51 protein-coding genes and 1 tRNA gene (1 of these 52 running past the window's edge) are annotated in these 56,137 nt (G+C 71.5%); 19 read left to right on the top strand and 33 right to left on the bottom strand.

Annotated elements, in window-relative coordinates; all coding sequences use genetic code 11:
• Positions 1-22: 22 nt before the first annotated feature.
• Positions 23-820 carry a recombinase family protein gene (locus tag A6035_RS00515; RefSeq protein WP_108846175.1) on the bottom strand — a complete coding sequence of 266 codons (798 nt, stop codon included), beginning with the start codon at positions 818-820 and terminating at the stop codon, positions 23-25.
• 356 nt (positions 821-1,176) lie between these two features.
• Between A6035_RS00515 and A6035_RS00510 the strand changes: the two genes are divergently transcribed.
• A complete protein-coding gene (locus A6035_RS00510) occupies positions 1,177-1,548 on the top strand; it encodes an iron chaperone (RefSeq protein WP_108846174.1) in 372 nt (123 codons plus the stop codon).
• Between the two features lie 93 nt (positions 1,549-1,641).
• On the opposite strand, the gene A6035_RS00505 is transcribed toward A6035_RS00510, so the two are convergent.
• Positions 1,642-2,058: a DUF4870 domain-containing protein gene (locus A6035_RS00505; RefSeq protein ID WP_108846173.1), complete on the bottom strand. Its 417-nt coding sequence runs from the start codon at positions 2,056-2,058 to the stop codon at positions 1,642-1,644.
• A gap of 108 nt (positions 2,059-2,166) precedes the next feature.
• On the opposite strand from A6035_RS00505, the gene ppc reads away from it, so the two are divergent.
• Complete coding sequence (gene ppc, locus A6035_RS00500) at positions 2,167-5,052, top strand: phosphoenolpyruvate carboxylase (RefSeq protein ID WP_235026783.1); 2,886 nt, start codon at positions 2,167-2,169, stop codon at positions 5,050-5,052.
• A 28-nt stretch (positions 5,053-5,080) separates the two neighbouring features.
• Here ppc and A6035_RS00495 read toward each other — a convergent pair whose 3' ends face one another.
• The 4 genes from A6035_RS00495 to A6035_RS00480 are packed head-to-tail and all read right to left on the bottom strand — an operon-like array spanning position 5,081 to position 8,303.
• Entirely contained in the window at positions 5,081-6,268 is a 1,188-nt protein-coding gene (locus A6035_RS00495; protein ID WP_108846172.1) for an MFS transporter, read from the bottom strand.
• A 24-nt stretch (positions 6,269-6,292) separates the two neighbouring features.
• Complete coding sequence (locus A6035_RS00490; RefSeq protein ID WP_108846171.1) at positions 6,293-7,036, bottom strand: LysE family translocator; 744 nt, start codon at positions 7,034-7,036, stop codon at positions 6,293-6,295.
• A complete protein-coding gene (locus A6035_RS00485; protein ID WP_244192480.1) occupies positions 7,033-7,713 on the bottom strand; it encodes a methylated-DNA--[protein]-cysteine S-methyltransferase in 681 nt (226 codons plus the stop codon). The genes A6035_RS00490 and A6035_RS00485 overlap by 4 nt, the downstream gene beginning before the upstream one ends.
• On the bottom strand, positions 7,710-8,303 hold the full coding sequence (locus A6035_RS00480) for an RNA polymerase sigma factor (RefSeq protein WP_108846170.1): 594 nt from the start codon (positions 8,301-8,303) through the stop codon (positions 7,710-7,712). The genes A6035_RS00485 and A6035_RS00480 overlap by 4 nt, the downstream gene beginning before the upstream one ends.
• 183 nt (positions 8,304-8,486) lie before the next feature.
• On the opposite strand from A6035_RS00480, the gene A6035_RS00475 reads away from it, so the two are divergent.
• The gene (locus tag A6035_RS00475) at positions 8,487-9,572 is read left to right on the top strand and encodes an esterase/lipase family protein (protein WP_108846169.1); all 1,086 of its coding nucleotides are present in this window, start codon (positions 8,487-8,489) and stop codon (positions 9,570-9,572) included.
• Positions 9,573-9,631: 59 nt separating this feature from the next.
• Here A6035_RS00475 and A6035_RS00470 read toward each other — a convergent pair whose 3' ends face one another.
• The 5 genes from A6035_RS00470 to A6035_RS00450 all read right to left on the bottom strand — a co-directional run bounded on the left by A6035_RS00470 (position 9,632) and on the right by A6035_RS00450 (position 13,420).
• Entirely contained in the window at positions 9,632-10,060 is a 429-nt protein-coding gene (locus A6035_RS00470) for a hypothetical protein (protein WP_162533964.1), read from the bottom strand.
• Positions 10,057-10,488, bottom strand: coding sequence for an MTH1187 family thiamine-binding protein (locus tag A6035_RS00465; RefSeq protein ID WP_108846167.1), 432 nt, complete (start codon positions 10,486-10,488; stop codon positions 10,057-10,059). Before A6035_RS00465 ends, A6035_RS00470 begins: the two co-directional genes overlap by 4 nt.
• Positions 10,489-10,564: 76 nt before the next feature.
• Positions 10,565-11,668 carry an LLM class flavin-dependent oxidoreductase gene (locus tag A6035_RS00460; RefSeq protein WP_108846166.1) on the bottom strand — a complete coding sequence of 368 codons (1,104 nt, stop codon included), beginning with the start codon at positions 11,666-11,668 and terminating at the stop codon, positions 10,565-10,567.
• Between the two features lie 44 nt (positions 11,669-11,712).
• Positions 11,713-12,579 (bottom strand): SDR family NAD(P)-dependent oxidoreductase, encoded by an 867-nt coding sequence (locus A6035_RS00455; protein ID WP_108846165.1) that lies wholly within the window; start codon positions 12,577-12,579, stop codon positions 11,713-11,715.
• 10 nt (positions 12,580-12,589) lie between these two features.
• On the bottom strand, positions 12,590-13,420 hold the full coding sequence (locus tag A6035_RS00450; protein ID WP_108846164.1) for an SDR family NAD(P)-dependent oxidoreductase: 831 nt from the start codon (positions 13,418-13,420) through the stop codon (positions 12,590-12,592).
• Between the two features lie 158 nt (positions 13,421-13,578).
• Between A6035_RS00450 and A6035_RS00445 the strand changes: the two genes are divergently transcribed.
• The 4 genes from A6035_RS00445 (at position 13,579) to A6035_RS00430 (ending at position 17,288) form a co-directional block, all read left to right on the top strand.
• Positions 13,579-14,952, top strand: a complete 1,374-nt coding sequence (locus tag A6035_RS00445; RefSeq protein WP_108846163.1) for a flavin-containing monooxygenase — start codon at positions 13,579-13,581, stop codon at positions 14,950-14,952.
• Entirely contained in the window at positions 14,949-15,602 is a 654-nt protein-coding gene (locus tag A6035_RS00440; RefSeq protein ID WP_108846162.1) for a TetR/AcrR family transcriptional regulator, read from the top strand. The genes A6035_RS00445 and A6035_RS00440 overlap by 4 nt, the downstream gene beginning before the upstream one ends.
• On the top strand, positions 15,599-16,540 hold the full coding sequence (locus tag A6035_RS00435) for an alpha/beta hydrolase (protein ID WP_108846161.1): 942 nt from the start codon (positions 15,599-15,601) through the stop codon (positions 16,538-16,540). Before A6035_RS00440 ends, A6035_RS00435 begins: the two co-directional genes overlap by 4 nt.
• 196 nt (positions 16,541-16,736) lie before the next feature.
• Complete coding sequence (locus tag A6035_RS00430; protein ID WP_108846160.1) at positions 16,737-17,288, top strand: YceI family protein; 552 nt, start codon at positions 16,737-16,739, stop codon at positions 17,286-17,288.
• A gap of 98 nt (positions 17,289-17,386) precedes the next feature.
• Here A6035_RS00430 and A6035_RS00425 read toward each other — a convergent pair whose 3' ends face one another.
• Positions 17,387-17,983: a maltokinase N-terminal cap-like domain-containing protein gene (locus A6035_RS00425; protein ID WP_108846159.1), complete on the bottom strand. Its 597-nt coding sequence runs from the start codon at positions 17,981-17,983 to the stop codon at positions 17,387-17,389.
• Positions 17,984-18,214: 231 nt separating this feature from the next.
• On the opposite strand from A6035_RS00425, the gene A6035_RS00420 reads away from it, so the two are divergent.
• Entirely contained in the window at positions 18,215-18,625 is a 411-nt protein-coding gene (locus tag A6035_RS00420; protein ID WP_108846158.1) for a hypothetical protein, read from the top strand.
• A 90-nt stretch (positions 18,626-18,715) separates the two neighbouring features.
• Here the strand turns inward: A6035_RS00420 and A6035_RS00415 are convergent, their stop codons facing one another.
• Positions 18,716-19,618 carry an alpha/beta fold hydrolase gene (locus A6035_RS00415; protein ID WP_108846157.1) on the bottom strand — a complete coding sequence of 301 codons (903 nt, stop codon included), beginning with the start codon at positions 19,616-19,618 and terminating at the stop codon, positions 18,716-18,718.
• A 98-nt stretch (positions 19,619-19,716) separates the two neighbouring features.
• The gene (locus tag A6035_RS00410; protein ID WP_108848984.1) at positions 19,717-20,586 is read right to left on the bottom strand and encodes an alpha/beta fold hydrolase; all 870 of its coding nucleotides are present in this window, start codon (positions 20,584-20,586) and stop codon (positions 19,717-19,719) included.
• Positions 20,587-20,779: 193 nt separating this feature from the next.
• On the opposite strand from A6035_RS00410, the gene A6035_RS00400 reads away from it, so the two are divergent.
• On the top strand, positions 20,780-21,034 hold the full coding sequence (locus tag A6035_RS00400; RefSeq protein ID WP_108846156.1) for a hypothetical protein: 255 nt from the start codon (positions 20,780-20,782) through the stop codon (positions 21,032-21,034).
• Positions 21,035-21,040: 6 nt separating this feature from the next.
• Here the strand turns inward: A6035_RS00400 and A6035_RS00395 are convergent, their stop codons facing one another.
• Both A6035_RS00395 and A6035_RS00390 read right to left on the bottom strand, forming a co-directional pair.
• Positions 21,041-21,565: a hypothetical protein gene (locus A6035_RS00395; RefSeq protein ID WP_108846155.1), complete on the bottom strand. Its 525-nt coding sequence runs from the start codon at positions 21,563-21,565 to the stop codon at positions 21,041-21,043.
• 8 nt (positions 21,566-21,573) lie between these two features.
• Positions 21,574-22,821 carry an AI-2E family transporter gene (locus A6035_RS00390; RefSeq protein WP_108846154.1) on the bottom strand — a complete coding sequence of 416 codons (1,248 nt, stop codon included), beginning with the start codon at positions 22,819-22,821 and terminating at the stop codon, positions 21,574-21,576.
• 154 nt (positions 22,822-22,975) lie between these two features.
• Between A6035_RS00390 and A6035_RS00385 the strand changes: the two genes are divergently transcribed.
• The 3 genes from A6035_RS00385 to A6035_RS00375 all read left to right on the top strand — a co-directional run bounded on the left by A6035_RS00385 (position 22,976) and on the right by A6035_RS00375 (position 27,132).
• The gene (locus tag A6035_RS00385) at positions 22,976-25,246 is read left to right on the top strand and encodes a catalase (RefSeq protein ID WP_108846153.1); all 2,271 of its coding nucleotides are present in this window, start codon (positions 22,976-22,978) and stop codon (positions 25,244-25,246) included.
• A 559-nt stretch (positions 25,247-25,805) separates the two neighbouring features.
• Positions 25,806-26,261, top strand: a complete 456-nt coding sequence (locus A6035_RS00380; protein WP_108848983.1) for an SRPBCC family protein — start codon at positions 25,806-25,808, stop codon at positions 26,259-26,261.
• Positions 26,248-27,132, top strand: a complete 885-nt coding sequence (locus tag A6035_RS00375) for an alpha/beta fold hydrolase (protein WP_108846152.1) — start codon at positions 26,248-26,250, stop codon at positions 27,130-27,132. The genes A6035_RS00380 and A6035_RS00375 overlap by 14 nt, the downstream gene beginning before the upstream one ends.
• A gap of 65 nt (positions 27,133-27,197) precedes the next feature.
• Here A6035_RS00375 and A6035_RS00370 read toward each other — a convergent pair whose 3' ends face one another.
• The gene (locus A6035_RS00370) at positions 27,198-28,652 is read right to left on the bottom strand and encodes an MFS transporter (protein ID WP_108846151.1); all 1,455 of its coding nucleotides are present in this window, start codon (positions 28,650-28,652) and stop codon (positions 27,198-27,200) included.
• A 118-nt stretch (positions 28,653-28,770) separates the two neighbouring features.
• On the opposite strand from A6035_RS00370, the gene A6035_RS00365 reads away from it, so the two are divergent.
• Positions 28,771-29,352, top strand: coding sequence for a hypothetical protein (locus tag A6035_RS00365; RefSeq protein WP_108846150.1), 582 nt, complete (start codon positions 28,771-28,773; stop codon positions 29,350-29,352).
• Positions 29,353-29,425: 73 nt separating this feature from the next.
• Here the strand turns inward: A6035_RS00365 and A6035_RS00360 are convergent, their stop codons facing one another.
• Positions 29,426-30,367: a TIGR03620 family F420-dependent LLM class oxidoreductase gene (locus A6035_RS00360; protein WP_108846149.1), complete on the bottom strand. Its 942-nt coding sequence runs from the start codon at positions 30,365-30,367 to the stop codon at positions 29,426-29,428.
• Between the two features lie 131 nt (positions 30,368-30,498).
• Between A6035_RS00360 and A6035_RS00355 the strand changes: the two genes are divergently transcribed.
• The 5 genes from A6035_RS00355 (at position 30,499) to A6035_RS00335 (ending at position 36,143) form a co-directional block, all read left to right on the top strand.
• The gene (locus A6035_RS00355; RefSeq protein ID WP_108846148.1) at positions 30,499-31,821 is read left to right on the top strand and encodes an acyl-CoA dehydrogenase family protein; all 1,323 of its coding nucleotides are present in this window, start codon (positions 30,499-30,501) and stop codon (positions 31,819-31,821) included.
• Between the two features lie 51 nt (positions 31,822-31,872).
• Positions 31,873-32,349 carry a hypothetical protein gene (locus tag A6035_RS00350; protein WP_108848982.1) on the top strand — a complete coding sequence of 159 codons (477 nt, stop codon included), beginning with the start codon at positions 31,873-31,875 and terminating at the stop codon, positions 32,347-32,349.
• A 74-nt stretch (positions 32,350-32,423) separates the two neighbouring features.
• Positions 32,424-33,326: an SDR family oxidoreductase gene (locus tag A6035_RS00345; protein WP_108846147.1), complete on the top strand. Its 903-nt coding sequence runs from the start codon at positions 32,424-32,426 to the stop codon at positions 33,324-33,326.
• A 1-nt stretch (position 33,327) separates the two neighbouring features.
• Positions 33,328-35,181 carry a glycoside hydrolase family 15 protein gene (locus A6035_RS00340; RefSeq protein WP_108846146.1) on the top strand — a complete coding sequence of 618 codons (1,854 nt, stop codon included), beginning with the start codon at positions 33,328-33,330 and terminating at the stop codon, positions 35,179-35,181.
• Positions 35,178-36,143 carry a TIGR03885 family FMN-dependent LLM class oxidoreductase gene (locus A6035_RS00335; RefSeq protein WP_108846145.1) on the top strand — a complete coding sequence of 322 codons (966 nt, stop codon included), beginning with the start codon at positions 35,178-35,180 and terminating at the stop codon, positions 36,141-36,143. Before A6035_RS00340 ends, A6035_RS00335 begins: the two co-directional genes overlap by 4 nt.
• Positions 36,144-36,164: 21 nt before the next feature.
• On the opposite strand, the gene A6035_RS00330 is transcribed toward A6035_RS00335, so the two are convergent.
• From A6035_RS00330 to glnT, 7 genes are all read right to left on the bottom strand, one after another.
• Positions 36,165-37,400, bottom strand: coding sequence for an NAD(P)/FAD-dependent oxidoreductase (locus A6035_RS00330; RefSeq protein ID WP_412523629.1), 1,236 nt, complete (start codon positions 37,398-37,400; stop codon positions 36,165-36,167).
• Between the two features lie 3 nt (positions 37,401-37,403).
• Positions 37,404-38,690 carry an allantoate amidohydrolase gene (locus tag A6035_RS00325; protein WP_108846144.1) on the bottom strand — a complete coding sequence of 429 codons (1,287 nt, stop codon included), beginning with the start codon at positions 38,688-38,690 and terminating at the stop codon, positions 37,404-37,406.
• A gap of 152 nt (positions 38,691-38,842) precedes the next feature.
• A complete protein-coding gene (locus A6035_RS00320) occupies positions 38,843-39,499 on the bottom strand; it encodes a helix-turn-helix domain-containing protein (RefSeq protein WP_108848980.1) in 657 nt (218 codons plus the stop codon).
• A 21-nt stretch (positions 39,500-39,520) separates the two neighbouring features.
• On the bottom strand, positions 39,521-40,936 hold the full coding sequence (locus tag A6035_RS00315; RefSeq protein ID WP_235026701.1) for an FMN-binding glutamate synthase family protein: 1,416 nt from the start codon (positions 40,934-40,936) through the stop codon (positions 39,521-39,523).
• Between the two features lie 32 nt (positions 40,937-40,968).
• The gene (locus tag A6035_RS00310; protein WP_235026702.1) at positions 40,969-41,679 is read right to left on the bottom strand and encodes a protein glxC; all 711 of its coding nucleotides are present in this window, start codon (positions 41,677-41,679) and stop codon (positions 40,969-40,971) included.
• 123 nt (positions 41,680-41,802) lie between these two features.
• A complete protein-coding gene (locus A6035_RS00305) occupies positions 41,803-42,699 on the bottom strand; it encodes a class II glutamine amidotransferase domain-containing protein (RefSeq protein WP_108846142.1) in 897 nt (298 codons plus the stop codon).
• A 63-nt stretch (positions 42,700-42,762) separates the two neighbouring features.
• Positions 42,763-44,097 carry a type III glutamate--ammonia ligase gene (gene glnT / locus A6035_RS00300; RefSeq protein WP_167400750.1) on the bottom strand — a complete coding sequence of 445 codons (1,335 nt, stop codon included), beginning with the start codon at positions 44,095-44,097 and terminating at the stop codon, positions 42,763-42,765.
• A 337-nt stretch (positions 44,098-44,434) separates the two neighbouring features.
• On the opposite strand from glnT, the gene A6035_RS00295 reads away from it, so the two are divergent.
• A complete protein-coding gene (locus tag A6035_RS00295; RefSeq protein WP_108846140.1) occupies positions 44,435-45,826 on the top strand; it encodes an ammonium transporter in 1,392 nt (463 codons plus the stop codon).
• Between the two features lie 77 nt (positions 45,827-45,903).
• Here the strand turns inward: A6035_RS00295 and A6035_RS00290 are convergent, their stop codons facing one another.
• The 8 genes from A6035_RS00290 to A6035_RS00255 all read right to left on the bottom strand — a co-directional run.
• Positions 45,904-47,361 (bottom strand): NAD-dependent succinate-semialdehyde dehydrogenase, encoded by a 1,458-nt coding sequence (locus A6035_RS00290; protein ID WP_108846139.1) that lies wholly within the window; start codon positions 47,359-47,361, stop codon positions 45,904-45,906.
• Between the two features lie 93 nt (positions 47,362-47,454).
• A complete protein-coding gene (gene pntB, locus A6035_RS00285; RefSeq protein WP_108846138.1) occupies positions 47,455-48,876 on the bottom strand; it encodes a Re/Si-specific NAD(P)(+) transhydrogenase subunit beta in 1,422 nt (473 codons plus the stop codon).
• 4 nt (positions 48,877-48,880) lie between these two features.
• Positions 48,881-50,482, bottom strand: a complete 1,602-nt coding sequence (locus tag A6035_RS00280; RefSeq protein WP_108846137.1) for a Re/Si-specific NAD(P)(+) transhydrogenase subunit alpha — start codon at positions 50,480-50,482, stop codon at positions 48,881-48,883.
• Positions 50,483-50,938: 456 nt separating this feature from the next.
• Positions 50,939-51,021: transfer RNA gene (locus A6035_RS00275), tRNA-Leu, on the bottom strand.
• 99 nt (positions 51,022-51,120) lie between these two features.
• The gene (locus tag A6035_RS00270) at positions 51,121-51,474 is read right to left on the bottom strand and encodes a hypothetical protein (RefSeq protein ID WP_108846136.1); all 354 of its coding nucleotides are present in this window, start codon (positions 51,472-51,474) and stop codon (positions 51,121-51,123) included.
• On the bottom strand, positions 51,471-53,210 hold the full coding sequence (locus A6035_RS00265; protein ID WP_159149260.1) for a hypothetical protein: 1,740 nt from the start codon (positions 53,208-53,210) through the stop codon (positions 51,471-51,473). The genes A6035_RS00270 and A6035_RS00265 overlap by 4 nt, the downstream gene beginning before the upstream one ends.
• Positions 53,211-53,244: 34 nt before the next feature.
• Positions 53,245-55,563, bottom strand: coding sequence for a phosphotransferase (locus A6035_RS00260; RefSeq protein ID WP_108846134.1), 2,319 nt, complete (start codon positions 55,561-55,563; stop codon positions 53,245-53,247).
• On the bottom strand, positions 55,560-56,137 hold the 3' portion of the coding sequence (locus A6035_RS00255; RefSeq protein ID WP_108846133.1) for a glycoside hydrolase family 16 protein. The gene runs 346 nt beyond the window's last position; the window shows 578 of its 924 coding nt (coding positions 347-924); the start codon falls outside the window, past its right edge; the stop codon is at positions 55,560-55,562. The genes A6035_RS00260 and A6035_RS00255 overlap by 4 nt, the downstream gene beginning before the upstream one ends.

The raw sequence follows: 56,137 nt of genomic DNA, 5'->3' as shown, positions 1-56,137 counted from the left end.
CGCGCCCTTCCCAGCAGATTAGCTACGGCGTTACACGAGTGGCCCCTTCGCCAGCTCTCTGGAGAGCCCGATAGAGCGTCGATCGGCCCACTCCGAGGTCTCGGGCGATTGCCGACGGCCCCTCCCCCGCTTCGATGCGGGCGCGGGCCCTGTCGACCTGCTCGTCGGTCAGGACGCGTTTGCGTCCCTTGTACTTGCCCTTCGCCTTGGCGATGGCAATGCCCTCAGCCTGGCGTTCGCGAATGATGGCCCGCTCGAACTCTGCGAACGCCCCGAGCAGCGAGAGCATCAGATCCGCGCGGGGATCCTGGGCGCCGGCGGCATAGGTGGCCCGTTCGTGGACGAACTCCACACTGGCTCCCTTGGCGGTGATCTCGCCAACGATCTGCTTGAGATCGACCAGGGATCTGGCGAGCCGGTCCATCGACGCAACTACCAGCTCGTCACCGTCACGCAGGTACCCGATGCACTCAGCGAGCTTCACACGATCGGCACGCGAGCGAGCCGACTGTTTTTCGATATAGACCCGGTCGCACTCCCCCACCGCCTCAAGCTGACGCGCCTCGTTCTGATCCGCGGCCGAGACCCGCACGTACGCCACCCGCTGACCGCGCGGACGCGAGGACCTGCGAGTCGGCTTCGCAGTCGGCCCTGGCTCTCCTTCGACGATGTTCTCCGAGTCTGTCGACTCCACCCGCAAGCTCCAGTCCAACTCGTCCCGGCGACGGAACCGAGTCCGAACCTTCCCGCGGCTGACGATGAACACCTCCTCGCCACCGTCACCCGAGCGGTTCAACAACGTCCCGACCCGATCAGCCATCGAAAGACCCTTTCGCCCGGAATCTGTATCAATACACCCTAGACCCCACGAGACGACGTTCCATAAATACCAGTTTGGACCCTGTGGCACAGGGGCGCTGGCGAGGTCGCCCTCGTCCCGCACGGGTGTACCCCAACGAAACTAGGTCGGGTCGGTGCGCATGACAGCCCGCTCCGGCCGATCCGCGTAAGCGAAGATGACGCTGACGAGACTCGGCGGGTCGGTTGTTTTTCACTACGCTTCGGGCAACGAGCAATTCATCAGCCGAGACCAACCCACCCTCATTTCCGCCTCGGATACCTTCTTCAACACCGCCCACCTCGCAACCCGGGGCTAAGAGAATCGAGCGAGAGACGATGTCGAAGCCAGCGACCGTCGACGAGTACATCAACGCAGCACCACCGCTCGGCCGTGCCCTTCTCAGCGAACTCCGCTCCTTGAGCCGCGAAGTCGTTCCGGATGCAGTCGAGCAGATCAAGTGGGGCCACCCGGCCTGCGTCCATCGCGACGGCGTCATCTTGTTCATGTTCAGCGGACACAAGGGCCACGCCAGCGTCGCCTTCACCCCGTCCACCCGAGCTGCTTTCGAGGCCGAGCTCACCCAGTACCGCACCGGCACAGGCACCATCGCACTGCCATACGGCACCCCACCACCGCGCCAGCTACTCACCAGAATGATCAAGTACCGGGTCCGCGAACACGAACACGACGGCGTCAAATGGATGTGAACGCACGCGGAATCGTCACCGGCCAGACCCGGCACCGTCCGACTGCGGCGCCCGCGGCGCTATCCGGTGCGGCGCTGAAAGCAGGACAGGAATCTAGCGCAAGACCTTGAGCTGGAACGGGTAGTTGATCGTCCGACCCTTGAGCGCACGGAGGGTGCCGATGACGTGGCCGATGATCTGCGCGAGGAACGACACCGCCAGCAGGATGAGGCCGAGCGGGAGTCCGATCACCGTGAAGATGCAGATCCAGCCCACGATGCTCATGATCCACAGGCCGAGGTTGAAGTTGAACGATCCGGCGGCGGCCTGGCGGACGAACGGGCTGCGATCCTTGTAGATCAGCCACATCACCAGTGGGCCGACGAACGACAGCCAGCCGGCCGACAGCGCCATCGCGATGAGGCTCGACGCGTGGGCCAGGGCCGCGGGGGTGCGGTCGTCGGGGCCGGCCACGGGAGGCTGGCCGTACCGGTGGTCGCCGTACTGGGGGAATCCGGGCTGCTGGGTCATAGTCCCCAGTGTCCTCGAAGCGCGGCGAGAGCGCATCGGGGATCTCCCCGGTTTCCGCGCGGGCCAGGTTTCACGCGCCTGTCATATCCCGCGCCTAGTGTGGCGGACATGGCCGACACCACCCAGTCCGACCAGCGCCCGACCGAGCAGCCGAGCGCAGACCAGCCCGACGTCGATCACCTCACGCCCGACGGCGTCGACCCACTCGAGGACGCCGTCCGCCCCTTGCGCGATGACGTCCGGTTCCTCGGGGCACTGCTCGGTGACACGGTGCGTGAGCAGGCCGGCCAGCGGATCTTCGATCTGGTGGAGACCGCACGGCGCACCGCGTTCGCCGTCCGCCGCTCGGAGGCGGACCGCGACGAGGTCGCCGCCCTGTTCACCGACGTGCCCGCCGCCGAGGTGATCCCCGTCATCCGCGCGTTCTCGCTGTTCGCCCTGCTGGCCAACGTCGCCGAGGACCTCCACCAGGAGCGGCGCCGCCGGATCCACACGGCCGCCGGCTCGCCGCCGCCCGACGGGGACCTCGAGGCCACCTGGGCACGCCTGGCCGAGACCGAGCCGGCCGCCGACAAGCTCGAGACGGTCCGGTCCACCGCCCGGGTGGTCCCCGTGCTCACCGCGCACCCCACCGAGACGCGCCGCCGGTCGGTCTTCGACATCACCCGCCGCGTGCTCGACCTCATGCGCCGCCGCGACGCCCTGCGGACCGGGCCACAGGACCGCGTCACCGAGGCCGAGCTGGCCGAGGTCGAGACCGACATCCGCCGCCAGGTACTCACCCTGTGGCAGACCGCGATCATCCGCAGCCAGCGCCCCCGCATCGAGGACGAGGTCCTGGGCGGCCTGCAGTATCACGAGGCCACGCTCATGGACGTGATCCCGCCGCTCAACGCGGAGATCGCCGAGCGCCTGGGGTGCGGCGACCGGCCCGTCGTGCGGCCCGGGTCGTGGATCGGCGGCGACCGCGACGGCAACCCGTATGTCACCGGCGACGTCGTCCGCTTCGCCACCGAGCAGGCCGCCGCGCTGCTGCACCAGCACTACGCCCACCAGCTGCGGATGCTCGAGCGGGAGCTGTCCCTGTCCCGGCGCGTCGTGGACGTGCCCACCGAGCTGCGTGACCTCGCGGACTCCCTCGGGGAGGAGGAGGGCGAGCTCGCCGCCGCCCGGAAGGACGTGCCCTTCCGCCGCGCCGTGAGTGTGGTCCGGCGTCGCCTCGCCGCGCGGGAGACCACCTCGTCGTCGTCACCCGGATCGGCGCCGGGCGCCGCCCACGGCGACAACCGCGACCACGACGACGACAAGGCCTACACCTCCCCGGCCCAGATGCTCGCTGATCTGGAGGTCATCGACGCGACTCTCGGGGAGTGTGGGGCCGAGATGCTGCGTACCCCGAGGCTGCGGGACCTGCGGTGGGCGGTGCGCACGTTCGGATTCCACCTGCAGGCCCTGGACATGCGGCAGAACTCCGAGTCGCACGAGGAGGTGCTCACCGAGCTGTTCGCGATGGCCGGCGTGAGCGAGGACTACGCGGCGCTCGACGAGGACGCGCGCGTGGAGCTGCTGCTTCGGGAGCTCTCGCACGACCGGCCGCTGCTCGGGCCGCGCGCGGAGCTGTCCGAGCTGGCCGAGAAGGAACTCGGAGTGATGCGGGCGGCCGCCGCGGCCGTGGACCTGCTGGGCGCGGACGTGGTGCCGCACTACATCGTGTCGATGTGCGGGTCCGTGTCCGACCTGCTCGAACCGGCCGTGCTGCTGCGCGAGGTGGGGCTGTTCTCCGGCGACCCGGACGAGCCTCGGTCGAGCGTGCGGCTCATCCCGCTGCTGGAGACCATCGACGACCTCGCCGCCGGGCCGGGCATCCTCGACGCCGCCCTGGCGATCCCGCAGTTCCGCGCGCTCATCCGCGCCCAGGGGGACGTGCTCGAGGTGATGCTCGGCTACTCGGACTCCAACAAAGACGGCGGCTACCTCGCCGCGAACTGGGCGCTCTACCAGGCCGAACGCGATCTCGTGGAGGCCGCGGACCGCGCCGGCGTCCACCTGCGCTACTTCCACGGCCGCGGTGGTGCGGTCGGGCGCGGCGGCGGGAACTCCTACGAGGCGATCCTGGCCCAGCCGCCGGGCGCCGTGCAGGGAGCGCTGCGGATCACCGAGCAGGGCGAGGTCATCTCCGCCAAGTACTCCGAGCCGCGGCGGGCGCGGCGCAACCTCGAGGCGCTGGTCGCGGCGACGCTCGAGGCGTCCCTGCTCGACGTCGAGGGCCTCGGCGACCGCGCGGAGGAGGCCTACGGCGTGATGGCCGAACTCGCGACGCTCGGCCGGGAGGCGTACGCGTCGCTCGTCCACGAGGATCCGGGGTTCATCGAGTACTTCACCACCTCCACGCCGGTCGCCGAGATCGGCGAGCTCAACATCGGCTCGCGACCGTCCTCACGCAAGCAGACGTCGTCGGTCGAGGACCTGCGGGCGATCCCGTGGGTGCTGTCGTGGTCGCAGTCGCGGGTCATGCTTCCGGGGTGGTTCGGCGTGGGCACCGCCCTGCGGACGTGGATCCACGAGCGCGGCGAGGACGCGGCCGACGAGCGACTGGCCACGCTACGGCGGCTGTACGACGACTGGCCGTTCCTGCGCTCGACTCTGTCCAACATGGCGCAGGTGATGGCCAAGGCGGACATGGGCCTGGCCGGCCGCTACGCCGAACTCGTGCCCGACGCGGAGGTGGGTCGGCGGATCCACGGGGTGATCGCCGACGAATTCGAGCTCACCCGCGAGATGCTGCTGGCGATCACCAGGCAGGAGACGCTGCTCGACGACAACCCGGCGCTCGCCCGCTCGGTGCGCAACCGCTTCCCGTACCTCGAGCCGCTCAACGTACTGCAGGTCGAACTGCTGCGCCGCTACCGCGCGGGCGACGAGGACCCGGCCGTGCGCACCGGCATCCAGCTGACGATGAACGGCCTGGCCACGGCCCTGCGCAACTCGGGCTAGAGGAGGGGGCAGCTAGCGGAGGCGGCGGCTAGCGGAGGCGGCGGGCCGTGACCGGGATGAGCAGGGCGCACACCACCGCGAGCCCCGCGATCCACGGGACCGGCCCGCCGAACCGGGACAGCTCGGCGAGGACGTACGGCGTGCCCATGCCGAGATACGCCAGGACGTAGAACACGGCGACGAGCCCGGCGTGGTCGCGGGGACCCGACTGGAACTCCACCTCGACCAGCCCCGCCACGAGCAGCGTGCCGTAGCCGATGCCCAGCAGCACCGCGACGGGCACGAGCCACAGCGCCCGGCCGGGCAGGCCCGGGGAGGCGGCCAGCAGCGCGCCCGCCGCCATGCCCGCGCACGCCGCCGCGAGACCGGCGATCGGCGGACGCGACGGCACGGAGTTCGCGGCGAGGCGACGGATGGCCGGCTGGATGAGCACGCCCGAACCGAGGGTCACGCCCACCATGACGCCCGCGTACAGGGTGGGCCGGCCGCCGGCGTCGCCCCCGAGCAGGTCGGCGAGCACCGCGAACGACATGCTCGCGCAGCCGAACACGAGCGGGGCCCACGGCGCGACGCCCAGCAGGAACCTGCGCGACACGGCGGTGGCGGGGATGAGCGGCGTCGACTCGGTCCCGCCGCGGGGACGCGGCACGTAGGGATCGGCGGCGTTCCAGGCCGCGACCAGCGCGACCGTGCCCAGGACCAGATGCGGCAGGTACGCCGAGAGCAGCGGCGCGGGGGCGAACTCGCCGACCACCCCGGCCGCGAGGCCGCTGAGCCCGAACCCGCCGGTCAGGGCGATGGCGGCGCGGCGGGCACCGGTGCCGGGCGGGGCGCCGGCGGACAGTTCGCGCACCCACGCGCTGCCGGCGCCGAACGCCGCACCCGACGCGAGGCCGGCGAGGAACCGGCCGAGGTACAGCCACAGCTCATGCTGCGGGCCGAGGAGCATGGCCACGGTCGCGAGCAGGGAGAGTACGAGGACCGGCCGCATGAGGACGCGGCGGCCGTTGCGGTCGGACCACCGGCCGGCGACCAGCAGAGTCGGCAGCAGCCCGACGATGTAGACGCTGAAGATCGCGGTGACGCTGGACTGCGAGAGCCCCTGCTCCGCGCGGTAGAGATTGAGCAGCGGCGCGAACTGGTTGGCGCCCCAGCCCACCGCGAACACCGCGAGCGCGGCGGTCACCCAGCTGCGGCGGTCGACCGGAGAATCCATGAGCAGCAACCTAACCCGCGGGTCTCAGACGAGCGCCGCGATGACGAACGCCACCCCCACCGCCACGAACAGTGCGCTGGCCACGAGGTCGACCCACGGCAGCAGCCGCCCGACCCGCTCGTTGACCGCCCGGTGTGAGGCGACCATCGCGAGCCCGGCGAACCACGCGAGCGCCACGGCGAGCATCCCCGCGACGAGCGCCACCGACCACGCCACCGAGACCTCGTCGCGCAGGAACGGCGTGAGCACGGCGCCGAAGAACACCAGGGCCTTGGGGTTGGCGAGGTTCGTGGCCAGGCCGCGCGCGACGTCCCGCCGCACGAGATCCGCTACTCCGAGTCGGGATCCGCTACTCCTATCGCGGTAGCGGATCCCGCCTCCGGGTAGCGGATTCTGCGGGGCGGGGGCGGGGGCGGGAGCGGTGCGGGCGGGCTGGTCGGCGGGGGCGGTGGCCGGGGCGGGGTCGGCGGGGGCGCTGCGGGAGCGCCACCACCCGCGCAGGCCGAGGACGCCGAGCGTGGCGAGCAGCAGGCCGCCCGCGACCTGCAGGACCGTCATGACCTGGGGGTACACGCGCACGAGCGTGGCGACGCCGGCGAACGCGGCCCCGAGCCACACCGTGAGGCCGGCGACGATCCCCAGCGCGGTGGCGACGCCGTGCCGCCGCCCGGCGAGGGCGCGCTGGAGGACGACGACGACGTCGGGTCCCGGCGAGACGACCGCGACCGCCCACACGCCGAACAGGCCGACGAGCTGCGCCGCGGTCACGCCGCCGATTCCATCGCGAGGAGCCGCTGCTTCGCCGCGAGCCCGCCGCGGTACCCGCCGAGCCCACCGTCCGAGCGCAGGATCCGGTGACACGGCCACACCAGCGGGAGCGGGTTCGTGGCGCAGGCCGTGCCCACCGCGCGGACCGCGCCGGGCCGGTCGAGGGCGGCGGCGATCTCCCGGTAGGTCGCGGTGCGGCCGTAGCCCACGCGGGCCAGGTGCTGCTGGACCTCGCCCCGGAAGCCCGTCGCGAGGCGGGTGTCGAGGGGCAGGTCGAAGTCGCGGCGGTCGCCGGCGAGGTACTGCCCGATCTGCGCGGCGGCCGCGTCGAGGACCGGCGAGTCTCCATCCGCCCGCAGGACGCGGGGGCCGATGCGGGTGGCGAGGGTCGCGATCACCGCGTCGGCGTCTTCCACCTCGAACGCCACGTACGCCAGGCCGACCGGGGTCGCGGCCAGGAGCAGGCCCCCGATGGGCGAGTCGACGGTCCGGTAGACGACGTCGGCCAGGCCCTCGCGCTCGGCGTCGCGGGCGAGGCGGTCGCGGAGCCGGCCGGTGTCGGCGGGCGCGGCCCGCAGGGCGTCGACCGTGTCGCCGCCCCCTGACCCATCGGGCAGGGAGCCGTCGAGCGGGGACCGGCCGGGCGCGTCGTGCTCGATCATGTCGTGTTCGGTCATGGCGCGACCTCCTGAGACTGCGGTGGGGACTGCGACTGTGCCCGGGTCTGGGTCTGGATCTGGGTCTGGATGAGTGTCCCGCGAAGGGCGGCGATCCCGTCGGCGGCCGCACGCCGGGCCGCCGCCTCGGTGCCGCCCGTGAGCTCGGCGATCTCGGCGTAGCGGAGACCGCCCAGGTACCGGTACGCCACACAGAGGCGCTGCCTGGTCGGCAGGGCGGCGACCGCGTCCCAGATTCGGGGGTCGACCTCGTCGTCGTCGACTCCGGGGGCTCCACCCGAGCCACCCGCGCGCACCCCGCCCGGTCCCGGTGCGCGCGCGTCGAGCACGGCGATGTCGTCGGCGGCGCCGGTCGGGACCGCGGCACGGGACGCGCGGCGGACCACGTCGACCGCGCGGCGGTGCGCGACGCGGACGAGCCACGCCTCGACATCGGTGTCCTCGGGCAGCTCCGGCCACGCCCGCAGCGCGGACAGGAACGTCTCCGACCACGCGTCGTCGGCGTCCGGGCCGGGGCCCAGAACCGCGCGGCAGATCCGCAGCACGGTGGCCCCGTGTCGGTCGACCGCGGCGTCGAACGCTGCCCTCATGGGTGTAGATCCTGCCCTTGTCGGTGATCGCCGTCCCGCGCGCCCCGCCCTCGGCCGGCTGCGCGGGTGGCGCGTTTCGATGAGCAGTCGCTCGGCGCCGCGGATTCGTGAGGTCATTGTGTTCCCAATCCGGCGCGGGGCTCGCATACTGGTGCTCACCGCCCGCGTCCCGGGGGAGATTCCATGCTCGGTTCTCGCACACCCGCACGCTCCCCCGGCCGCCGCCCCGCGCGCGGATCCACACGCCGATCAGCGCGGTCGCGACTGGCCGGGGCGCTGGCCGCCCTCCCGCTGGCGATCCCGCTCGCCGCCGCGGTGGGGTCGGCGCAGGCCGCTGGCGACCTTGCGCCGCGGGCGCACGCGCAGTCCCCGCTCGACCAGCTCGGCCCCCTGGCTGGTCAGCTCGGTCCCCTGGCGGGACAACTCGGCCCGCTCGCCGATCAGCTGCGCGACCTCGACCCCGCCGGGGAGCTGGGGCCGTACGTCACCGAGGCCCTCAACGGCATCAACGGGCCGATCGGCGCCCCCGGGCCGCCCGCCGCGGTCGACGCGCCCGTGACATGCCGGCCGACTCCCGCTCGGCCGCGCCCCGTGATCCTCGTGCACGGCACCTTCGACAACGGCGCCAACACCCTGCCGCGGCTCGGCGAGCCGCTGCGCCGGCAGGGATTCTGCGTGGTCGCCCCGACCCTCGGCGCCTACGCCGACAACCCGGCCCGCGGCGGCCTCGACTCGATCGTCGCCGCGGCGGGCCCGCAGCTGGCCGGGGTGATCGACCACGTCCGGGCCGTGACCGGGGCGCCACAGGTCGACCTCGTGGGCTACTCGCAGGGCGCCGCGATCGCCGGCTACACCACCAAGGTGCTGCGGCCCGGCGCCGTGGCGAACGTCGTCTCGGTGGGCGGCTACTGGGGCGCCGACAACAGCGGGCTGATCCCTCATCAGCTGCCGCGCGAGATCGCCGGCCTCGGTCTGTGGGCCGCCAACCTGCGGGGACTGGCCGAGCTGTCACCGGGCAGCCCCATGATCACCGCCTGGTACGGCCTCGACCGCACCCCGTTCCTGCCCGGCGTGGGCTACACGCTCATCGCCACGCGCGGCGACCACCTGCTGCCGCCCGAGCGCAGCTTCGTGCCCGGCCCGGGCGTGCGCTGGGTGGTCACCGAGGACGCGTGCGGTGGCGGGCCGAACTCGCACGGCGGGATGGTCGTCGACGGGCGGACGCACGCGCTCGTCGCCGGGGCGCTCGGCGGGGCCGGGGGCTGCTAAACGGAGCCAGCGCTGCTCAGGCCGTGCGCGCCGGCCGGCCGGCGGTGGGCCCTGAGCGGTCAGCGGTGCTCGCGCGCGTAGTGCTGGTACAGGTCGTACGCGTGCCGCAGCCCGAGGCCCGGGTGGGAGACGCGTAGGCGACGCACGGCGTCGATCTCGCCCGACGATCCCCGGATCGCGGCGGCGACCTGCTCGGGCCGGATGGCCGCGGCGATACGACGCGAGCGCTCCTCGTTGCGCCCGCCCAACCACCAGCGGTGCGCGGCCGCGCCCAGCAGCAGCACCGCCATCGCGGCCCACAGCAGCACGTCCACCGCGCTCGCCGACCCCGACAGCAGCAGGACCACCGCGATCACCAGCGCTCCGACGCCGCCGGCCGCGGTGGCGACCACGTACGCGATCATCGCCCCACCCCGCGGACGGCTCAGGTGCTCGAACACCCTGTCAGCCGGCTCCGCCGTCGGATCCAACGGGCGGGGTGAGGTCACGAGCGGAACTCCCCGTCGTCGTCGGACACTCCCCCGCCGGACGCGGCGCCCCTGCGGGACACGGCGCCCCCACCGGTCACGGCGCCGCCGCCGGCCGCACCGTCCCCGCCGCCGGCCGCACCGTCTCCACCCGCGAGGTGACGCTCGACCCGGTCCACCTTCCCGCGCAGCTCACCGGAGCGGCCCGGCCGCAGATCCGCCTTGAGCACCAGCGACACCCGCGGCGACACGGCCAGCACGGCGTCGGTCGCGGCGCGGATGACGGGCATGACCTCGTCCCACTCGCCCTCGATGGTCGTGAACATCGAGGTCGTCTCGTGCGGCAGGCCGGACTCGCGGACCACCCGGACCGCCTCGGCGACCGCCCTGCTCATGGACGCCGACGCGTCCGCGGTGGACGTGGGGGCGACGGAGAAAGCGAACAACATGGCATCACCGTAAACCCGCCGCGCCGGATCGCGCAGATTCCGGACGCCGGACGAAAGCTACGTCACAGACGTCGTGTCACAGACGCGAGACCGTCTGCGGCACACCCGGCGTGTACCCCGCCTCGGCGAGCAGCTCCCGCACGCGCGGGATGACCTTGCGGCCGTACAGGTCGATGCAGGTCATGAGGTCCTCGTGCGGGGTGGGGCCGCTGGCGTACTTGAGGTCGAAGCGGTCCAGGCCCAGCGTGCGGACCGTGGTGGCGATCTTCTGCGCGACCGTCTCCGGCGAGCCGACGTACATGGCGCCCGAGCGGACCTCGCGGTGGAAGTCGGCCTCGGTCGCGTCGCCCCAGCCGCGCTCGCGGCCGATCTGGTTGCGGTTGACCAGCCAGTGCCGGACCGACAGTTCGGCCGCCTTCGCGTCGGTCTCGGCGACGAAGCCGGGCGAGTGCACGGCGACCGGCAGGCGCGGCGCATCGGCCCCGGCGAGCTGGGCGTTGGCCTCGCGGTACAGGTCGGCGAACGGCGCGAACCGGCCGGCGGGCCCGCCGATGATCGCCAGCATGAGCGGCATCCGGTAGCGGGCCGCGCGGACCACGGACTCGGGGCTGCCACCCACCGCGATCCAGGCGCTCAGCCCGTTCTCCGTCTTGGGGTAGACGTGCTGGTCGACGAGCGGCGGCCGCAGCTCGCCCGACCACGTCACCGGCCCCTCGGGCAGCAGCGCCGCGAACAGGTCCAGCTTCTCGCTGAACAGCTGCTCGTACTGGGACAGGTCGAAGCCGAACAGCGGGAACGACTCGGTGAACGAGCCGCGGCCCAGCACGACCTCCGCGCGGCCGTTGGACAGGGCGTCGATCGTGGCGAAGCGCTGGAAGACGCGGATCGGGTCGTCGCTGGACAGGACGGTGACCGCCGAGCCGAGGGTGATGCGCTCGGTGCGCGTGGCGATGCCGGCCAGGACCACGTCGGGGGCGGAGACCGCGAAGTCGGGGCGGTGGTGCTCGCCGACGCCGATCGCGTCGACGCCCACCTGATCGGCGAGGACGGCCTGCTCCACGACGTCGCGCAGTACCTGCGCGTGGTGGACGGGCCGGCCGCCGGAGTCGACGGTGGTGTCGCCGAAGGTGTCGAGGCCGAAGGCGACGCGGGGCTGTGGTCCGGGGGCTGCGGTGCTCATGCGCCCAGCATAGTTGATCCGTCACCTAGCGGTGCGGGGGCCGCCTACCGCGCGCCGGCGCGGGAGGCCCGAACGTAGCGGGCGATCATCCGGTCCATGAGGCCCGGGGCGAGACGCTGGAGGCGCCACGTGGCGCGGGCGCGGACGGGTTCGACGACGAGAGCGCGGTTGCGGGCCACTCCCGCGAGCACCGACGCCGCCAACCGGTCGGGGTCGAGCGGCCGCCGCACGCCCTGCCCGTCGAGGTAGAACCGCCGCCCGTCGAAGCCGTCGAGCTGGCCCTTGTCGAGGATCGCCGTGTCCACGGCCGCCGGACACACCACCGTCACCCCGACGCCGCGATCGGCCGCCTCCGCCCGCAGCGACAGGCCCAGTCCGACCACCGCGTGCTTGGTCATCGCGTAGCTGGTGATGAGGCCCGCCGGGCAAAGGCCGCCCATGGACGCGGTGAGCACGAGCGCCCCGGAGCCGCGGACGATCATGTGCGGGTACGCCGCGTGCACGCAATGGACGACCCCGCGGACGTTGACGTCGATGATCGCGTTCCACTGGTCGAGGCTCAGCAGCTCCGTGTCCCCGCCCCACGTGATGCCGGCGTTCGCGAACATCATGTCCAACCCGCCGCGGGAGGAGATGACCTGCCCGACCAGGGCGGAGACCGCGTCGGCGTCGGTGACGTCGAGGCGTGCAGGCTCCGCGGTCCCGGCCACTGCGGGAGCGCCAGCCCGGGCGGACCTCGTCGTCGTCACCTCCTCGGCGACCCGGCGCGCGGCGGCGAGGTCGAGGTCGGCCACCACCACGTGCGCGCCCGCGGCGACGAGCGCGCGGACCAGTGCCGCGCCGATCCCCGAGCCGCCGCCGGTGACGATCGCGGTCGCGCCGGCCGGGCTCGGCGTGCGGACCGCGGTCACGTCACCGCCCTCACGAGAAGGCCCTGGTCGCCAGGCCGAGGACGTCCGGGTAGCGGCGCAGCTGGGCGCCGCCGTCGATCGCCACGTCCTCGCCCGTCATCCACTCCGCGTCGGCGAGGTGCAGCACCGCGCGCGCGACGTCCTCGGCCGTCCCGCGGTGGGCGATCGCGGCGTTCTCCGCGTACTCCTCGGCCAGACCCGGGATCTGCAGCACCGGCTCGGTGAGCGGAGTGACAAGGAAGCCCGGTGAGACGGTGTTGACCCGCACGCCGCGCTCGCCGAGCTCGAGCGCCGCGACCTGCGCGAGCATCACCAGGCCCGCCTTGGCCGCGCAGTACGCCGCCATCCCACGCCCGGGCTGGCGGGCGTTGAGAGAGGCGATCGCGACCATCGCGCCGCCGTCGCGGACCGCCCGCCCGCCGTGCTTGAGCACGAGGAACGCGCCCGTCAGGCACACGTCGACGACGCGGCGGAACTCGTCGGTGTCGTGGTCGGTGACCAGGCCGAGCGTGCTCACGCCCGCCGTCGTGACCACGAGGTCCGGCGCGGTGTCGGCGAACAGCGCCTCGACCGAGGGCTCCTCGGTCACGTCGACGCGGCGGCCCTCGTGCGCGTGGCCGGCCGCGGGCGGGAGCTCGGCGGCACGCGCCGCGGCGAGGTCGGCGTCGAGATCGGCGATCGTCACCCGCCACCCGGCCGCCGCGAGGGCGCGGGCGGTCGCCCACCCGATGCCCGAGGCGCCGCCCACGACGACCGCCGCGCGCGCGGGGCCGGTCACTTCCCCACGGCCGGTGGCCACGTCGCCGCCCGCGGCGCGGACCTGCGCATCGTCATCGGCCATGCGGCCTCCCCTCGGGTCTACGGGGGGCGTCGACCGTGCGCGACACCCCGGCAGAGGAAGCCGTTGACGGTCGTCAACACGGACCATAGTGTGATGCGCGCCATAGCTCTCTGTCCTGGTGAGTGTGCCTCGCCGAGGACCGCGCCGAAGGGGTTCGTATGACTTCGACCTGCAGGATCGCCGTGATCGGCGCGGGCATCAGCGGCCTGACCACCGTGAAGATGTTGCGCGACTACGGGATTGACGTGGTGTGCTTCGAGGCGTCGGACCGGATCGGCGGCAACTGGGCGTTCGACAACCCCAACGGCAGCTCGAGCGCGTACCGCTCGCTGCACATCGACACCTCCAAGCATCAGCTGAGCTTCCGCGACTTCCCCATGCCGGAGGAGTTCCCGGACTTCCCCCACCACTCGCAGATCAAGCAGTACCTCGACGACTACGCGGAGGCCTTCGACCTGCTCGGATCGATCGAGTTCGAGACCCGCGTCATGCACGCCGAGCGGTTGCCGGAGGGCGGCTGGGAGCTCACCACCGCGGGCGCGGACGGCACGGGCCCCACGGAGTCGCACCTGTTCGACGCCCTCGTAGTGGGCAACGGGCACCACTGGGACCCACGGTTCGCCGACTTCCCCGGCGAGTTCACCGGCGAGATGATCCACTCCCACGCCTACATCGACCCGTGGACGCCGCTGCACCTCATGGACAAGAAGATCCTCGTGGTGGGCCTGGGCAACAGCGCCGCCGACATCGCGGTGGAGCTCTCGTCCAAGGTGATGCGCAACGAGGTCACGCTCTCCACCCGGTCGAGCGCGTGGATCGTACCCAAGTACATCGCGGGCAAGCCGGCCGACAAGTACTTCGCGACGTTTCCGTACCTGCCGTACTCGTGGCAGCGCAAGGTCATCCAGACGATGCAGCCGATGTCAGCCGGGCGCCCGGAGTCGTACGGGCTGCCCAAGCCCAACCACAAGTTCTTCGAGGCCCACCCCACGCAATCGGTCGAGCTGCCGCTGCGCCTGGGCTCGGGCGATGTCACCGCCAAGGGCGACATCGAGCGCCTCGACGGCCGGACCGTGCACTTCGCCGACGGCACCAGCGCCGAGTTCGACGTCATCATCCAGGCCACGGGCTACAACACCACGTTCCCGTTCTTCGACCGGGACTTCCTCAGCGCCGACGAGCACAACCACGTGCCGCTGTACAAGCGCATGTTCACCCCGGGCGTCGAGGATCTGGCCTTCGTCGGGTTCGCCCAGGCCACGCCCACCCTCTTCCCGTTCGTCGAGGCGCAGGCCCGGCTCGTGGCCGCGTGGGCGGCCGGCCTCTACCGCACCCCGCCGGTCGAGGAGATGAAGCAGGTGATCGTGGAGGACGAGAAGAAGTACATCGGCCACATGCTCGACACGCCCCGGCACCAGCAGCAGGTCGACTACTTCCTGTATGAACACGACATGCGTACCCGTGAGATACCCCGAGGACTCGACCGCGCCCGCGCCCACGGCCCCGCCCTCCGGCCCAAGGTGACGACATGACACCCGCGGCGCCGTCCGGCACCACCTCCCCACGAGGCGACCGGCGGCGCGAGGCCCTGCTCGCCGCGCTCGACGACCGCCTCAAGACCACCGCGCTGGACGACATCTCGGTGGCCGACCTCACCGAGTCCGCCGGCATCACCCGGTCGGCGTTCTACTTCTACTTCGACTCCAAGGCCGCCGCGGTGGGCGTGCTGCTGGCGATGGTGCAGGACGAGGCCCACGCCGCCGTGGAGACCGCGGTGCGCGGCGAGGGGGATTTCCGCACCCGGGTCACGGCCGCGCTCGAGCGGCTGACCGACCGCGTTCTCGACAAGGCACATATCTACCGGGCCCTGCTCACCGCGCGCAGCAAGCACGCCCAGACCCGTGACCTGTGGGACGACGGCCGCCGGGCGCTCGCCGTGCAGATCGCCGAGTTCCTCCGCGCCGAGCGCGCGGCCGGCCGGGCCCCGGAGGGCGTCGACGCCGACGCGCTCGCCGTGGGGCTCATCCACATCAACGAGACCGTCCTCGAGCAGCTGGCCTACGACCCGGGCCGCACGCGGGAACCGCTGCTCACCGTCGCCGCGGACATGTGGGTCCGCACGGTGTACGGCCGCCCCGACCCCGCGGTGGACCCCGCGGCCGATCCTGGGAGAACCACATGACCACGACCGTCGACGTCGCCTTCCGCTCGGGCACCGGGACGGACGCCGCCGAGTGCCGCGGGACCTTCCTGCCCGCCGCCGACACGGGCACTTCCGGGGTCGGCGCCGGGAGCGACCCGGCCGCCGGGCGTCCGGCCGTGGTGCTCGCCCACGGACTGGGCGGCACGGTGGACTCGGGCCTGATGCCCTTCGCCGAGGCGTTCGCGGACGCCGGGTACGCGGCGCTGGCCTTCGACTACCGCGGCTTCGGCCGCTCCGACGGCAGCCCGCGCCAGGTCGTCTCCCCCGCCCGCCAGCAGGACGACTACCGCGCGGCCATCGCGGCCGCCGCCGCCCAGCCCGGTGTCGACCCGCGGCGCATCATCCTGTGGGGCTGCTCGCTGGCCGGCGGCCACGTGCTCGAGGTCGCCCGCGGGCGCGACGACATCGCCGCCGTGATCGCGATGATCCCCCTGGTCGACGGCCGGGCCGCCGCGGCGGCCGCCGCCCGCCAGCACAAGCCGACCTCCCTCCTCCGCGCCACGGGCACGGCGGTCGTGGCGAAGATCGCGGCCGCGGCGGGACGGGAGGAACCGAAACTGCCCCTGGTCGGCCCGCCCGGCTCCTCCGCCCTGCTCTCCCTGGACGGGTACGAGGAGGCGTACACCTCCGTCGCCGGACCCTCGTGGCGGAACGAAGTGGGCGCCTCGATCGGCGCGGAGCTGGGCTCCTTCCGGCCCGGCCGGCACGCGGAAGACCTCGCCGTCGTCCCCGTCCTGTTCCAGATCGCCGACCTGGACCGCAGCGCCCCGCCGCACGCCGCGGCCACGGCGGCGGTCGCCGCGCGCGCGGAGGTCCGCCACTACCCCGGTGACCACTTCGACCTGTTCGCCGGCCGGCCGTGCCACTCCGGCGCGGTCGAGCACGCAGTGCACTTCCTCCGGCGGCGGGTGGGCTGACCGGGCCCGGCTTGGGCGGCCGCTCCCGCGCGGACCCTCCCGCCGCCGCCGGGCAGGCCGGCTCAGCCCACGCCGGGGATGTGAGCTGACTCACGGTATGCGGTAGTTGACACGTCATGTGAGCCGTCCTATCGTTGGTGATACAACAACAAGGAAGCGTCCGGCATCGACCGGACCGATCACCCAAGGAGTCACCATGACCGCGAACCTCACCGACCTGACCGGCACCTGGACCCTCGACCCCACGCACACGCGTCTCGGATTCGTCACGCGTCACGCGATGATCACCAAGGTGCGCGGCGCGTTCAACGACTTCACGGGGACCGTCACCGTGCCCGCCGAGGGCATCGAGGGCGCGAAGGCTGAGGTGACCATCAACGCCTCGTCGATCGACACCCGTAACGCCGACCGCGACGGCCACCTGAAGTCCAACGACTTCTTCGACATGGAGAACTACCCCGAGATCACCTTCACCTCGACGAAGATCGCCCCCAACGGTTCGGGCGGCGTCGACGTGACCGGCGACCTCACCATCAAGGGCACCACCAAGTCCGTGACCGTCCCGTTCGAGTACGAGGGCAGCGCCACCGACCCGTTCGGTAACCAGCGCGCGGGTTTCGAGGGCACCACCACCCTCAACCGCACCGACTTCGGCCTGACCTGGAACGCCGCGCTCGAGACCGGCGGCGTGCTGGTCTCGGAGAAGATCACCCTCGAGCTGGAGATCTCGGCCATCAAGAACGCCTGATCCGGCCCGGCGTCGGACTCCGCCGCCGCTACAACACGAACGCCCGCCCCGGCATCCGTCGGGGCGGGCGTCCGCGTCGCGGTGGGTGGGAACCCCGCTTAGGTGACGACGACGAGGACCGCGGTGTGCGTGCCGTCCCCGTCCTCCCAGGTCCCGCTGAGCGTGCCCGGGGAGCCGATGAGCGGACGGTCGGCCTCGGCGTCGTTCTCCTCGTTGACGACGCGGATGACCCGCGGACTCGCTTCGGGGGACTGTCCGAGCCCGTCGCCGCCGCCGCGGATATTGACCGGGGACGGGGTGACCGTGCCCTCCTCGACCTGCAGGTGGTCGGCGGCGGTGTCGCGGTGGCTGATCACGCGGCAGACCTCGGTCACGTAGACGGGGTCGGCGAGGGCGTCGTAGACCCAGCGCCGGCCGAGGACCGAGTGCTCCATCGTCCCGACGAGCGCATCGGCGGCGGCGGGCAGCTCGGCACCCCGGTAGGTCACGGGGACGTGGTAGGTCCGTGAGCCGTCGGAGAGCAGGAACGACTCCATCCCCACCTCGCCGTCCGGGTCGACGAACCGGTAGGTCGTCACCTGCTCGAGGCGCTCGGGATCACCGTCGAACCAGTCCTGGCGACGGACCCACGCACGCAGCAAGTCCAGCTTGCCCGGGTCGAGGACGGCGTCATAGATCTCGGCGGTTCCACTCATGAGCTAAGACTCCCCGAAGTCGACCGGTCCGGCAAACGATAGGCGGTCCGGGTGGACAGATGAAGAAGAATTCGTACAGTCCACGTTTTCCCTGGACAGCTGGCCTGCACGTCTGGCCGACACGCCCCCGGGCGTGAGCACCGTCACAGCCAGGCGCCGGTTGGGTCGTTACCGTGTGGCTCATATCGCCGGGGAGATCCCCCGGAATCCCGATAGGAAGGTGTGACGCATATGAAGAAGACCATCGCCGTCATCGGTTCCGCCGCCGCCCTGTCCTTCGCCGGTGCCGGGCTCGCCTCGGCCCAGAGCGCCGTCCCCGGCCTCGGCGCGGGCGAGAACGTCGAGACCCCCGCCGAGGTCTCCGCCATCGCCGAACAGCTGTGCGGCACCATCGACGCCTACGACTTCCTCGGCTCGGCCCAGGGTGTGGCGCCCGGCCTGAGCGGCGAGGACTGTGCGCTCAACGCCCAGCTCGCCGTGGACGCCGCGTTCTCCGGCGACATCCAGGGCGCGATCGACATCCTCCAGGGCATCGACGCCGAGGTCCCGGATGATGACGACGCCGACGAGGACGCCGACGTCGAGGACGAGGTCATCGATCCCGACGCCGACCCCGCGATCGCCCCCGGCCCTGTCGAGTGAGTCGTAAGTCTCTGACGGTCTGATCGCCCGATCGGGCTCCCGGCCCCGGCCCCGCGAGGGAGCCGGGGCCGCGTCATGTCGGGGGGCCGGTCAGTCCGCGGTCCGCGGTTCCGTGGCCGCGTCCGCTCCGGGCGTCGAGTGGTCGATGTGCCCGGGCTCGGTCTCGGCCATGAACTGGGTGATGACGCGCTCGACCGCGGCCGGGTCCTCGACGTGCGGGTAGTGACCGCTGCCCTCCACGACCGCGAGTCGGCTGCCCGGGATCGCCTCGTGGGTGTCGTGGCCGTGCGAGACCGGGATGATGGGATCGCGGTCGCCCCAGATCAACTGGAACGGCAGTCGTCCAGCCAGGTGCAGGCGGTTCGTGGCGGACACCGCCTGACCGCGGTTGTCGACGACCGACCGGAGCGTCTTGAAGAAGGTCCGGCGGTGACCGGGCCGGCCGAGCGATTCGTACGCGGCCCACGACTCGGCCATCGCCTCGGCGCGGATGCCCTTGTCGCCCAGGAACCGGCGGACCGCGTTGCCCGCGTCGATGAACCAGGGCGCGGCGGCCGCCGACAGCAGCAGCTCCGCCCCCGGCACCGCGAGCATCCGGAGGATCCAGTTGACCTCCCGGCCCAGGCCGCCGCTGCCGATGAGGACGATCCGTTCGCAGAACTCGGGGTACTGGTAGACGAACTGCATGGCGACGCCGCCGCCGAGTGACTGCCCGACGACCGTGCAGCGGGTGACGCCCTTGGCCACGAGCAGGTCGCGCAGCGCCGAGGCCATCGCGCCGAGCGAGTAGTCGTCGAACTCCAGCGAGCTCTGGCCGTGGCCGGGCAGGTCGGGGGCGAGGATGTGGAAGTGGGACTCCAGGCGCGGGATCAACTCGCGCCAGGTGACCGAGCTGCCCGCCATCCCGTGGATGAGCAGCAGCGTCGGCTTCCCCTCACCGTCGCCCGCCTCGCGGTAGGCCAGTTCGCGTCCGTGGAGCAGTGCGGTGCGCATGTGCGTCCCCCTCGGGAGCGACCCGCGCGCCGTCCCTCGCCGCAGCAGGGCGCCCGGCCCCATTGTGCGCGCTCGCGCGCGCCTCCGGGTAAGGCCGACTACGTGGCGTTGTTCACGTCGCGGGTGAGGAATCCCAGCACGACGGACTCGAACGCCGCCTTCTGCTCGATCATCACCCAGTGCCCGCAGTTCGGGAACACGTGGATCTCGCCGCGCGGCAACATCCGCAGGGGCAGCAGCGCCATGTCCACCGGGCTGACCCGGTCGTCCCGACCCCAGGTGATCAGGGTCGGCGCCTGCACCTGACCGAGCCTGGCCCACGCGGGCACGACCGCCGCGTCACGGGGGGCGGCCGCCATCGCCGCCAGCGCCTCCCGCCCGTACATCAGTCGGGAGGAGGCCAGGGTCTCGGGATCGGTGGCCTGCGCCCAGCGCTGCTCGATCATCTCCTCGGTCACCAGAAACTTGTCGTAGACCATCGAGTGCAGCCACTCGATCAGCCGTTCGCGCGTGGGGTCCTCGACGAACGCGGACAGCCGGATGATGCCCTCCCCCGGGCCCGGGGAGAAGATCGAGACACCCGCGCCGCCCACGGTGACCAGCTTCTCCACCTGCTCGGGACGGTCCAGCGCGAACTGGGTCGCGACGAACCCGCCCATCGAGTTGCCGATCAGGCTCAGCCGCTCCAGACCGAGGCCGTCCACGAAGTCCTGCACCGCCGTCTGAGCGGAGGCCATGGGGTGCTGATCGCCGGCCGGGTCGCTCACACCGAAGCCGGGCAGCTCCAGCACGATCGTCCGGAAGTGCTCGGCGAACGCCGGCACGTTACCGGAGAAGTTGCGCCATCCGGTCACACCGGGGCCGGAGCCGTGCAGCAGGAGCAGCGGCGGGCCGTCACCGGCCTCGCGGTAGCGCAGCACGCCCCGGTCCGTGGCCAGCTCGAGCAGCGGGGGCTCGGCGGAGGACATGGCGGCGGGTGCGCCGGCGGCCGGAGCGGCGGGGGCCGTGGGCGTGGCGGCGACGCGGGCGGGAGCGGAGGGTGTGGCGGGGGCGCGATCGGTCATGGCCACAGCTTTCCCTCCGCACCGATTCTCACGCGCCCAGATCCCGCTCACCGGGAGTCGGCGGTCCCGGCCCGGCGCCGCGGGGTACCTGTATCCCATGGACCTCGTTCACCCGGACTCCGTGATCGACCACCACGACCCCGTGGCGCTGCGGGAGCTGCTCGGCCGATTCTGCTCGGGCATCACCGTCGTGGCGACCGAGGGCGCGGCCGGCGTGGCCGGTTTCGCGTGCCAGTGGTTCCGCCGTCACGCGCGCGGCCACGCCGGGGATAGCGTCCGCGGCCGCTGCCGCCGCCGTCGACGGGGCGTACCGCGAACCGGCCGGCGCGCTGGCGGGCTACTTCCCGGGTGATTGGTTCTAGCGGGTCCCGCTCGTCGTGTCGGCCCACCGGGCGAGCCGACGGTGCCGGTGGGTGAACAGCGCCCCGACGACCGCCCGCACCACCGACCGCGGCAGCAACGCCCGCGGCACGGCGCGCAGGGTGTCGGTGACGCGGGTCGTGCCGTCGGGCAGCGCCTCGAGGTCGCGGCGGTGCTCCCACACGCGGCACGAGCCGAGGCGGGAGCGTTCATGGAAGTACCGGGACGCCGAGTCCTCGAGGATCGTCAGGTCGTCGAACTCCAGCGGGATCACGCCGGCCAGCAGGATCCACGCCCGCCCGACCGGCCGGCCCGTCGGCACTTCGGCGATGGACGTGCCGGCGAGCGCGGACGGGAACCGCATGGTCAGCACGGGTCCGAACTCGTGGGCGACGCCGTCAGCGGTGACGACGCGCGCCCACACCCGCTCGCGGGGCGCACGCACCACGCTCGAGCGGACCACCTCGACGACGCCGCCAGGATCACCCTCGGCGCCGCCCGGGGTATCGCGTCGCGCGCCCATGTGACGGCTCACCGGGCGGCGGGCCCGGCATCCGCCGCCGCGTGGTCGGCCGGTCCCGCGGGGTCGCCGGCCCGGGCGGGACCACCTCGCGGGCCGGGCTCGTCGTCGTCCTCGTCGTCGTCACCCTCGTGGTCCGGCCCCGACACCTCGTCCACCTCCGGCACCAGGCCCGGCCCCGGACCACCGCCGTCGGCTCCCCCGCCGCCACGGTTCGCCAGATACCGCACGATGGTGTTGGCCATCGCGGTCACGGGCACCGCGAACAGCGCCCCGACGATCCCGAACAGGTACGTGCCGGCCGTGACCACCAGGATCACGCCCAGCGGGTGCAACGCCACGGCGTGCCCCATGAGGATCGGCTGGAGCACGTGCGACTCGAGCTGGTGGACGACCACGACGATCGCGAGCATCGCGATCGCGATAGCCGGACCCCGCTCGACCAGCGCTAACACCGTCGGCACGAGGCCCGCGACCAGCGTCCCCACGATCGGCACGAACGACGCGAGGAACACCACCACGACGATCGGGATCACGAACGGCACCCGCAGCAACGCCGCGCCGATCCCGACCCCCGCCGCGTTGATCGCAGCCACAGTGAGCTGCGTCCGCGTGTACGCGCCCAGGCTGCCCCAACCGTGGCGGAACGCCGAGTCGACGTGCTCGCGGCTCGCGCGCGGCAGCCAGCGCACGAAGAACTCCCACAGCTTCTCGCCGTGGTAGAGGAAGAAGAACAGCGCCACCAGGCAGATGAGCACCCCGGCCACCGCGTCGACGGCGGTGTGTCCGAAGTGGACGGCGCCGGCCGCCACGGCCTCCGAGTGGGACTCGATCCACGCCCGCGCCTGCCCCACCGCCTCCTGCAGCCGGTCGGCCGTGAGGTGCAGCGGCCCCTCCTCGAGCCACCGCAACGCCGCGTCGGTTCCGGTCGAGATCTGCTCCCGCATCCGGGGCACGCCGGTGGCGAGCTGGGTGGTGACCGCCGCCAGCGCGGCGAGGATGACCGCCAGGACCCCGATGACGACGACGAGGGCCGCCGCCGCACGCGGGACCCGCTGCGGGATCCGGTCCACGAGGGGTCTGAGCATGGCCGCGAGCAGGACCGCGATCGCGACGGGCGCGATGATCACCGACAGCCGGCCGATCGCCTGCCCGAGGAGCCAGCCACCACCGGCGATGAGGAGCAGACACGCGGACCACGCCGCCGCCAGCAGGACCGGATAGGGCAGGTGCTCGCGGGCGACCGGGGGTGATTCCATCTCACGAGAATAAGCGCAGGTGAAGGTTTTCTCCCCGCGTTCGAGCGGTTGCGTCGTGCACGGACAGGGGCAGAATCGCGCCCACGGTTCCCCCCGCTCGACCGCGGGGGGCCAGCAGTCCTGGACGTCCGATTCCACCCCGAGAAGGAGCGCCATGCCCGACAAGAGGTCAGATTCCAAGTCCGCCGCCCGATCCGCCGCCGAGAAGATCGTGGACAAGGCCGAGGAACTCGCCGACGACCTGGTCGGCGCCGCCGACGTCGTCCCCGGCACACCCGGCTCCCGCCCGCCGACCGTCGACGAGCCCACCGAGCCCACCAGCCCGCTACCGCCCAAGGCGGACCAGAAGGGCGCCACCCCGTACGGCCCGACCGGCGCCGAGCCGCCCGGCTCCGTCACCGCCCGCGAGGAGGTCATGCGCCAGCAGGGCGCCTTCCTCACCACCGCGCAGGGCGCCCGCGTGTCGGACACCGACCACTCGCAGAAGGCCGGACGCCGCGGCCCCGTCCTGCTGCAGGACCACCACCTGCGCGAGAAGATCATGCACTTCGACCACGAGCGCATCCCCGAGCGCGTGGTCCACGCCCGCGGCGCCGGCGCGCACGGCGTCTTCCGCGCCAACGGCGCCGCCGCCAGCGTGTGCAAGGCCGGCGTGTTCGCCGAGGGCAAGGAGACCGAGGTCTTCGTCCGCTTCTCCACCGTGCTCGGCAACCGCGGGTCCGCCGACACCGTCCGCGACACCCGCGGGTTCGCGACCAAGTTCTACACCGACGAGGGCACGTGGGACCTGGTCGCCAACAACATCCCCGTGTTCTTCATCCAGGACGCCATCAAGTTCCCGGACGTCATCCACGCCGGTAAGCCGCACCCCGACCGTGAGATCCCGCAGGCCCAGAGCGCGCACGACACCTTCTGGGACTTCGTCTCCCTGCACACCGAGGCACAGCACCACACCATGTGGAACATGTCCGACCGCGGCATCCCGCGCTCGTACCGGATGATGGAGGGCTTCGGCGTCCACACGTTCCGGCTCATCAACGCCGCCGGCGAGACGAGCCTCGTGAAGTTCCACTGGAAGCCCCACCTCGGCGTGCACTCGCAGGTGTGGGAGGAGGCCCAGATCACCGCCGGTATGGACCCCGACTTCCACCGCCGCGACCTGGCCGACGCCATCGAGGCCGGCGCGTTCCCCAAGTGGGACCTCGGCATCCAGGTGTTCCCGGACACGGTCGACGAGAACGGCGTCAGCGAGATGTTCCACGGCATCGACCTGCTCGACCCCACCAAGATCGTGCCCGAGGAGCTGGCGCCGGTGCAGGTCATCGGCACCCTGGAGCTCAACGCCAACGTCAAGAACTTCTTCGCCGAGACCGAGCAGGTGGCGTTCCACCCCGGCCACCTCGTGCCGGGCATCGACGTCACCAACGACCCGCTCCTGCAGGGCCGGCTGTTCTCCTACCTCGACACGCAGCTCACGCGCCTGGGCGGGCCGAATTTCGGGCAGATCCCGATCAACCGGCCGCACGCGCCCGTCAACGACATGTTCCGCGACGGCTTCCACCAGTCCGCCGACCACGTGGGCGTGGCCCCGTACCAGCCCAACAGCCTCGACGGCGGCTGTCCGTTCATGGCCGGCACCGACGACGCCGCGCTGGTCGAGGTGGCGCAGCACATCGCCGAGTCGCAGATCGAGCGGGCGACCCCGGCCAGCTTCGACGACCACTTCTCGCAGGTCACGCTGTTCTACAACAGCCTCACCGACGTCGAGAAGGAGCACGTCGCCGACGCCTACACCTTCGAGCTGGGCAAGTGCTACGAGGAGGCCATCAAGATCCGGCAGGTCGAGCAGCTCGCGCACATCGACCACGACCTGGCCGTCACCGTGGCCACCGGCCTGGGCCTGCCCGCGCCGGCTCAGGTGCCCGTCGCCGAGGTCGTCACGAGCCCGGCCCTCTCGCAGATCGGCAAGGAGTGGCCGTCGGACGGGCGTCAGATCGGCATCCTCGTCACCGAAAGCTCCGACGTCGACGCCGTCTCCGAGCTCGTGCAGGCGGTGTTCGACGACGACATGGTGCCGCTGGTGATCGCCCCGACCGGCGGGATGCTGGGTGACGGGGACCCGGACTCCGGTGGAGCCGTCGCGGTGTCCAGGACCTATCAGACGCAGCGGTCCATCGAGTTCGACGCGCTCGTCGTCGTCGACCTCCCCACCCACCCGCGGACCGACATCCTCATCAGCGAGATGTTCCGGCACAAGAAGGCCATCGCGACGCTCGCGCCCGTCGACCAGTTCGCCGACGTCGGGCTGAGCACGAACGCCCCGGGTGTGGTCTCGGTGGACTCCGCGGCCGGCGTGCTGCCCGCGCTCAAGCCGCTGCTGGCCAACCACCGCGTGTGGGAGCGGGCTGACCCGGCGCGCGTCTGATCATCTGATCCGCTCCGATGGTCCGGGGCTGCGTGCCGCCCAGCGAGGTACACGCCGCCTATCGGATCACGCGCCGCCTATGGGGCCCCACGGGTGGCGCGTGCTTCGATAGGCGGCGCGGCTGCGGAGGCGGCTCGGCCGCAGTCGACGCGGTGTTCTCGGGTCTCTGTGGCGGGCGAGGCGGGGCCCTGCAGCAGACGATGCCGGGCTTCCGCCGCACGATCTGCCCTTCAAATCGCGATCTGCCCCTCGGAAGTCGATCCGCTCGCGGAACTCCGGGGGCAAGACGTAATCCGAGGGGCGGATTCGTCTGAAGGCGCCTCGACCGATGCGCAAGCGTCCCCGGGCCCGGGCGGCCACGGGTAGCGTCGCCGCCATGAGCGACAACGCCTCCTCACCGGACGCCACCGAAAGTGTGGCCGCCATCAGCGACGGTGCCGATGCCAGTGCCGGTGCGCGCGCCAGCGACGAGGCGGGCCCCAGTGCGGGTGCGGGTGCCAACGCCGGTGCCGGTGCCGGTGCCGGTGCGGCCGCCGAGTACCGCCTCGAGGCGCGGCGGGTGATCGCGGCAGCCTCGGACCGGGTGTTCGCCGTGCTCTGCGATCCCGACGGTCACGTGGCCATCGACTCCTCCGGCATGCTCCAGTCAGCGGAGGGGCCGGTGGTCACCGCCGAGGGCGACAGGTTCGTCGTCCACATGGATCGCGAGTCGCTGGGTGACTACGACATGGGCGAATACGACGTCACAGTGATCATCACCCGGTTCGAGCCGTGCGCCGAGATCGCCTGGACCATCGACGGCACCATCAAGCCCCCGATCGGCCATACCTACGGCTACCGTCTCATCCCGCTCGACGGCGGGGATCGGACCGAAGTCGTGAGCTACTACGACTGGTCCGACGCGCACCCGCGCTGGCGTGATTCGGGGGTGCTGCCGGTGCTGGACGCATCGGCGCTCAAGGCGACGCTCGGCATCCTCGACCGGGCGGTCAGGAGGGGATATGTCCGCGGCTGATCCGAACAACCCACGACCGGACCTGTGGTTCCCGCGCGACGGCATGGAGTTGCGCGCCGTCGACTCCGGGCCAGAGGACGGCGAGGCGATCGTCCTGCTCCACGGGTTCCCGCAACGCACCTCGAGCTGGGACCGGGTGGCCCCGCTGCTGCACGCCGCCGGCTACCGCACGCTCGCACTGGACCAGCGCGGGTACTGCGAATCCGCCAGGCCCCGCGGTCGGCGCGCCTACCGCCTACCCGAACTGGTCGGCGACGTGATCGCCCTCCTCGACTCCGCCGGGCTCGCCGACGCCCACGTGGTGGGCCACGACTGGGGCGCCGCGGTCGCATGGGGCGTGGCCGGCGCCTACCCGAACCGCGTCCGCACTCTCACCGCAGTCTCGGTTCCCCACCCCGCGGCGTTCCTCACGGCGATGGTCAGGTCCGACCAGCTGCTGCGCTCCTGGTACATCGGGTTCTTCCAGCTGCCGCTGATCCCGGAACTCATGCTCAGCTCCCCCGGGCCGCGGCCCGAGAAGGCACTCGCCGGCATGGGAATGACGCCGGAGATGATCCAGCGCTACCGCGACGAGATGGTCGCCACCGGCGCTATCCCCGGCGGCCTTGGCTGGTACCGGGCCCTGCCGTTCGCCGCACCCGGCGCCGCCACCGCGAAGGTCCGCGTCCCCACGACGTTCGTGTGGAGCGACCGTGATACCGCGCTGGGCCGCGGCGGCGCCGAGCGGACCCGCGAGCACGTGGACGCCGACTACCGGTTCGTCGAGATGAACGGCGTCAGCCACTGGATCCCGGACGAGCGGCCGGCGGAACTGGCCGACGCGATCGTGGATCGCGCCCGATCCGCCCCCGGGGTGGGTACGGGCGGCTAACGGCGCAGGCCGGGCGCGGGCCGGTCGGCTAGCGGCGCGGGCCGGGGGCCGAGGGGCCGGGCGCGTCAGACCGTCTTCTCCCGCGTGGTGTCGTGCGCCCGCGAGTCCTCGTCCTCCCACGGCGGCGGGATCGTGGCCGCGACAGCTGCGGCCAGCAGGGTCACGCCGCAGCCGAACATCAATCCGACCCGGAAACCGGTCTCCGTGGGGACGAACAGACCCTCGAAGTCGTAGGACATCTGCGTGAGCAGTACGCCGAGCACCGCGGCCGAGGTCGTGGTCCCGATCGAGCGCATCAGCGTGTTCACGCTGTTGGCCGAGCCCATCTCCGAGGTCGGCACGGACGCCATGATCAGCGCGGGCATCGCCCCGTAGGCGAGCCCCACGCCACCCGAGACGATGATGCCCACGATCATCACACCCCACGTGGATCCCATGAGGAACAGACCGGACGCGTAGCCGACCGCGATCACCAGGGAGCCGAGGACGAGCGTCGTCTTAGGTCCACGGGTGCCGATGAGGCGGCCGCTGAGCGGGGACACCGCCATCATCGCCAGCCCACCCGGAGCGCTCCACAGCCCCATCGCGACCATCGACTGCCCCAGCCCGTGACCGGTCGCCGCCGGCAGCTGCAGGATCTGCGGCATGATCAGCAGCTGCGCGTACAGGCCCATGCCCACCGTCACGGAGGCGATATTGGTCATGAGGACCGGCCGACGTGCGGCCACGCGCAGGTTGACGATGGGCGACGGGTGTCGCAGCACCCACAGGGCCCACGCCGGCAACGCGACGGCGGCCGCCGCGAGCAGTCCCAGCGTCAGCGGGGAACCCCAGCCCCAGTCGGCTCCCTTGGACACCGCCAACAGCAGACAGATCAGGACGGTCGCCAGCCCCAGCGCTCCGACGAGATCGAGCGTGCCGTCGGGTTTGGCGGCCGGCATGACGCGGAGTCTGACCGTCATCAGCACGATGATCGCCACGCCCAACGCCGCGGAGCCCCAGAACATCCACTGCCACGAGCCGTACTGCGCCAGCGCCGCGGCCGCCGGCAGACCCAGCGCGCCACCCACTCCGAGCGAGGAACTCATCAGGCTGATCGCCGGCGCGAGACGGCCGACGGGCAGGACCTCCCGCATGGTCGCGATGCCGATCGGGATGACCCCGATGCCCACACCCTGGAGCGCCCGCCCGATGAGCATCGGCCACAGCGACCCGGCCAGCGCGCACAGCACCGACCCGACGACCATGACCGCGGTGCAGCCGATGAGGACGTACTTCTTGGGATAGAGATCGCCCAGCCGGCCCATGACCGGCCCCGCCACCGCGCCGGCGAGCAGCGTGATGGTGACGACCCAGGACGCGTTGACCGCTGACGTGCCGAGGATCGCGGGCAGCATCCCCAGCAGCGGGATCACCAGTGTCTGACTCAGCGACATGACGATCCCCGCGAACGCCAGGACCGCGATGAGGCCGTTCTCGTCCGACCGGACGGCGTCCCCGTCATGCGCTGGTGCAGTCATCCCGTGTCCTTCCGCCAGACCCTGTGTCGGACATTACAGACAGGTGTGAACACGTTCTCGTGCCGCCCGGCCCCGCAGTACTCTTGTCCACCCGCCCGCGCGGTGACACCATCAGCAGATGAACACCACCGGCATGTCCCGGCGGGTCGCCCGCCGGTCCGTCGTCGCCGCGACGACCGCACTCGCCGCCACCGCCCTCGCGGTGACCGCCGCCGTCTCCGCGCCGGCGGTCGCAGGCGCCCAGGCGTCCGCCGCCCCGAGCCCCCTCGTCCCCGGCCCCGTCGCCCCGGGCTCCCTCGGCCCCGGGTCCGCCGACGCGGTCCCGCAGGTCTTCCCCGCCGCCAACCGTCTCGTCGCGATCGGCGGCAGCCCCACGGGCGCATGTGCCGGCGCCGTGTCGACGACCCTGAACGGGAATGGCTACCCGGGCTCGTCGAGCGTGAGCTGGGCGTTCGCCGTGGTCGGGGTCGGCCCCTGCGATCTCACCGCCACGCTCTCGTGGCGGAATCTGGACTCAGGCGAGACCGGGGAGAAGATCGCGCACATCCCCCACCCGCGCATCTCCACCGGCGTGCCGGACCCGATCTCCCACCCGTACGAGGCGATCATCCCCACCGGTTCCGGGCCGGTCGAGTACCGGCTCACCACTACCGGGGGCGCGGTCGCCGGGCCCGTCGTCGTCGACACGGTGGCCTGGTAGGACCGCTGCCGTCCGCCCTCGGCGCCGGGCGAGACGTCGCAGCGCCGGGCCAGCCGGGCCGGGCAGACCAGACTCAGCCCAACAGGCCCTCGGCGGCGATCCGCCAGTCCGCCACCGGCGGGACCAGCATGTTCTCCCCGAGCACCTGCACCAGCACCGTGGAGGCGCCGGCGTCGAGGTGCTCCTGCACGCGCGCCCGCGTGGCCTCGAGCCCGCGGGTGACGAGAGCCTGCTTGAGGCGGTCGCTGCCCCCGCGCACGTAGTCGGACTCGTCGAAGCCCTGGCGGGTCCAGGAGTTCCGGTAGTTGGGCAGGCCTGTATAGACGTTGAGGTGCTCGTGCGCCCGCGACCGCCACACGTCGTCGTCCTCCACTCCCTCGGCGAGCACCGCGGCGTGTTCCACGATCAGCGCCGGCCCCTCCTCGCCGGTCCCGCCGAGGATCTCCCGCGCCTGCGCGGTGTGCTCGGGGAGCGTGAGGTAGGGATGCGCGCCGGCGGTGCGGTCGCGCGACAACTCGAGCATCTTGGGCCCGAGCGCGGCGAGCACGACCGGCGGCATGGCCTCCTCGCCCGAGGCCAGCGGCCCGGTGCCGTCGAGGGCGTCGAGGTACTCACGCATCGCCGCGAGCGGCCGACCGTAGTTGTGACCGCGGTGCCGCTCGACCAGCGGCGCGTGCGACACGCCCAGGCCCAGCACGAACCGGCCCGGATGCATCGCCTCGATCGTGCGGGCGGCCGAACCCGCGGCGGAGGCGTCGCGGCCGTAGATGTTGGCGATGCCGGTGCCGAACACCAGCCTGCGCGTGGACCCGAGGTACAGCTGGGCCGCGGTGAACGCCTCGCGTCCGACGGCCTCGCCGAACCACAGCGTGTCCCAGCCCTGGTCCTCGACCTCGCCGAGCACGTCGGGGATCCGCGCGACCGGGACGCCCTCGAGCGAGCCGGTCCACAGGCCGACGCGACCGAGCTGCTCGCGGCCCGCGGGGTGGGATGCGCTGTCCCGGAGAGAAGTCATGGCACGAGTGTGCCCGACGCGGGCGGCCGTTCGCCGCAAACCCGCATTCCCGCGGCCGTTCCACGACACACTGAGCTGCAACGTGTTGCAGCTCACACGCGACGCGCCCGATGCCGAGGAGATGACAGCCGATGTTCGAGTGGTCCGAGACCGACCTGATGATCCGCGACGCCGTGCGCGGCTTCATCGCCAAGGAGATCCGTCCGAACCTGGACGCCCTGGAGAGCGGTGAGATCGCGCCGTACCCGATCATCCGGAAGCTCTTCGCCGAGTTCGGGATCGACGCCATGTCGCGCGACAGCGTGGAGAAGATGCTCGCGAAGGAGCGGGCGCGGGACGGGGCCGGTGCGGCCGCAGGCCACGCGTCCGGGGGCGGTGCGGCCGGCAGTTCCTCGCCGCGCGGAGACGGCGGTAAGGACGACGACGACGAGGAGGGCGGCTCCGGCGACGCCCTCAGTGGCCGCGATTCCATGATGGCGGTGGTGATCAGCGAACTGGCCGGGGCCTGCATGGGGCTCGTCTCGGCGCTCGGCGTGAGCCTCGGGTTGGGCGCCACCACGATCGCGTCCCGCGGCACGCTCGCGCAGAAGGAGCGTTGGCTGCCGGGGATCATGACCATGGAGAAGGTGGCGTCCTGGGCCATCACCGAGCCGGACTCGGGCTCGGACGCCTTCGGCGGGATGCGCACCTACGTGCGGCGCGACGGCGACGACTACATCCTCAACGGCCGCAAGACGTTCATCACCAACGGTCCGTACGCCGACGTGATGATCGTCTACGCCAAGCTCGACGAGGGGTCGGGCGCCGGTGACGCCGACAAGCGCGACCGCAAGGTCCTCACGTTCGTCCTGGACAAGGGGATGGACGGTCTGACGCAGGGCCCCCCGTTCAAGAAGATGGGACTGCACAGCTCCCCCACCGGCGAGCTGTTCTTCGACGACGTCCGCCTGGGCCGCGACCGGCTGCTCGGGGAGTCCGAGTCCGGTCGCGGCGGGGACGGTCGCGAGTCCGCGCGGTCGAGCTTCACCGCTGAGCGGATCGGGGTGGCGACCATGGCGCTCGGGATTATCGAAGAGTGCCGGCGGCTGTGCATCGAGTACTCGCGGGAGCGGACGCTGTGGGGCCAGGAGATCGGTCGGTTCCAGCTCATCCAGCTCAAGCTCGCGAAGATGGAGGTCGCGCGGATGAACGTGCAGAACATGGTCTTCACCTCCATCGAACGCGCCCGCGCCGGCAAGCCGCTGTCACTCGCGGAGGCGTCGGCGATGAAGCTGTACTCCTCCGAGGCCGCCACCGAGGTCGCCATGGAGGCCGTGCAGTTGTTCGGTGGCAACGGCTACATGGCCGAGTACCGGGTCGAGCAGCTCGCGCGCGACGCCAAGTCGCTCATGATCTACGCCGGTAGCAACGAGATCCAGGTGACGCACATCGCCAAGGGACTCCTCGCTCGCTGAGGACCGCGTCGTTCCGGTTGCCGTGTGCGCCCGGACTCGTACCGTCATGTCATGGCCACCGAGATGTTGCACACCTACATGCAGGACCACCACGCCGGTGCCGCCGCCGGGCTCGACCTGTTCCGGCGCGTCGCCGAGCACCACGACGACCCCCACGTCCGCGAGGTCGTGAGCCGGATCGGCGACGAGACCGTCGAGGACCTCAAGGCCCTCGAGGAACTCATGACGCTAGCGGGGACCTCTCCGTCGCCCCTCAAGGACCTGCCCGCCAAGGCGTCGGAGAAGCTCGGCCAGCTCAAGCCCAACCGGCGCCTGGCCGACCGGTCCCCGCTCAGCGACCTGGTCGAGCTCGAGGCGCTCACCCTGGCGGCGACCGGCAAGAAGTTGGGCTTCCGGGCACTGCTGGAGATCGAGGACCCGCGCCTTCCGACGCCGACGCTGCAGAACCTCTTCGACCGCGCCGAGCAGCACGCCCGCGATCTGGAGGAACTGCGCGTGAAGTGCGCGGACGTGCTCAAGAAGCAGTAAGCGCGCCGCGGCGGCCGCCCGACCGGGTGGTCCGACCGGTGTGCAGCCCCCGCGGTCTTCGTTACGTTCGGGGCATGGGTACCACGAGCGACATCGCAGACAATGCGCAGCAGATGGTCAACGACTCCGGCGGGTTCCCCGCCCAGGAGCAGGAGCCGCCCGGGCTGACCTCCCGGATGGACCCCCAGCCGGACCACGGCGAGCACAGCTACCGCGGATCCGGACGCCTGGAGGGCCTCAAGGCGCTCATCACCGGCGGGGACTCGGGCATCGGGCGGGCCGCCGCGATCGCGTTCGCCCGAGAGGGCGCCGACGTGGCGATCTCCTACCTGCCCGTCGAGCAGCCGGACGCCGAGGAGACGGCCGGATGGATCGAGAAGGCCGGACGCCGCGCGGTCCTGCTGCCGGCGGACCTGCGGGACGAGGCACAGTGTCGGAAGGTCGTACGTGACGCCGCCGACCAGCTGGGCGGACTCGACGTCCTCGTCAACAACGCCGCCTACCAGCACGCCCGCGGCGACGGGCTGGAGACCATCGACTCGGAGAACCTCGACCGGGTGATGAAGACCAACCTCTACGCCACCATCTGGGCCAGCCAGGAGGCGCTGCAGTTCCTCGGCCGCGGGTCGTCGATCATCAACACGACGTCCATCCAGGCCTACCAGCCGGCACCGCCGCTGGTGGACTACGCCGCGACCAAGGCCGCGCTCAACAACCTCACCGTGAACCTGGCCAACGAGCTGGGCGAACGCGGCATCCGCGTGAACGCGGTGGCCCCCGGGCCCATCTGGACGCCACTGCAGCCCGCGACCCAGGAGCCCGACAAGCTCGAGCAGTTCGGCGGCGACACCCCGCTCGGCCGCGCCGGGCAGCCCGGCGAGTGCGCGGGTGCGTATGTCTTCCTCGCCTCTCCCTCCGACGCCAGCTTCGTCTCCGGCACGGTACTGGGGGTGACGGGCGGCAAGCCCATCTTCTGACATGTCGACCCCTCTCGAGGAGTACGCACTACTGTCCGACCTCCGCACCGCTGCGCTGGTCTCCCGCGACGGCAGCATCGACTGGCTCTGCCTGCCCCGGTTCGACTCCCCCGCCATGTTCACCGCGCTGCTCGGCGGGCCCGAGGACGGTCGCTGGCGGCTGACCGTCGTCGACGGTGAGGTGATCGAGCGTCGCTACCTCCCGCTGACCTTCGTGCTGGAGACCACGTGGCGGACCCCCCGAGGCGTCGCCCGGGTGACCGACTTCCTCCCGCGCAGTACCGAGCAGGGCGACCTCGTGCGCCGCGTCGAGTGCCTCGAGGGAGAGGTGGACGTGGAGCACGACCTGCGACTGCGATTCGACTACGCCCGCGCCACGCCGTGGACCCGGGAGGTCACTCTCGAGGGCGGCGAGCGGGCCCTGCTCTCCCTGGCCGGGCCGGACGCGATCCTCGTGAGCGGGCCGATGTTGCGCTGCCCCGATGCGCACGTCGGGGCCGCCCCCGGCGGGCAGCGGGCGACCCGGCTGGAGGGCCGGTTCGCGCTGACCGAGGGTGAGACCGCGGCGTGGGACCTCACCTGGTTCCCGTCCCACCAGGACCCGCCCGCTCCGCCGGACACCGAGCAGGCCCTGGTGGCCACGGTCGGCATGTGGCGCGGATGGGCCGACCAGCTCTCGGTGGAGGGCCCCTACCGGGACCACGTGATCCAGTCACTGCTGGTGCTGCGCGCGCTGACGAACCTCGACACCGGCGGCATCGTCGCCGCGCCGACGACATCGCTGCCGGAAGAGTTCGGCGGGGTCCGGAACTGGGACTACCGCTATACCTGGCTGCGCGACGCCGCGTTCACCATCGAGGTGGTGGTGGCGCACGGTCTCACCCGTGGTGCCACCCTGTGGCGCGACTGGCTCTTGCGCGCGGTCGCCGGCGACGCCCAGGACGTGCGGATCATGTACGGGCTCTCGGGCGAACGGCAGCTGCGCGAGGAGGAACTCGACCACCTGTCCGGGTACGAGGGCTCCCGCCCGGTCCGCATCGGCAACGGGGCCGCCGATCAGTACCAGGCGGACGTCGTGGGCGAGGTGATGATCGCCCTGCATGAGTTGCGCACCGCGGGCGTGGACGAGGACGAGTACACCTGGGGGCTGCAGAAGAGCCTGCTGGCCTACGCCGAGTCGAACTTCGAGCGCGAGGACCACGGCATCTGGGAGATGCGCGGCGACACCCACCACTTCACGCACGGCCGCGTCATGATGTGGGCCGCGTTCGACCGCGGGATCCGGGCGGTCGAGGAGTTCGGCCTCGACGGCCCCGTCGAGCGGTGGCGCGATCTGCGCTCCCGGCTCGTCGAGGAGATCGATGACAACGGGTTCGATCCCGACCTGAACAGCTACACCCAGACCTACGGAGGCCGCGAGGTCGACGCGTCCCTGCTCCAGCTGCCGCACACGGGCTACCTCGCCTTCGACGACCCGCGCATGCTGGGCACGGTCGCCAGGATCGAGCAGGACCTGGTCAGCGGGTTCGGCCTGGTCAACCGCTACCGGGCCGCCACCGGCATGGACGGGGTCGGCGGCATCGAGTACCCGTTCGTCATGTGCACCTTCTGGCTGGTCGAGCAGTACGCCTGCAGCGGGCGGCTCGCCGATGCCGAGCAGCTGATGGCCGACATGCTCGCCTGCGCCGGCGACCTGGGCCTCTTCGCCGAGGAGTACGACCCCTCGAGCGGTCGCCAGGCGGGCAATTTCCCGCAGGCGTTCAGCCACATCGGGTTGATCCGCGCCGCCGACGCCATCCGCGCCGCGAACGGGGCCGAGGCACAGAAGACCGAGGCGCAGGGGACTGAGCGATGACCGACTACGGCTTCCACGCCTCCCACGAGCAGATCTCCCCCGGTCGGCTCCTCGCCGACGTGCAGCGGGCCGAGCGCGCCGGGTTCCGCATGGCGATGTGCTCGGACCACTTCGCGCCGTGGTCGGTCCGACAGGGTCACTCGGGCTTCGCCTGGTCCTGGCTGGGCGCGGCGCTGGCCACCACCGACCTCGAGCTGGGCACCGTGTGCGCACCCGGGCAGCGCTACCACCCCGCGGTGGTCGCCCAGGCGTCGGCGACCCTGGCGCAGATGTTCCCCGGACGCTTCTGGCTGGCCCTGGGCAGCGGCCAGAACATGAACGAGCACATCACCGGCGACGCGTGGCCCGCCAAGGACATCCGTCAGGCGCGGCTCGAGGAGTGCGTGGACGTGGTCCGCCGCCTGCACGCCGGGGAGGAGGTCACCCGTCGTGGGCTCGTGGAGGTCGACCGGGCGCGCGTCTACTCCCTGCCCGACACCCCGCCACCCCTCCTCGGGCCCGCGCTCACCCCGGCCACCGCCGAGCGGGCCGCCGCCTGGGCGGACGGTCTCATCACCGTCAACGCCGACCTCGAGACCGTGGCCGGGATCGTGCGTGCCTACCGCGGGGCCGGCGGACGGGGGCCGCTCGCCCTGCAGGTCCACATCTCGATCGCCGACACGATCGGTCAGGCCCGCGACCTCGCCCGCGACCAATGGCGCAACAACGCGATCGACGCGCCCCTCGACGCGGACCTGTCCACCCCGGAGGAGCTCGACCTCGCCGGGCGGTACCTGCCCGACGAGAAGATCGCCGAGTCCGTGATCGTCACCGACTCCGTCGGCGACCTCGTCGGGCGGCTTCGCGAATTCGAGGAGCTGGGCTTCGAGCGGATCTACCTCCACCACGTCGCGCGGGACCAGACGCCGTTCCTCGAGCTCGCCGAGCGGGAACTCCTGCCCATCCTCCACGGTTCCACGTGAAACCCGCGGGGGCGCTGCCGCTCAGCGCATCTCGCCCGCGCCGACGTACGGGTTGAGGCTCGTGGTGGGACGGCCCTCCTCGAACCGGGAGTAGCGGCAGTCCGCCGGGTCCACGCCGCTCATCGTCGTCGTCCCCTCCGTGAGCAACTCCGCGACCAGCCGACCGACCGCGGGTGCCATCTTGAACCCGTGTCCGGAGAACCCCACCGCGAGGAACAGCCCGTCGAGCGGCGCCGGGCCGATGATCGGGTTGTAGTCCGGCGTCGTGTCGTAGGCCCCGACGTAGCTGCCGGTGATCGACGGGTCGGGCATGTCCGGCAGGCGGTGCATGAGCCGCTCGACGACCTTCTCGACGGTGGCGGTGTCGGCGCGGTTGGCGTAGGCGTCCGGGTCGATGTACTGCGGCGCGTGGTGGTCGGAGTTGCCCGCGAGGATCTCCCCGTTGGGCTCCCGGCACAGGTACTGCAGCCCCACCAGATCCGACAGCGTGGGCACCGGCCCCAACGGCACGCCCTGGTCCACCATCACCAACTGCGCGCGCTGGGCGCGCACCGGGATGTCCAACCCGACGGTGGCTCCGAGCTGCGGCGCCCACACCCCGGTCGCGAGGATCACGTGCTCGGCGTGGACCCGCGTCCCGTCGGCGAGCTCCGCGCCCACGACCCGGTCACCGCGGCCGCGGATCAACGAGACCACGCGGGTGCTCTGCCCGATCCGCACGCCCCGGCGGCGGGCCGCGGCCGCGAACGCCATCCCCGTCATGTAGGCCTCCCCGCGGCCGCCCCTCGGCTCCCACGCGGCCGCCGCGACGTCGGAGACGTTCAAACCCGGCCACAACTCGGCCATGCGGTCCGGCGCGATGAGCTCGGTCTCGATCCCCAGGCTCTGCTGCATCGCCACGTTCGCGCGCAACGGCACCACGTTCTCCTCACCGACGATCACCGCGTAGCCGCACTGGCGGAAACCCAGATCGTCGCCGAGCAACTCGGTCGCGCTCTCGAACACCGGGATGCTGTGCCAACTCAACGCCGCCATGGTGGGCGAGCCGTAGTGGCACCGCACGATCCCGCTGGACTTGCCGGTCATGCCGGAGCAGAGGGTGTCCCTCTCCACCACCAGGACGTCGGTCTCGCCGCGCTCGGCCAGGTTCCAGGCGATCGACAAGCCCTCCAGGCCGCCGCCGATGATGAGGAACTTCGCCGTGGTGCTCGTCGCCGCGTCGGTCATCGCCGTGTCGGTCATCGCCGTGTCGGTCATCGGTCACTCCTTCGTTTCAGTCGTGAGGGCGTCGCCGCTGTGGGTGTCGCCGCTGGGGGCGTCGCTGGTGAGCAGGTCCGTCAGGACGTCGGCCAGCGCCTCGGCACCGGACTCGGCGTCGGCGTCCTCGACGTGTTCGGCCGGCGAGTGCGAGACGCCGGAAGGATTGCGGACGAAGAGCATCGCGGTGGGCACGTGCGCGGCCAGGACGCCGGCATCGTGTCCGGCTCCGGTCGGCAGCACGGGCACCCCCGGCAGGTCGACCCGCAGTCGATCCCGCAGCGCACGGTCGAAGTCCACCGAACCGCTGAGCGACTCCTCGACCATCGACACGCCGCACCCCTCGCGCAGTGCGGCCGACGCCGCCGCCTCGGAGATCTCGTACACGATCCGCTCGGTGACCGCGTCATCCGGATGGCGCACGTCCAACCACAGGTCGACGCGGGAGGCGATGACGTTGGTGCCTCCCGGCGTCGGCACCAGGCGCCCGACCGTGGCCCGCGCCCCCCGGTGCACATGGGCGATGCGGCGGACGTCGAGCACCGTGCGCGCGGCAGGGATCATGGGATCGCGCCGGTCGGCGAGCTGCGTGGTCCCCGCGTGGTTGCCCTGTCCGGTGAACGTCAACCGCCACCGGCCGTGGCCGAGGATCGACGAGGCCACCGCCACCGGGCCGCCCAGGTCGACGAGCCCGCGGCCCTGCTCCACGTGCAGTTCCACGAAACAGCCGAGCCGGGCCAGGGCCTCGTCGTCGCGGCCGAGGTATGCCGGCTCGAGCCCGTTGGCACTGCACAGCTCCGCGAAGGTGACCCCGTCGTCGTCGACCAGTCCCGCGGCGACGCGCGGATCCATCGCGCCGGTGAGCAACAGCGACCCGAGGCACGCCCGCCCGAACCGCGACCCCTCCTCCTCGGGGAACACGGTCAGCGCCAGCGGCCGGCGCGGCCGCACCCCGCGCGTCACCATCAGGTCCAGGGCGACCAGCGCCGAGGCCACGCCGAGGGGCCCGTCGAAGGCCCCTCCCCCGGGCACCGAGTCCAGGTGGCTGCCGGTGACCACGGCGTCCCGCAGCGGGAGGCCGCCCGGGTTCCACCAGGCCCAGATGATCCCGTTGCGGTCGGTCTCGGTGTCCAGACCGCGGGCGGCGGCCTCGGACAGGAACCACTCGCGCAGACTCAGCTCGGCGACGGAGAAGACGGGTCGGCTGTACCCGCCCCGGACGGGGTCGGTGCCGACGTCGGCGATCGCGGACATCAGCGAGGTGACGGTCGTGGCCACGGGTGCCGGCATGAGGGCTCCTCGGGGTAGGTGGGGGCGCACGACCGCTCCGAGGGGTCGTGTGCGTGACGTGGATCGGGTGAGTGTCGGTGCGCGGGCGGCGCGGCGGCGGGTCGGCCCGGGTCGTGGCCGGGGCGCCGGGGCGGTTGGGGGTGCCGGGGCGGTCAGCCCTCGACGCCGTCCGGGTAGGCGGTGACCGACAGGAAACGGATGGGCAGCTCGAGCATCGCCACGGGACCGTGGACCCCCTCGCCGTCCAGGAGCAGGGAGTCCCCCGGTCGGAGGCGGTACTCGGACTCGGCGTGGTGATAGATCATGTCGCCGGCGAGCATGTAGAGCAGCTCGGTCCCCGGGTGCTGGAAGCGCGGATGGGTCTCCGACTCGGCGGTCAACGTCACCAGCACCGGCTCGACGCGCTTGTTGGACCCGCGCAGCGCTCCCAGCAGCTCGTAGACGTGCCCCACCGACGTGCCGCGGCCGACGATCGTGGCGCCCTGCCCGTCCGCGGTGAAGACCGCGTCGCGCCTGGTGTCCGCACCGCGGAGCAGCGAGGTCACCGGCACGTCCAGGCCGGCGGCGAGTTTGGCCAGCATGCTCAGCGAACACGACGTCTGCGCGTTCTCGATCTTGGATAACATCGCCTTGGAGATGCCGATCCGCTGGGCCATCTCCGCCACGCCGAGACCCTCGGCCGAGCGCAGCCTGCGGACGTGGAACCCGATGATCCGCTCGAGGTCGTTGCCGGTGGGCACGTCCACCGGGAGCTCACGCGGAGCCTCCTGGTGGACGATCCTGCGAGCGGTATCCGGGTCGGTCCCCATGGTCTCGACGGTAGCGGTCACCTACAGACCCCGTCCCACGTGGCCGGGGATCCAGTCGGTTCCGGCCAGGGGCACCCGCGCCATGGCGGCGGCCTCCAGGGTCAGCGCCACCAGGTCGTCGGGTTCCAGGTGGGTCAGGTGGGCCTTGCCGCACGCCCGCGCGATGGTCTGCGCCTCCATCGTGAGCACGTGGAGGTAGTTGGCCAGGCGCCGGCCGGCGGCCTCCGGGTCCAGCCTGCTCGCCAGCTCGGGATCCTGCGTGGAGATCCCGGCCGGGTCGCGGCCGTCCTGGAAGTCGTCGTAGAACCCGGCCGCCGACCCCAGGGCGCGGTACTCCGCCTCGTAGCGCGGGTCGTTGTCGCCCAGCGCGATGAGCGCGGCGGTGCCGATCGCGACCGCGTCCGCCCCCAGCGCCATGGCCTTGGCCACGTCCGCGCCCGAGCGGATCCCGCCGGACACGATGAGTTGCACCTTCCGGTGCATGTCCATCTCCTGCAGCGCCTGCACCGCCTGCGGGATCGCGGCCAGGGTGGGGATGCCGACGTGCTCGATGAACACGTCCTGCGTGGCAGCGGTACCGCCCTGCATCCCGTCCACCACCACCACGTCGGCGCCGGCTTTCACCGCGAGCTTGACGTCGTAGTAGGTACGGGTGGCCCCGACCTTGACGTAGACCGGCTTCTCCCACCCGGTGATCTCGCGCAGTTCGAGGATCTTGATCGCCAGGTCGTCGGGACCCGTCCAGTCGGGGTGCCGGCAGGCCGAGCGCTGGTCGATCCCCGTGGGCAGCGTCCGCATCCGCGCCACGCGATCGGAGATCTTCTGCCCCAGCAGCATGCCACCGCCGCCGGGCTTGGCGCCCTGGCCCAGCACCACCTCGATCGCGTCGGCCTTGCGCAGATCGACGGGGTTCATCCCGTACCGGGACGGCAGGTACTGGTAAACGAGCCTGGAGGTCTGGCCGCGCTCCTCGGCGGTCATACCGCCATCGCCCGTCGTGGTGGACGTCCGGGCCGCGCTGGCCCCCCGGCCGAGCGCCTCCTTGGCCTGCGCGGACAGCGCCCCGAAGCTCATCCCGGCGATCGTCACCGGGATGTCCAGGTGCAGGGGCTTCGTGGCGTACCGAGTGCCCAGCGTGACGTCCGTCCCGCAGCGTTCCCGGTATCCCTCCAGCGGATACCGGGACATCGAAGAGCCCAGGAAGAGCAGGTCGTCGAAGTGCGGGAGCGATCGCTTGGCGCCCCAGCCGCGGATGTCGTAGATGCCGGTGGCTGCCGCGCGCTGGATCTCGTGGATCACGGTGCGGGGGAACGTCGCGGACTCCCTGAGCACCGCCGGATCGGGGGTTCCCGGCGGGGCCTGGGTCGCCGCGTTCCGGGTGGCCGCGGGCTGAGCGGCGGTGGTCTGGCCGGGAAGGCTGTGGCCGTCGAAGGGCATGTCGGCTCCTGTCGGTGGTGATGACGGGTGGGTCAGTACGCGGCGGCGTTGTCCACGTCGAAGGTGTAGAGGGTGCGGGCGGAGCCGTAGCGACGGAACTCGTCCGTGGTCACGTCGGTGACGCCGGCCCGGTCGAGCAACTCGGCGAGCTCGGCGTGGTGCTCGGGACGCAAATCCTTCTCGACACAGTCGGCGCCCAGGGAGGCCACGCGGCCGCGGACGTAGATGTGGACCTCGTAGAGCGAGTCACCGAGGGCGTCGCCGGCGTCCCCGAGCACCACGAGGCGTCCGGCCTGCCCCATGAAGCAGCTCATGTGGCCGATCGAACCGCCGACCACGATGTCGACGCCCTTCATGGAGATGCCGCACCGGGCGCCGGCGTCGCCACTGATCACGAGCAGTCCGCCGTGCGCGGTCGCGCCGGCCGACTGGGACGCCGAGCCGTTGACCCGTACCGTCCCTGACATCATGTTCTCGGCGACGCCCACCCCTACGTTCCCGTTGACCGTGACGTGCGCGCCGTCGTTCATCCCCGCGGTGTAGTACCCGGTGGGTCCGTCGATCACCACCTCGTCGGGGCTCGCCAGTCCCACGGCGAGCGCGTGCGCGCCGCGGGGGTCGGTCAGCAGGAACCGGCCAGTGCCGTCGGAGGCCTGGAGAGCCCGGTTGGTCTCCCGCAGGCCGGTCTCGCCGACGTCGATCACGTGCGGGTGGGCGGGCCGGACGCGCTGGTCGGGCGACATGGCCTCGGGAGCGAGCTCCTGATGCGGTGTGGCGGTCATCGTGGGTCCTTCCTGGGTGGCGGTGGCGGCGCTGTCCGGCCGGCTCGGAGATCGTCAGGGCAGGGCCGGTCGGGGCCGGGCGGGTCAGCGGTGCCAGTGGTAGACGCGGCCCGGCTCGGGCTCGTAGAGATGGGCGCCGGCGATGCCCGGCAGGTGCGCCATCGCGCGGTACTCGGACGCCATGGCCACGTACTGCTCGGTCTCGGCGATCACGGCCGGCTTGCAGGCGATGGGGTCGCGGACCACGGCGAACTCCTCGGCGGTGGACACCAGCAGCGTGTAGAACCCGTCCAGGACGCCGGCCATCTCCTCCAGCGCTTCGTCGATCCCCGCTCCGAGCGCGATCTGCTCCGCCACGAACCGGGCGGCGACCTCGGTGTCGTTGAGGGTGTCGCAGTGGATGTCGCGCCTGGCCATCGCGCGCCGCACCGAGGCGTGGTTGGAGAAGGAGCCGTTGTGGACGATGCACTGGTCGGGTCCCACGGAGAAGGGATGGGATCCGGCCGGCGTGACCGCGGATTCGGTGGCCATGCGGGTGTGTCCGACGCCCTGCCAGCCGGAGACGCCGGGCAGGCCGAAGCCGGCGGCCAGTTCCCTCGGCAGCCCGACTCCCTTGAGCACGGCCAGTTCGGTTCCCAGACCCACCAGCACCACCTCCGGCGCGGCCGTGCGAACGGCGGTGGCCAGGGCGTCGACGTCGACCTCGGCGGACAGCAGTACCGTCGCGCCGAGCTCGCGTCCGGACACCGCGGCGGCGAGCCGGGCGGAGACCCGGGCCGCGAGGACCTGCGCGTCCTCCCCGTCCGCCAGCACGGTGACGGTCGCCGATCCGGGCGGGGTCCAGTCGGTGTTGCCGTAGACGGCGACGCCAGCGGAGTCCGAGCCGCGGTCGGTCATCTCGCCGAGCATGGTGGTGAGCATGTCGCCGAGCCGCGGCTCGAGGTCGGGGTCGCGGAGGTGGAGTCCGACGATTCCGCACATGGGTGTTCTCCTTCGGATGTAGAGGGGCGTGGCTCGCTGTAGAGCGGTGTGACCCGCCGGCTGTCACAGGGCGGTGAGGTACTCGTCGATCTCCCACTGGGTGACGGTGTTGTGCCACGCGGTGAACTCCTCGCGTTTGAGGTCGGCGTAGTACGCGGCCACTCCGTCGCCGCCGATGTCGAGTGCGGCGCGGACCACCCGGTCTCGGCTGAGCTCATCGACGGCGTGCAGGAGGGTCGGCGGCAGGGTGCGGGCGGCGTCGGCGAGCGTGGCCGGCGGCCCGGGATCGAGGTCCCTCCTCACGCCGTCCAGTCCGGCGGCCAGCTGCACCGCGATGGCGAGGTACGGGTTGGCCGAGCCGTCGCCGCCGCGCAGTTCCACCCGGTTGCCGTCGGGTACCCGCAGGTAGTGGGTGCGGTCGTTGCCGCCGTAGGTCACGTCCCGCGGCGACCACGTGGCGCTGGATGTCGTCGTGCTCGCGCCGATACGCTTGTAGGAGTTGATCGTCGGGCACAGGACCGCGTGCATACCGGCGGCATGGTCGAGGACGCCGGCGATGAACGAGTACGCCGTGGCGGAGAGCCCGAGTCCGTACCGGTCCCGGCCCTGTGCGGGGAAGACCGGGTCGCCGTCGTGCCATAACGACATGTGCAGGTGCATCCCGGAGCCGGTGCGGTCGGAGAAGGGTTTGGGCATGAAGGTGGCGATCATCTCCCGCTGCTCGGCGACCATCGAGATGATGTAGCGCAGGGTCATGACCCGGTCGGCGGTGACCATGGCCTCGTCGTAGGCGAAGTTCTGCTCGAACTGCCCGTTTCCGTCCTCGTGGTCGTTGGCGTAGTTGGCCCATCCGAGCGTGTTCATGGCGTCGGAGACGCTGGCGAGGTGGTCGTACATGCGGGTCACGCCGCGCGCGTCATAGCAGGGATGGGACTCGTCGTCCCGGGGATCCGCGGTACACAGCGCGCCGTCGGGGTTCCGGCGGACCAGGAAGTACTCGACCTCCGCGCCCACCTTGAGCTCGAGGCCGTCGGTGGCGGCGTCGGCGAGCGTCCGGCTGAGGATCACGCGTGGCGCGAAGCGCCACGGCTCCCCGTTCACCCAGGGGTCGCAGTGGACGAGCGCCAGGCCGGGTTTGATGAAGTCGAGGGAGGTGAAGGACCGGGGGTCGGGGACGACGACGAGGTCGGGGTCTCCGGGCTGTTGGCCCATCGCATCGGCGGCGAAACCGGCGAAGCCGAGCTCTCCGGCCTCGAGTTGGTCGACGGCTGCGGCGGGGACGAGCTTGGCGCAGGGTTTGCCGCGGAGGTTGGTGAACACGGCCAGCACGAAACGGGTGCCCGTCTCGGCCACCAGTCGTGCGAGTGGACCGGCGGCCGGGGCGGCGGCAGGGCTCATCACGGGCGCCGCCGGGCGCGGGGCGGAGCCGCTCGGACGGTCAGCGGCCCCGACGGCGGGGTCTGCGGTCACGGTCATGGATCCTCCCGGTGTTTCTCAACGGTGTCCGTAACCTACTGTGCAGAAACAACGCTGTGGTTTCGGCCGTGTTACGTCTCGTCGGCCCCGCTCGCGACGGTCCGCCGAACCTGGCACTGCTGGTCAGAGGCGCGGATTCGGTAACCGGATGGCAACCGGCGCGACACCCGACGGTGAGGGGCGTGGGATCACACTGGGAAACGTTCGTTTATCCCGACGGCCGTCTCCAAAGGGTGGCCCGCAGAGAAAAGAGAGACAGATGGACGTAGCCATCGCGGCGGCGGACACCGCCTGGGTGCTCGCGGCCATGGTCGCCGTGGCACTGATGGTGCCCGGTCTCGCCCTGTTCTACGGCGGCATGGTCAGCATCCGCAGCACCCTCAACATGATGATGATGACGATCGGCGCGGTCGCCGTCATGGCCGTCCTGTGGGTCGTGGTGGGTTACTCGCTCACGTTCGGCGATTCGATCGGCGGGCTCGGTCTGCTCGGCGACCCGCTCGAGTACCTGGGGCTCCGGGGCATCATGGCCGAGCCGGAGACGCCCGGTCTCCCGCCCGCGCTGTTCGCGGGGTTCCTGATGCTGTTCGCCGGCATCACCGTCGCGCTGGTCGCGGGCGGCGTCGCCGACCGGATGAAGTTCTCCAGTTGGCTGGTCTTCGCGGTGGTGTGGCCACTGCTCGTGTTCTTCCCCGTCGCCCACTGGGTGTTCGCGTTCGACTCGGAGGACGGCTCGGTCCTGGGTGGCTGGATCGCCAACGGACTCGGCGCCATCGACCTGGCCGGCGGTACGGCGATCCACATCAACGCCGGTGTCGCGACACTGGCTCTGGTGCTGGTGCTCGGTCGGCGGGCGGGCTTCCCCACGGTGAGTCGCCCCCACAGCGTGCCCCTGACGTTCCTGGGTGCGGGCCTGCTCTTCGCCGGGTGGATCGGCTTCAACGCCGGTTCGGCGGTCGCGGCCGGCAACGCGGCCGGTGTCGCCGCCCTCAACACCGTGGTCGCCGCGCTGTGCGGTGCTCTGGCCTGGATGATCACCGAGCAGATCCGGGCCAAGCACCCCACGACGCTGGGTGTCGCCTCGGGCCTGGTCGCCGGCCTGGTGGGCATCACGCCGGCCGCGTCGTCGGTGAGTCCGCTCGGCGCCATCGCGATCGGCCTCATCTGCGGCGTGATCTGCCACTACGCGGTCGGGCTGAAGTTCCGTCTCGGGTTCGACGACTCGCTCGACGTGGCCGGACTGCACCTGGTCGCCGGCGTCATCGGCACGCTGCTGATCGGCGTGCTCGCCGATCCGGCCTCGCCCGTCGGTGAGGCCGGGCTGCTGTACGGCGGCGGGTTCGGCCAGCTCGGGGCGCAGGCCCTGGCCACCCTCGCCGTGGTCGCCTACTCGTTCGTGGTGACCCTCCTGATCGCGGTGGTCCTGGACAAGGCGATGGGCCTGCGTGTCACGGAGGAGGACGAGTTGGAGGGTCTGGACAAGGCCTACCACCGTGAGATGGCCTACTTCCAGGACGGGCTGGGCACCCGGCTCGAAGAGTCGTACGCGACCGCGGGCGAGGCGACGGACGGGGCGGCCCCTGTGTCCCTCTCACCCGCCACCGCGGCCCCGGCGTCGACCGCCTCCCCCGCGGCATCGGCAGGAACCTGACCCGCGCTGTCCGCGGTCGACCCGTCACGGGGCCGCGTCGCCTGGCTCAGCCGGGCGGCGGGGCCCCGGTCACGTCTCTAGACGTTGCGGATCGCGACCGCGCGGGTGTTGAGGTAGCACTCCATGGCCTCGGGCCCGCCCTCCGAGCCGTAGCCCGAGTCCTTGATCCCGCCGAACGGGAGCTCGGCGGACGGCATGGACGGCATGTTGACCCACAGCATCCCCACCTCGACCCTCCGGGTCAGCAGGTCCGCGTTCGCCAGCGAGCCGGTGAACGCATAACCGGCCAGGCCGTACGGCAGGCGGTTCGCCTCGGCGATGGCCTCGTCGAGCCGGTCGAACCCCCGGATCCCCGCAACGGGGCCGAACGGCTCGTCGTTGAAGAGGCGGGCCTCGGTCGGCACCTCGTTGAACACGGTCGGCGCCCAGTAGTTGCCCGCCTCGCCTATCCGGCGGCCGCCGGTGAGCACCTGCGCGCCACGGTCCACGGCGTCGGCGTGGAACTCACCCATCGCCGCGAGCCGGCGGTCGTTGGCCAGCGGACCCATGGTCGTGTCGTCCTCCAGCCCACTGCCCACCCGGATCGCTTCGGCGTGGCCGACCAGCGCGCGGGCGAACTCGTCGCGGACGCCGTTCTGCACGAGGAACCGGGTCGGAGAGATGCACACCTGGCCGGCGTTGCGGAACGCCATCGGCCCCATCGTCTTGAGCACGAGCTCGAGGTCGGCGTCGTCACACACGATCACCGGGGCGTGGCCGCCGAGTTCCATGGAACTGCGCTTCATGTGCTGCCCGGCCAGGTCCGCCAACTGCTTGCCGACCGCGGTGGATCCGGTGAAGGTGACCTTGCGGATCACCGGGTGCGGGATGAGGTAGCCGGAGATCTCGGCGGGGTCGCCGTAGACCAGACCCAGCACCCCGGCCGGCAGGCCCGCGTCGGCGAACGCGCGGATGAGCTCCGCCGGGCTGGCGGGCGTCTCCTCGGGGGCCTTGACGATCAGCGAGCACCCGGCCGCCAGGCCGGCCGCGATCTTGCGGACCACCTGGTTGACCGGGAAGTTCCACGGGGTGAACGCCGCGACCGGACCGACGGGGTCCTTGACGACCATCTGACGGATCATGAGGTCCGTGCGGTGGGGCACGAGACGCCCGTAGACGCGGAACCCCTCCTCGGCGAACCAGTCGATGATGTCGGCGGCCGCGAGGATCTCGCCCCTGGCCTCGCGGAGCGGCTTGCCCTGCTCGAGGGTCAGGTTGTGGGCGATCGTCTCGACCCGGTCGCGCAGCAGCTGCGCGGCGGCGCGCATGACCGTGCTCCGCTTCGCGGGGGTCGTGTCACGCCACACCTCGAAGCCACGCTCGGCGGCCGCGAGGGCCCGGTCCAGATCGGCGACGGAGGCGTGGGCGACCGTACCGATCACCTGACCGTCGGCCGGGTTGAGCACGTCGATGGTGCGACCGTCGGCGGCGTCGGTCCACTGGTGGTCGATGAACAGTCGGGTGTCCGGATAGGCGGTGTGTGGTGCGGCGCTCATGCTCCCACTTCTACCCGCCCGAACGGGCGCGGGCCCGGAGCCGGCGGGAATTCCACCGGTTCCGGGCCCGAGCGGGACCTGCGAGGCGCGGACTCAGACGCCTGCGCCCTGCTGGTCCTTGACCGCGCCCAGGATGTCGCCGACGCGGTCCTTGGCGTCGCCGAACAGCATCTGGGTGTTCTCGCGGAAGAACAGCGGGTTCTGCACGCCGGCGTATCCGGCGGCCATGGAACGCTTGAACACGATGACGTTCTCGGCCTCCCACACGTGGAGCACGGGCATCCCGGCGATCGGGCTACCCGGATCCTCGGCGGCGTCCGGGTTGACGGTGTCGTTGGCGCCGATGACCAGGACGACGTCGGTGTCGGCGAAGTCGTCGTTGATCTCGTCGAGCTCGAGGACGATGTCGTACGGGACCTTGGCCTCGGCCAGCAGCACGTTCATGTGCCCGGGCAGGCGGCCGGCGACGGGGTGCACGGCGAACCGCACGTCCACGCCACGCTCGCGCAGCGTGCGGGTCAGGTCGGCGACCGGGTACTGCGCCTGCGCGACGGCCATGCCGTAACCGGGGGCGATGATGACCGACGAGGCGCCCGCGAGCATCTCCGCTGCACCGGAGACATCGATCTCCGTGTGCTCCCCGTGGTCCTTGCCCTCACCGGAGGCGGCCTCGATGCCGAAGCCGCCCATGATGACGGAGATGAACGAGCGGTTCATGGCCTTGCACATGATGTACGACAGGTAGGCGCCCGAGGAGCCGACGAGCGCACCGGTGACGATGAGCAGGTCGTTGCCCAGCAGGAAGCCGGTCGCCGCGGCGGCCCAGCCCGAGTACGAGTTGAGCATCGACACTACGACGGGCATGTCGCCGCCGCCGATGGAGGCGACGAGGTGCCAGCCCAGGGCCAGGGCCAGGGCGGTGACGACGATGAGCATCCACAGGGCCGGGCTGATGACGAACCACACGGTGAGGATGACGAACGCCGCGAGGATGCCGAGGTTGATGAGGTTCTTCCCGGGCAGGACCAGCGGCGCCGACTTCATCGTGGCCGACAGCTTGAGGTAGGCCACGATCGAGCCGGTGAAGGTCACGGCACCGATGAAGACGCCGACGAACACCTCGGCGTGATGGATGCCGAGCAGCGAGCCGGTGAGCTCACCGTGCAGGTCGGGCTCGAGGTAGCCGTTCCAGCCCACCAGGACGGCGGCCAGACCGACGAACGAGTGCAAGAGCGCGATGAGCTCGGGCATCTCGGTCATCTGCACGCTGCGCGAGCGCCACAGTCCGACGGCGGCACCGATGGCCACGGCGCCGACCATGAGGACGATGCCCAGGGTCGGGGGCTGGTGGTCGAGGACCAGGGCGATGGTGGCGATGAGCGCCAGCGCCATGCCGGAGATACCGAAGGTCAGTCCCCGGCGGGCGGTCTCGTGCTTGGACAGTCCGGCCAGCGACAGGATGAACAGCAGGGCCGCGATCAGGTAGGCCGCATTGGCGGCGGAGTCGATCGACATCTTCTCAGGCTCCCTTCGAGAACATCGCGAGCATGCGACGGGTCACGGCGAAGCCGCCGAAGACGTTGATGGACGCGACCAGGATCGCCACCACGGCCAGGACCAGGCCCAACGTGTTGTCGATACCGATCTGCAGCAGTGCGCCGACCACGATCACGCCCGAGATCGCGTTGGTGACCGACATCAGCGGTGTGTGCAGTGCGTGGTGGACGTTGCCGATGACGTAGTAGCCGATGACGATCGCCAACACGAACACCGTGATGTGCCGGGCGATGTCACCCGGCGCGGCTGCCGTGAGAAGCAGCAGCAGTGCCATGCCCACGGCGATCATGCCCAGCTTCGCGACGGGCGAGAGCTTCTTCTTCTCCTCGGCGGGTTCCGCCGGCACGGCTGCGGCCGGCGCGGCTGCGGCCGGCGCGGCCGGGGCGGCGCTGACCTGCACCGGCGGCGGCGGCCACATGATCTCGCCGCCCTTGGTGACGGTCACGCCGCGCTGGACGACGTCGTCCATGTCCAGCGACCACAGACCGTCCTTCTCCGGGGTGACGAGCTTGGTGAGGTTGACCAGGTTGGTGCCGTACAGCTGCGACGCCTGGGCGGGCAGACGTCCGGCCAGGTCGGTGTAGCCGATGATCGTCACGCCGTTGTCAGTGACGACGACCTCGTCGGGGACGCTGCCCTCGACGTTGCCGCCCTGGGCCGCCGCCATGTCGACGATGACGGAGCCACGCTTCATGGCCGCGATGTCTGCGGCGGTGATGAGCCGCGGCGCCTTCCGGCCCGGGATCAGCGCCGTGGTGATGATGATGTCGACCTCGGCGGCCTGCGCGGTGTACAACTCCGCAGCGGCGCGATCGTAGGCCTCACTGGTGGCTTTTGCGTAGCCGTCGCTGGAGACCTCCTTCTCCTCGTCGGGCACCTCGACCGGCAGGTACTCGCCACCGATGGATGCCACTTGGTCGGCGACCTCGGGCCGGGGGTCGGTCGCGCGGACGATCGCGCCGAGGCTCGAGGCCGCACCGATCGCTGCGAGACCGGCGACGCCGGCGCCCGCGACGAGGACCTTGGCCGGCGGCACCTTGCCCGCCGCCGTGACCTGCCCGGTGAAAAAGCGGCCGAAATGGTGGGCGGCTTCGATCACGGCGCGGTAGCCGGCGATGTTGGCCATGGACGACAGCACGTCCATCGACTGTGCGCGGGAGATGCGCGGAACGGCGTCCATCGCCAGAGCGGTCACGCCCCGCTCGGCCAGCACCGTGAGCAGGTGCTCGTTCTGCGCCGGCGCGAGAAGGCTGACCAGCGTGGCCCCGGACCGGACCCGGGCCACCTCGGACTCGGTCGGGACGGCGACCTTCATCACCACATCGGCCGACCAGGCGGAATCGCCGTCGACCAACTCCCCGCCGGCCTCCGCGTACGCCGCGTCGGCGAACTCCGCGCGCGTGCCGGCGCCCCGCTCGACCACGACCCGGTAGCCCAGGCCGATCAACTTCGCGACCGTCTCAGGCGTCGCGGCCACACGGTTCTCCGCCGGGTTGGACTCGGCGACCACGCCGATCACCGACGGGGCGTCTGCGGTATCCCGGAGGTCTGTCTCCGGGGTCATATCAGGGATCTCTTCAAGGCTCGAGGCCATCGGGCATCCTTTTTCCGGGCGTTGCGACGGAGCCGGCGCGACCGCGCCGGCCCTGTCATGTCGTGTATCGGTGTTCTACTCATTGTCCACAGGCCCCGGAACGTGTTCTACCGGGGTGCGCGCTCCAGTCACCGATCCGAGAACAGAGCTCACGAAGCGGCTCGGGGTGGGATGGTGACCCCTGCTTCGTCCACCGATAAGGCATCGCCCTCCGGGGCGGGCAGGGTTGGCGCCACGTCTCCCGGAAGAACTTCTGGGAGAGCCTACGGGACACCTTGCGCGCTGAACGATCTCGATCAGGCGGTTTCGGCGACCTTGTGACGGATGCCATAGCTCCAGGTTCCCACCATCAGGCCCTGCGGAGCGAGGCCCAGAATGCACAACACCCCGGATCACTGGTCGGTGATCCGGGGTGTTGATCCGCTGTGGGCGAAGGGGGACTTGAACCCCCACGTCCCGAAGGACACTGGCACCTGAAGCCAGCGCGTCTGCCATTCCGCCACTCGCCCGAGTAACGCTCGAATACGTTAACACGGAGGGAACGGCTCATACCAATCGGCTGGCCAGGGCTATTTCGCGGTGCCGTCCCCGCTCGGTGGTCGGCGTCATCAGCGACCGCTCACACGCAGACGCGGGAGGCGCGGGTCGCGGCCGATCGGGATGAACCCGAGGGCGCCGATCACCGCGAGTACGCCGACCCCGCCGGCCACCGACCACGTCTCCGTCGCCACCATGGCCGTGGCGACGATGATGGTGGCGCTCAGGCTGATGAGCACCGCCAGCGCGAGTCTGTCGCCCGCGTCGCCGGAGCCCCACCGGAGGGCCCAGCCACCTCCCGGGACCAGGAGACAGAACGCCAACACGTAGATGAGCCGCGCGGGTTCGGCGATGATCGGCAGGACCACCAGTGCCGTCGCCACCGCGGCCCCGGCCAGTGCGACGAGGGTTCTCGTCGTACTCATCGGCGACCCACCTCCTCCCCGTAGTCGGACAACGTGAAGACGGTGGCGTCACGAGATCGGTGGGCGACCGTGAACAGTGGCGACGTCACCAACTCGCCCTCGAGCTCCGTGAGCGCACCGCGGGGCAGTGTCCCGTCCATCTCGGCTCCGATCTTCTGGGAGCGGGTGATCATCACGTAGCCGTCGGTGTATATGGGATCGGACAACCACTCGTGTAGCGAGGTCGCGGGGTCGTCCAGCACCCGCTCGACCGAGGGTTCGTAGGCGATCGGGACGTAGGCGAACTTCTCGGCGCCCACGAGCTGACGTGGGTAGTTCACGTCGCCCTCCACCAGCAGTGATCCGGGTCGCGCGGTGTCGGCGACCCACCGGGCCGCGGCGATCTCCTGGTCGGTGAAGTAGTTGTGTCTCTCCTTGCCGTAGTACCCCAGTAGGAAGCCGGGGAGGACGAGGATGACGACGGCGACCGCCATCGCCATCCTCCGGCGGTCGATCGCGCCGGCGTAGCCCGACGGCGCACACGCCTCCGCGGCGAGGAACGCGATGAAGGGGGCGGAGAAGAGGAAGACGCGCAGTAGCGCTTCCCCACCGAACGACATCTGCACCAGGACGGCGATCGGCACCACCATGAGGACGACGGCCGCCCACTGGGGGGTGCCCCGGCGGCGGGTGCGGCGGAATCCGAGCACGGCGAACGCGACCGCGATCGCCACCGTGAACCTGTCTCCCCAGATGATCACCAACTGGGACCCGCTGGCGCCGTCGGACTTGCTGAACGTGGCGTCCGCGTTGGCGAGGGGCCGGCCGAAGCCGGAGACCAGGTCCTCGAGGTTCGTGACGGTGAAGTCATGGGCGAACGTCAGTGCCCAGGCGGAGATGACGACCGCCGCGATGACCGGGAGGTACCACCCACGGGTCTGCCGTGTCACCACCAGCGCGACGATCGACATCACGACGATGACCAGCGTGATCTGGTGGGTCACGGCCATCGCCGCCACCAACAGGATGAACAGGGCCGTCCTGGCCGCGCCGCCGTGTCGTTCGCGGAGCAGCAGCCCGACCGCTCCCAGGTAGAGGATGTAGACGGCCGCCTGGGGAGAGAAGTAGTCCTGACCGACCCAGGTCATCGTGAAATAGATCAGCAGTGCAGTCCACACGACCGCGGGCCGGGTGCTCATCCCCCGGAACAGATACCGCAGGACCACGAGCAGGATCAGGTTGAAGCCCAGCGGCGCCCAGATCGCGATTGCCCGCGCGGCGTCTTCTCCCGCGAGGTCGGAGACCAACGCGCTCGCGGCGAACAGGCCCGGCCAGTTGTGGTAGATCGGATTGACGTCGGTGCCGGGGTCGACCGCGCCGGTACGCATGATGAAGTCGACGACACCGAGATGTTTGAACGACCACGCGTACCGGACGTTGCCGTACAGCACCGCCGGGGTCCCGTGGATCAACGCCAGGTAGGTGACGAGGTGGACGCCCACCACCCATCCCGGGCGGGACTGGTGGATGCACACCAGAGTGCTGCCGAGGAGGAGCACGAGGGCGGCGACCACCGCACTGTTGAATCCCGTCAACAGGCCGTATCCGCCCATGTCGCGGGCGTCGAACCCGGCGAAACCGACGGTCCACAGCAGGATCGATCCCGCGAGGCACAGCAAGGCGATCGCCTGCGCTCGCACGCCCCGCGCGGCGGCGGCGTGGCGCGAGCGACCACGGCGGTGCCGTCCCGGCGTCACGCCGTGGGGGTGCGCGCGGGGTCTGGGCCGCATCTCAGGGGTGACGAGCACTTGGCCCCCCTGACATGGAGGGCGCGGCGCCGGCGAACCGACGCGACACCGGGTGGACGCTCCTGGCGGTCCAGATCCGGCCGGGGCCGCTCCGGGTCGAGCGTGAACGGGTGTGCGCGACGTGCCAGAGCCAGGCCAGGAGCACCACCAGCGACGGGTCGAGCTGTGGGTTCGGCAGCACCACCCCCGCTGCGGCGAAGTACCGCTCCACCTGCCCGGGATCGTCGAGAACCGCGCACACGGCCGCCCCGAGGTCGGAGGTCCTGGTCGACAGATACCAGTGCACCAGGTCGGCGTCGGGGAGGCCGGGGTCCATCGCGTCCTCCCAGTCGATGATCCCCGTCACGGCCCGGTGGGGCGGTTCACCAGAGACCAGGACGTTCCCGGGCCAGTAGTCCCCGTGCGTCCAGCTCACCGTGATCGTCCGGCCGATGAGCCCGTCGCGGAGGTACGAGGCGATACGGTCCACCGCCGCCCGGTGTCGGTCGCCGACGTCCAGGCCCGCCACGGCGGCGGCGGGGAGGTCGATCCACTGCTCCGCCAGCTCGGAGGTCACCAACACCGACCGTGCGGTGCGCGTGTGCAGCCGGGTGATCGCGGCCGCGGCGACGGGGCCGGGGTCGGTTGTGGGCGTCTTCCCGGGCAGGAGGGTCTCGCGGACGACGGTCCGCCCGTCGACGGTCACCCGATCGACGACGATGGGGACCAGCTCGGTGACAGCGGCGTCGCACAGGAGATGCAACTCGCCGACGGTCTCCGCGTGCCGCGCCAGGTTCCGATCCGCGGCGGTTGTCGTGGCGATCTTGAGCACGAAGTCCCCCGCCTGTCCGGACACCGCCGTGACGAGTGAGTCCGAGTCACTACCGAGGGTGCGGGTCTCCACCGCGTCCGGGACAGCGCAGGCCTCCAGCACCGGATGCAGAAGCCGGCGCTGGTCGCGCCGGGATCTGCTGCGGCGGGCGGCCAGCGACAATGAGGCCACCGCCGCCCATACCGAGTCGGCGGTCGGCGCGCCCGATATCAGGCCGGTGCGGCCCGTCAGGACCAGGCCGAGCGCAGCGGCCGACTGCGCCACGAGGATCGTGGCCCCCACGCCCGTCACGCCCCACCACTGCAGGGTGATCCAGCTACCTCCCCAGATCGTGGCGGCGAGGAAGACGTAGGTCACCACCACCGTGGACATCTCGCGGCGCACCCGAGCGGTGTTCACGCTGATGCCGACGATCGTCTGCGGGAGCGCGGACAAGATGATCAGCTGCATCGCCACGCTCGCGTGGGCGGCGTAGTCCTCTCCCATGATCCGCAGCGCGAACGGGCCGACGAGCACCCCGACGATCGCCAGCGGGAATACCAGCCGGACACTGTGGGCGAGGGCGGTTCGGGCGTGCGAAGCGGCCCGGACCGGGTCATGGGCCGACTCGGCGATGAGCGCGCTGCCGATGTTGCTGGTGACGAGATAGAGCGAATAGCCGATCATGTTCGCCATGTAGTAGTAGGCGCTGGCCTCGGGGCCCTTCACGTGCAGCACGATGAGGGTGAGCACGTGCGGTGTGGCGACCCAGACCAGCCAGGCGATCTGGTCGGCGGCGGCGAATCGGACCAGCTGGCCCACCGACATCGGCGGTCTGTGTTCCCGTGGCGCGCCCCCGTCCCGCGTCAGTGCCATCACCAGAACGCCCACGCCCACGACGGCGAGGACCGCCGGCAGCACCGTCGCGCCGAGCACCGCCCAGGCCGACAACGTGGCCACCAGCGGCAGGGCGGCGATCTTGCCCAGGGAGTAGGCCAGGTTCTTGACCGGTACCCAGACGCTCTTCCGCAGGCCGATCAGCACGTGATCCTGCAGGACGAACAGCACCCACACGACAGTGGAGCCCGCGAAGGCCGCGACGGCCACCGCGTCGTCGCGCAGGAACGCCAGCCGGCCCGCCCAGAGCGGCTGGCCGACGAGGAAGACCGCGGACAGCGCCAGCGCCGCGAGTGCGCAGCTCAGGCAACTCGTCATGATGACGCGCCGGGTGGACGCGCCGGCCTCCGGGAGGAACCGCACCATCCCGTTCCGCAGTCCCAGCGTCGCCAGATTGGCGAGCAGAGTGAGGACGGAGACGAGCGCGGTGCCGATGCCGACGGAGTCGGCCGGCAGCCAACGGGCGGCCAGCGCCCAGAAAGCCAGACCGGCGACGGACGTGACCGCGGTACTGACGATCAGGGCGTTCGCGTTGGCGTGGAGGGCGTCCGCTCCCCGGACCCGCTGCCACAGGGCAGCGACCGGCCCCGGGTGGACCGCCTCGCGGCCGATCACCTCGCACCTCCCGACCAGATCCGTGCGTAGTCGATCTCGAAGGTCGCCGGGAACGCCGCCGGATCCGGTGTCCCGCCGTACTCACCGCCGACCGCGAGGTTGATCACCAGGTACATCGGCTCGTCCGGCACCTGCGGGCCAGTCACCTCCCAGACCTTGTCGCCGTCGAAGAAGAAGTCCAGTCGCTCCGGTGACCACTGGAGGCGCACCACGTGCGTGTCGGCCAGGTCCTCCCCCGGCGGGAGCTGATGGTGGTGGAAGGAGCGCTCGGTCCCCGACTCCGGGCTCGGATGCAAGTACATGCCGGCCGTGCGGGGACGCTGACCCACGGCCTCGAAGATGTCGATCTCCGGCTTCGACGATTCGCTGGCGGGGAGCATCCAGACGGCCGGCCAGAGTCCGGCTCCCAGGGGGGCCCGGAAAGCGACCTCGACCGTTCCGTAGGTGAACGCGAGCTTCGCAGGGGCCTGGTGGACAGGTGGCCCGGTGCTGACCATCCCGGACACGTAGGGGAAGTACTCGCCGTCGGCCCCGATGGCGTCGCGTCTCTCCGCGGTGAGCCGCAGCACCCCGT

This window comes from Dietzia lutea, from assembly GCF_003096075.1.
Lineage (GTDB): Bacteria > Actinomycetota > Actinomycetes > Mycobacteriales > Mycobacteriaceae > Dietzia > Dietzia lutea.
This window is presented reverse-complemented; position numbering and strand designations above follow the sequence as displayed.

Excerpts from the sequence above, each read along its gene's own strand:
- A6035_RS00440 (WP_108846162.1), top strand. The coding sequence starts at position 14,949 with ATGACACCCGCGGCGCCGTCCGGCACCACCTCCCCACGAGGCGACCGG.
- A6035_RS00315 (WP_235026701.1), bottom strand. The coding sequence starts at position 40,936 with ATGCCCTTCGACGGCCACAGCCTTCCCGGCCAGACCACCGCCGCTCAG.
- A6035_RS00335 (WP_108846145.1), top strand. The coding sequence starts at position 35,178 with ATGACCGACTACGGCTTCCACGCCTCCCACGAGCAGATCTCCCCCGGT.
- A6035_RS00390 (WP_108846154.1), bottom strand. The coding sequence starts at position 22,821 with ATGGAATCACCCCCGGTCGCCCGCGAGCACCTGCCCTATCCGGTCCTG.
- A6035_RS00385 (WP_108846153.1), top strand. The coding sequence starts at position 22,976 with ATGCCCGACAAGAGGTCAGATTCCAAGTCCGCCGCCCGATCCGCCGCC.
- A6035_RS00460 (WP_108846166.1), bottom strand. The coding sequence starts at position 11,668 with ATGAGCACCGCAGCCCCCGGACCACAGCCCCGCGTCGCCTTCGGCCTC.
- A6035_RS00365 (WP_108846150.1), top strand. The coding sequence starts at position 28,771 with ATGAACACCACCGGCATGTCCCGGCGGGTCGCCCGCCGGTCCGTCGTC.
- A6035_RS00395 (WP_108846155.1), bottom strand. The coding sequence starts at position 21,565 with ATGGGCGCGCGACGCGATACCCCGGGCGGCGCCGAGGGTGATCCTGGC.
- A6035_RS00475 (WP_108846169.1), top strand. The coding sequence starts at position 8,487 with ATGCTCGGTTCTCGCACACCCGCACGCTCCCCCGGCCGCCGCCCCGCG.
- A6035_RS00370 (WP_108846151.1), bottom strand. The coding sequence starts at position 28,652 with ATGACTGCACCAGCGCATGACGGGGACGCCGTCCGGTCGGACGAGAAC.
- A6035_RS00330 (WP_412523629.1), bottom strand. The coding sequence starts at position 37,400 with ATGACCGACACGGCGATGACCGACACGGCGATGACCGACGCGGCGACG.
- A6035_RS00355 (WP_108846148.1), top strand. The coding sequence starts at position 30,499 with ATGTTCGAGTGGTCCGAGACCGACCTGATGATCCGCGACGCCGTGCGC.
- A6035_RS00360 (WP_108846149.1), bottom strand. The coding sequence starts at position 30,367 with ATGACTTCTCTCCGGGACAGCGCATCCCACCCCGCGGGCCGCGAGCAG.
- A6035_RS00435 (WP_108846161.1), top strand. The coding sequence starts at position 15,599 with ATGACCACGACCGTCGACGTCGCCTTCCGCTCGGGCACCGGGACGGAC.
- ppc (WP_235026783.1), top strand. The coding sequence starts at position 2,167 with ATGGCCGACACCACCCAGTCCGACCAGCGCCCGACCGAGCAGCCGAGC.
- A6035_RS00400 (WP_108846156.1), top strand. The coding sequence starts at position 20,780 with ATGGACCTCGTTCACCCGGACTCCGTGATCGACCACCACGACCCCGTG.
- A6035_RS00290 (WP_108846139.1), bottom strand. The coding sequence starts at position 47,361 with ATGAGCGCCGCACCACACACCGCCTATCCGGACACCCGACTGTTCATC.
- A6035_RS00350 (WP_108848982.1), top strand. The coding sequence starts at position 31,873 with ATGGCCACCGAGATGTTGCACACCTACATGCAGGACCACCACGCCGGT.
- A6035_RS00420 (WP_108846158.1), top strand. The coding sequence starts at position 18,215 with ATGAAGAAGACCATCGCCGTCATCGGTTCCGCCGCCGCCCTGTCCTTC.
- A6035_RS00340 (WP_108846146.1), top strand. The coding sequence starts at position 33,328 with ATGTCGACCCCTCTCGAGGAGTACGCACTACTGTCCGACCTCCGCACC.
- A6035_RS00425 (WP_108846159.1), bottom strand. The coding sequence starts at position 17,983 with ATGAGTGGAACCGCCGAGATCTATGACGCCGTCCTCGACCCGGGCAAG.
- A6035_RS00415 (WP_108846157.1), bottom strand. The coding sequence starts at position 19,618 with ATGCGCACCGCACTGCTCCACGGACGCGAACTGGCCTACCGCGAGGCG.
- A6035_RS00495 (WP_108846172.1), bottom strand. The coding sequence starts at position 6,268 with ATGGATTCTCCGGTCGACCGCCGCAGCTGGGTGACCGCCGCGCTCGCG.
- A6035_RS00505 (WP_108846173.1), bottom strand. The coding sequence starts at position 2,058 with ATGACCCAGCAGCCCGGATTCCCCCAGTACGGCGACCACCGGTACGGC.
- A6035_RS00445 (WP_108846163.1), top strand. The coding sequence starts at position 13,579 with ATGACTTCGACCTGCAGGATCGCCGTGATCGGCGCGGGCATCAGCGGC.
- A6035_RS00485 (WP_244192480.1), bottom strand. The coding sequence starts at position 7,713 with ATGACCGAACACGACATGATCGAGCACGACGCGCCCGGCCGGTCCCCG.
- pntB (WP_108846138.1), bottom strand. The coding sequence starts at position 48,876 with ATGTCGATCGACTCCGCCGCCAATGCGGCCTACCTGATCGCGGCCCTG.
- A6035_RS00510 (WP_108846174.1), top strand. The coding sequence starts at position 1,177 with ATGTCGAAGCCAGCGACCGTCGACGAGTACATCAACGCAGCACCACCG.
- A6035_RS00515 (WP_108846175.1), bottom strand. The coding sequence starts at position 820 with ATGGCTGATCGGGTCGGGACGTTGTTGAACCGCTCGGGTGACGGTGGC.
- A6035_RS00295 (WP_108846140.1), top strand. The coding sequence starts at position 44,435 with ATGGACGTAGCCATCGCGGCGGCGGACACCGCCTGGGTGCTCGCGGCC.
- A6035_RS00310 (WP_235026702.1), bottom strand. The coding sequence starts at position 41,679 with ATGTCGCCCGACCAGCGCGTCCGGCCCGCCCACCCGCACGTGATCGAC.
- A6035_RS00430 (WP_108846160.1), top strand. The coding sequence starts at position 16,737 with ATGACCGCGAACCTCACCGACCTGACCGGCACCTGGACCCTCGACCCC.
- A6035_RS00345 (WP_108846147.1), top strand. The coding sequence starts at position 32,424 with ATGGGTACCACGAGCGACATCGCAGACAATGCGCAGCAGATGGTCAAC.
- A6035_RS00305 (WP_108846142.1), bottom strand. The coding sequence starts at position 42,699 with ATGTGCGGAATCGTCGGACTCCACCTCCGCGACCCCGACCTCGAGCCG.
- A6035_RS00270 (WP_108846136.1), bottom strand. The coding sequence starts at position 51,474 with ATGAGTACGACGAGAACCCTCGTCGCACTGGCCGGGGCCGCGGTGGCG.
- A6035_RS00480 (WP_108846170.1), bottom strand. The coding sequence starts at position 8,303 with ATGAGGGCAGCGTTCGACGCCGCGGTCGACCGACACGGGGCCACCGTG.
- A6035_RS00320 (WP_108848980.1), bottom strand. The coding sequence starts at position 39,499 with ATGGGGACCGACCCGGATACCGCTCGCAGGATCGTCCACCAGGAGGCT.
- A6035_RS00325 (WP_108846144.1), bottom strand. The coding sequence starts at position 38,690 with ATGCCGGCACCCGTGGCCACGACCGTCACCTCGCTGATGTCCGCGATC.
- A6035_RS00410 (WP_108848984.1), bottom strand. The coding sequence starts at position 20,586 with ATGTCCTCCGCCGAGCCCCCGCTGCTCGAGCTGGCCACGGACCGGGGC.
- A6035_RS00280 (WP_108846137.1), bottom strand. The coding sequence starts at position 50,482 with ATGACCCCGGAGACAGACCTCCGGGATACCGCAGACGCCCCGTCGGTG.
- A6035_RS00465 (WP_108846167.1), bottom strand. The coding sequence starts at position 10,488 with ATGTTGTTCGCTTTCTCCGTCGCCCCCACGTCCACCGCGGACGCGTCG.
- A6035_RS00375 (WP_108846152.1), top strand. The coding sequence starts at position 26,248 with ATGTCCGCGGCTGATCCGAACAACCCACGACCGGACCTGTGGTTCCCG.
- A6035_RS00450 (WP_108846164.1), bottom strand. The coding sequence starts at position 13,420 with ATGGCCGATGACGATGCGCAGGTCCGCGCCGCGGGCGGCGACGTGGCC.
- glnT (WP_167400750.1), bottom strand. The coding sequence starts at position 44,097 with ATGAGCCCTGCCGCCGCCCCGGCCGCCGGTCCACTCGCACGACTGGTG.